Genomic DNA, 56,267 nt, shown 5'->3' with positions numbered 1-56,267 from the left:
ATGAAGTCGTAGTTGCGCGCCAGCCCCGCATTGCCCGCCGCCAGCGTCACGCCGAACGGATTATACGGGTTGGTCCGGTCGATCGAGATGGTGTCGAGCAGATTGCCGTTGCCCGCATCCGGCCCGACGAACAGCGGCAGCGGTGCCGCCTGATTGTCCGAGGTACGGCGGTTGTAGATCAGCTTGCTGCTGAAATGGACGTCATTGCCCAGATCGCCGCGGAAGTTGATAAAGGCGCCGAACCGCTCCTGCGGGGTCAGGAGATAGTTGTAGGGACGGAAGTTGAACCGGTCGGCCACGGTGAACGACTTGAAATCGCTATTGGCGCCCGTCGGGTTGGTCGGGTCGAAACGCGGCGTGGTCAGCGGGTTCGACTTCAGCGTCAGGTTCATGCCCTCGCCGGTCAGCGGATTGTTGACCAGGAAGCGGCCATTGGGCGTGCCCGAGCTGCAACTGGTGGTGCAGGCGGTCGCGCCGGGATTGGGGAAGGCATAATAGGGGCGATCGCCCGCGAAGACCTCGCCCTGCTTGATATAGTTGACGCCCGCGACGACCGAGACGCCCGATCCTTCGTCGCGGTGGCCCCAGCTCAGCTGATAATTCTGGGTGACACCGTCGCCCTGCGGATAGGCGCCGACCTGCGCGCTGGCGAGGAAGCCGTTCTGCCGCTTCTTGGTGATGATGTTGACGACGCCCGCGATCGCGTCCGAGCCATAGGTGGTCGACGCGCCGTCGCGCAGCACCTCGACCCGGTCGATCATGCTGTCCGGGATGGCGTTAAGGTCCACCGCGCCGGGCACGCCGCTGGCGGCGGTGCCGTTGATGAAGCGCTGTCCGTCGAGCAGAACCAGTGTCCGACGGCTGCCCAGGTAGCGCAGATCGATTTCGGCCGAACCGGCGCTGACGCCGCCGCCATCGGGCGGATTGCCGTTGTTGCCCGAACTGTTGAACCGGGAATTGAGCCCGCCGGCGGAACCCGGCAGCCGTTGCAGCACATCGCCGATCGACGACAGGCCGGTGCGTGCGATGTCCGCGCTGTCGATGCTGGTCAGCGGAGCAGCCTGGTTCAGGGGATCGCGACGAATGCGCGATCCGGTCACGACGACGGTGTCGCCTTCGTCAGCTTGAGCGGCCGGATCGGCCGGAGCCGAACTGGTCTGCGCATAGGCCGGCATCGTCGCCAGCATCGCCCCCAGCGCCGCCCCCATATAGGCGCGACGGCGCAGCGATTGCGTTTTGAAACTCATATTCGGTCCCCCTTTTTGTCTGTATCCCTTGGTCTCCGTTCCTCTGCGGTTTCCGTCGCGCCGCGTGCCTCTGCCGGGCCGCCTGTCGCTCGACATTTCAGTATGTGCCCGTCGTCACCTTCACAAGGCGCGGCTCGGCACCGAAATTCAATCCGTAGTCGGTCTCGTCGCCGTTCAGCCATCGGCGCGCCTTCCAGACGCCCGCCTGGTAACGGCCCTCCTCGCCCCTCAGCAATTGACCGTGACGCCCGTCGCTCTCGTCGCGGCGAAGCTCGACGCGCGCATCGATGCCGGAGATCAGCAGGCCACCGTCGGGCAGTCGGATCACCAGCGCACGCCCCGACTGTTTGGGCGAGTTGGCGAGGATGGCGGGCGTATCGCCCCAGGGCGGCGGGCCGAATGCGATATCCGCCCGCCAGCCATCACCGAGCGGAATGGACTGCTTGGCCCGCCCCGGCTCCTCCACCACGGCGAACAGCCGGTGGTCGAACGCCGCTTGGGCGACGATCTCGCGGATCGGGTCGAGCAGCGCGAAATTGGCGCGATGCGCGGCAAGTGCGGCCTCCCCGGCGGGAGTCGCCGGCTGCTGGTCGATCCCGAAGACCGAAAAGCCGATGCCGCCCCGCGCCAGGACATAGAAGAGGAACGGCGCGGTGCCCGCATCGAAGCCGGTTTCCGATACCCAGGATGGATTATCGGGTCGCGCATATTGGTCGAGCACCTTGCGATACTCGCCCGCATCCTCCGTATAGATATCGGTGCCGATGAAATCGACCGAAGGGCTGGCCGCCTTCCACAGGTCCAGCATCGTCCAGACCGCGCCACCGCTGGGATAGTCGATCCCGGGATATTTCTTGTCCTTGTAGCGCAGCCAGGTGTTCACATAGACGGGCAACGGATAGGCCGCCTTGCCCGCCGCGGCGACCGTATCGATATAGCTGGCGGTGGCCCAGGCGCCGAATGCCTCATCGGCGTCGGGGCCGAAGGTCTGGCGCCAGTCGAGCCCCTTGGGCTTGTTCAGTCGCGTGGCGATCGCGGCGGGAACGGGCGCGGCGAAGGCTTGTGCCGCGACAGGGCCATGATCGCGGATCGCGCCGATCGCGCCGGGTTCGTTCTCCACCTGCACCGCGATCACGGTATGCGTCGTGCCGTCCAGCGCCTTCAGGTGACGCATCAGCGCCGCGAATGCTTCGCGATCGGCATCGAGATTGGCCCGAGCATGCGGCGACATCACCTCGATCGGCTGTCCATTGGCCGCGATCATCCGGGGATAGCGGGCGGGATCGGCCTTCATCCACGCCGGGACATAATGAGCCTGGCCGTTCTTCCAGGTGCCAAACCACAACAGGATCAGCCGCTTGCCCGTTCCCCTCGCCTTTGCGACGAGCGCGTCGACCAGCGTGAAGTCATATCGCCCCCGCTCCGCCTCCATCTGCTCCCAATAGACCGGCGCTTCGATCGTATTGGCGGCCATCGCCTCGGCGGCGGGCCAGGCGCGGGCCAGTTCGTCGGGCCAGGCGCTCGAATTGTGCAATTGCGCGGCGAGGATGAAGAAGGGCTTGCCGTCGACCCGCAACATGGTGCGATCGCCCCGCCGTTCCAGTCTCGGCATCTCCTGCGCGGACAGGGGTGCCGCAACCATGGTCCCCAGTGCGGCGATCATGGTAAGGGTGCGACGCATCATGATCCGCTCTCCGTCTGTTCCGCCGCAACCAGCGACAGGGGAATCACGCCGGGTTTTCCGATGTCGCGGATCGCGGCGGCGACGTCGAAGGCCCTGCCCTTTCGCGTCGCCCGCTCTGCCTGCCGCGCCAGCATGTCGTCCAACTGGGCCTTGCCGACGATATAGCTGGTGCCATAGCCGGGCTGGCGCAGATAGAGCAGTTGCTCGAAGGCGACGAGCGGGCTGTCGGCATCGGACCAGCCACGCGGCGTCCAGCGCGCATGGAAACGCCCGGCCTCCGCCAGCGTCATCCGGTTGTCCTGCACATAGAGCGAGGCCAGTCCCCGCGCGGCCCGGTTGGCGAGCATGATCCACACCAGTTCCCGCCCGCGCGGCACGTCGTCATAGAGGCCGGCCTGCATCGCGATCTCCTCCATCGCGGTCGCGACGCCTTCGGAGCGATCCTGCCAGATGTTGAAGGGCAACGCCCCCCGGCGGATCGGGTCGGCATGGGGCTCATGCTCCAGCCGCGCCAGTTCGATCCAGTGGAAGAAGTGGCTGTAAAGCGGCAATGGATCGCTGGCGACGACATGGCCGAAGAAATTGCGCTCGGCAGGTGGCGTCCAGCGCACCAGTTGCGCCGGGATCGCGGCCCGGAAATAGGGCGTGTCGGCAACGAAGCCCTTGTCGATCAAAAACCGGGTGAAGCGGTTCGCCTTGTCGAGCGAGGCCCGGTCGAAGGCGGCGGGGTCGTTCGGCATGGCGAGCGGCGGCAGGCCGCGATTGCGAACCTCCTCCAGCGCGAGGCCCGCCCAGGCGCGCGCCAATTCTCGCCTCAGCAGCGTCTCCTGCGCGGACCAGTCATAGGGCGACAGATAGACATGGCGCGCCGCCCAATCGTAATTCGCACGGCCGACACCCGATGGGCCGGTGCGCTTCGGCGCCTCCGCCTCGACCCAGGCCGCGAAGCGCTCGCTCGCCGCCCGTGCCGCGCGGATCGCTGGGATCAGCCGCTGCCCCGCCCCCGACAGATCGGCGCGCCGCCGGCCCGCCAGGCTGCGCAGCTCCAGCGTCCCGTGTTCCAATCGATCGAGATTCTCAGCCTGCTCGTGAAAGGCACGCGCGCCATAGGCGAACAGGTCATGCGCGTTGCTGCCGGACAGGTTGGTCCGCGCCGCCTCCAGCAACGCCGGAACCATGCGCAACGCGGCATCCAGTTGGTCGGCGTCCGCCGTCGACAAGGGGTAGGCATAGCGCCACAGGTCGATCGTCGGCGCATAAGGGCCTTCATGACCGGGCACGTCGCTCTGTTCCGCCCAGATCGTGGCATAGAAACCGGGATCACGCGCCCAGGGACGCAGAACGCGAAGCTGGAAATCGAGGGCGTTCAGTTGCGCATTGAGCAGCGCCGCATCGGTCGAGGCCGCCACCGGGAGGGACTTGCGATCGATCGCAGCCAGTCGGGCGCGGGCCGAAGCGAGCCGCCTTTTCCACCCGTCGATCCCCACCGGCGTGTAATCGGGCAGTCCGCCCACGACGGACGGACCGGCCATCGAATGCCATTGCTGCGCCAGATCCGTCAGCGCTGGCGTGGCTTGCGCCGACGCAGCGACCGGCGCCGCCAGAACGATCCCCCACGTGACAAAAAAAGCTATCCGCATCGCCGTCCCCCGCCGACCGACGATCAAGATACCTTATACGATAATACTGTCAATCATTATGCAGTATAGTGTTGCGAAGTTGCTCTCATGGCAAGTGGGATGCCTCCCGCGAAACAAACGACGCTTGGCCGCCGTCCCATTTGGTAGGCGACGGCCAGGGCCGCATGCTGGCGGATATTCTGGTCAGGCCTGGGACATCACATCGGCAAGAACCATGAGGCGCGATCCGGTTTCGACCGCTCGGCCCTCACCAGTCAACGCGGATGCCAAGCGCGCCGTTGATGCCTTCGCCGACATTGGTCAGGGTCCAGTATTTCACATTGGTGAGGTTGTTGACGTTGCCGGTGACGGTCACCTTGCGACTGGCGACCAGCATTTGATACTGGAAGCCCGCATTGGCGGTGGTGTAGCCCGGCAGATACAGCGTGTTCGCGTCACTGGTCGGCATCGCACCCGTATGCCGGACCGCCCCATGCAGGCTGAGGCCCGGTATGACGGACGGGAAATACTCGACATTGCCCGTCGCCTGCCAGTTGGCGGTGCCCTGCGGCCGGTTGCCGAGCAGATCCTCGTTCCCGGCCGAGACATTGCGGATACGCGGGTCGAGGTGGACCACGCCCGCCCCGATCCTGACGTCATTGGTGACGCGGTAGCGGGCGATCGCCTCGACACCGCGATACCGGGTCAGGCCGTCCTGGGTCAGCCACCGGGCACCGTTGACGATCCGATCGATCGTATTGGCGCGCTCGACCTGAAAGGCGGCGCTGGTCAGGCTCAGGCGGCCATGCTCATATTTCACACCGGCTTCATATTGCTTGCTGACCGTGGGCTTCAGCACCTCGCCCGCATTGGCATATTGGCCAGCGACACGGCTGCCGGGCTCCATCGCCTCGACATAGCTGGTATACAGCGTGACATAAGGGGCTGGCTTGAAGATCAGCGCCACCGTCGGCGACACCTTGTTTGCGCGATAGCTGGAGTCGGTCTGCGGATCGCCGTCACGGTCGAGCAGCGTGTAATGCGTGTAACGCGCGCCGAGCATGACCTGCCACTGCTCGCCCAGATGCAGCGTATCGCTGAGGAACAAGGCGCGCTGCTGGTCCTGCGTGGGAGAGCCGTCCGTCGAGAAGCGGATCGCTCGCGTCACGCGGAAGGGCTGGTCGCGATAGAGATTCCCGTCGAAATCATGGCCCCAATAATAATCGTTGATCCCGAAATCACTGAAGCTCGCCTGGAACGCCACGCCCGCCACGACTTCATGCCGGACGGGGCCGGTGGTGACGTCCCCCTGCACCAGCGCCTGCGCGAAATGATAGCGGTCGAGTTCGGCGAAATTGTAGGCATAGCCCGTATAATCGCCAGCGGGATTGTCCAGATAGACGAACGCCTTGTTCGAATGGTGCAGCTTGCTGGTATAGCCATAGGTCAGGCGGACCGACCAGTCGGCGGCCACGGCCCAGTCCAACCCGGTCGCGACCGCCAGCGTCTTCGTCCGGTAATAGCTGTTGGCGATGTTCAGCTTGTCATAATCATAGGTCACACGCGGCAGGACATTGCCCTGAAGCTCGTCCCAGTAAATCGTGAACGGCTCATGCCGCAGGTCGCTATCCTCATAGGTGCCTGTCGCGTACCAGTGCAGGTCGGGGCTGATGCGATAGTCCAGCGCCAGCGAACCGACATAGCGATTGACCCCGGCGCGACTATAGGTCGTGCCCTTCTCCCCACCCAGGTTCAGGCGATAGCCGAGCGCCCCGTCCTGCGTCACCGGCCCGCCCGCATCCACGCGCGCATAGAAGACGCTGTCGGTCCGATAGCCGAGGTCGGTGGCCAGCATCGGCTTGTCCGTGGGGCGCTTGGTGCGATAGCTGATAACCCCACCCGGCGAGCCGAAGCCGTACATGAACCCGGTCAGCCCCTTCAGCGCGTTGACGCTTTCGATCGGTTCCAGCGGGAAATCGCCACCCCAGTAAAGCAGCATCGGCACGTCATCGACATAATAGCTGCGCACGTCGAGCCCACGGATCTGCGTTCCCCACCAGTTGGTCGTGCCCGCGGGCGCGGCGGAATAGACCGAGGGATCGTTCGCGAATATCTGCCCGATGCTGGTCGCCTGTCGCCGCCGGATGTCGGACTCGTCGATCACGGTCAGCGAATAGGGCGTGTCGATCAGCGTCTTCGCCCCCAGCGCGCCGTTCCGCGCGACCCGGTTCTGACCGTCATCGGTTCGAAGTCCGTTGACGATGACGTCATCCTGATCGGGGTCCGATGCTTCCATCGTGCCGCTGTCGGCGGTCCGACCGCTCCTCGCGTCCCGCATCTCTGCGGCCGCCGCCGCGGGAGATGGATTGGTTCCGGCCAAGGCCGACGTCGCCAAGAGCGACATGATCAAATTCTGCACGAAATAGCCCCCCAAAAGCCGTTCGCGCCGCCGTTACTCATAACGCTATTGCGAGTCAAACTCGATAATAACACGCGGCGCCCGGCGTGCTGCGGAGCCGCATGACACTCCTCGTCATCCACGCCTGGCCGATAACGATAAAACCCAAATAGTCCGGGCTGATGGCAAGGGGCATTCGGTCGATCGGGGTATCGGAGCAGCGGTTGGCTTTTTAACGCCCTGGCCAGTTCATCGCGCACTGGCCGATTGAACCACATCGCGTCCGGCTCGTTACGAAGATAGCTTGAATTCAGCAGGTTGAGACCACTTCTGCATACCGGAAAACCGATGAGGAGGTCGCATGGCGGAATGCACACGGCGCCAACCGTCCCAAAAAATGACAAGTCGGGACTTTGCCATGATGACGAAGCGATCGACTGGCGGTGGCATCACGACCGGGGCGCACGCGGATCACATCCGATACCAGGACGGTGGTAATGAACGCGAGATCACCCATTGAGTCGCGTAGCCAAAGGGGGTGATACCGCATTGTCACTCGCAATCTGCATTCCCGCCCGCAACGAGGCCGCGCGCTTGCCCCGACTGTTCCAGGGCATTGATCAGCTTGCGCTGCCCGCAGATGCCGAGGTGCATCTCTGCCTGTTGCTTGATGGCTGCACGGATGCGAGCGCCAGGACAGCCATGGACTATACTCGGCGGTCTCGGCACCGGGTGCATGTCGCGACGACGCAAGGATCGGCGGCCAATGTCGGTGCGGCACGGGACGCCGCGATGCGGCTCGGCATCGCGGCCTTGGGGCCCTCGAGTGGCATCCTGCTCACCACCGACGCGGACAGTAGGCCGCGCCCGGACTGGCTGCACGCGACCATCGCCGCGCTCGACCATGCCGATCTGGTCGCCGGGGATGTGATCCGCAGGACGGGGCGAAGCGACGCCGACCAGGATCGGATCGAGCATTATTATGCGCGCCTGTTCACCCTGCGCCGGCATGTCGATCCGGTCGAGTGGGAAGCACCGCAAACACATCATCGGGCCAGCGGGGCCAATATGGCGATGCGAGCGGAGGTCTATGTGGCGCTAGGCGGCTTCGCACCGCTGACCAGCGGCGAGGACGCGCGACTGGTCGACGATGCATCCCGTGCGGGGCTGCGCGTGCGCCGGGATGCGGGAAGCGTCGTCTACACATCGGCCCGCCGATCCGGCCGCGCGCCCGGCGGCCTCGCGACGGCGCTTTGCGCGCTCGACCGGGATGGCATCGGCCATGTCCGCGTCACCCACCCCGCCGACCAGCTCTGGCAATATCGCAACCACGCCCTTGCCCGTCATGCCTATGCGAGCGGCGACCTCGGCCTGCTATGCGACGCGATCGGGCTCGGCACCGATCATCTGCTGGGCGTGGCGCGCGACTGCCCGAATGGGGAGGCCTTTGCGATGCGCGTAGTCCCGACGGCGCCCGGCGGAATGCGGCAGGTCCCGCTCGCCACGGCCGAGATCGCGCTGACGGCGCTCCTCCCCGACATCGCAGCGGTGCGGGCGGCATGAGCGATCTGCGCGCGCGCATCAGATCGCTGAGCGGCGAGTTGCAGGGCTATGACGATCCGCGCGATGCCGCAACGCTGCTCGCCTTGCTGCGCCTGCTCTACCGGGTCGGGCGCGAGGACCTTCCGCTCGGCCGACTGTTCGAAGGGCATGTCGACGCGATACAGATCGTCATGCGCTATGGCACCAAGGCACAGCGCGCGCGGCTGATGGACGCTGTGCGTGCCGGGGCCGCACTCGGCGTATGGAATGCCGACCTGCCGGGCGATCCCCTGTCCATGGCGGACGGACGTCTGAACGGTGGCAAGAGCTTCGCATCCGGCGCGGGGCTCCTGTCGCACGCTCTCGTCACCATCGAACGGGACGGCGGGCGACAACTCCTGCTGCTCGATCTCGCCGCCCAGCCGCCCATGATCGATCGCGACGTCTGGCGCGTGGTCGGCATGCAGCGCTCTGAAACCCATGTCGTGCATTGGAACAATGTGCCCGTCGAGGCCGAAGCGCTGATCGGCTCTCCCGGCGATTATATCCGCGAGCCATGGTTCAGCGGCGGAGCCTTGCGGTTCGCGGCGGTTCAGGCTGGCGGCGTCGCACGACTGGTCGATGAGGTGCGCGACCACCTCGTCGCGGCGGGACGCGCGGGCGATCCGCATCAGGCCGGACGGCTTGCCAGGCTCCATGCGCTGGCGGAGGATGCGGCGGCGGCGGTGCGTCGCGCTGCGGACGGCTGGTTCGGGGACGAGACCGCACGCCTGCCGCTCGTCGCCGCCGCGCGCGCTGCCGTCTATGCCGCAGGGAGCGAAGCGCTTGGACTCGCGCAGGAGGCGGTCGGTGTCCAGGCGCTGTTCCTCCGCCACCCACTGGCGACGACGATCACCGACCTCTCCATGTATCTGCGCCAGCCGAACCCGGACGGTCAGCGGATGCTGGTCGGCGCGGCCGTCGCCGCGGGAATCCTCCGGGCATCGCTGTGAAACCCGCGACCGTCCGCCCGCGCGCTCTGCTGGTCGTGGCGCCGCACCCCGATGACGAGGCGATCGCGGCGCACGCGCTGATCTCGCGCCTGGCGCGGCGTGGCATATGCGTGGCGATCCTGGTGGTGAGCGACGGTGCCGCGTCCCATCCCGGCAGCATGGCCTGGCCGAAAGACCGGCTGACGCGCGAGCGCCGGCGCGAAACACGCCGCGCGATGCGCCGCATCGGGGTGGCCGGCGGTGCGATCGCGTTCCTCGACCTGCCCGATGGTCGGCTGGGCGACCATGTTGCCCAGGTCCGCCGCCATGTGGCGCGCGCCGCACGGGCCTTGCCCAAGCCGCTGCTCGCGCTGGCTCCCACCATGGGGGATGCTCATCCCGACCACCGGGTCGTGGCGGACGCGGCGGGTCGGCAAGCGGGGGTGCATTGGTGGCGCTATCCCATATGGCCCGCAGGACAAGGACTGCGCGGCGCGCGCAGGATCCCGCTGACCGCGCAGGAAAGACTGGCAAAGCGTCACGCGATCCGAAGCTATGCCACGCAGGCGGGCCGCATCACCGACGACCCGAACGGCTTTTCGATGACGCGGCGCCAGATCGCGGCATTCAGTCCTCCGTATGAAATGTTCAGGACGACGCGCGGATGAAAAAGCCGATCACCCTCACCGGGTTCGAGCGGACTTTTGCGAGCGATTCCGATCCGTGGCGGACCTTCTCGAACCGGGACGAGGCGGTGAAGCGCCGCGCGATCCTCCACGCGATCGGTCCGGGCCCGCACGGCCGCGTCCTGGAACTCGCGGCAGGCAACGGGTCGAACAGCCGCGCGCTCGCCGCCCGGGCGCTCAGGCTGGACGCGACGGAGGCGACCAGATCGGGCACAGCGCTGGTCGCGTCGGCGCTCGCGCCCCGGGGCAAGCGTGCCCGCGCGATCCAACTCGCCGTGCCCGCCCGTTTTCCGCAGACGCGCTATGACCGGATCGTGATCGCGGAGCTTCTCTACTATCTTTCGCCCCGTGCCATGGAGCGAACCGCCCAGGACGTCGCTCGCGCGCTGCGTCGCGGAGGGACGCTGGTGCTCGCGCATCACCGGATCGATTTCCACGACTTCGCCCAGCATGCGGCAAACCTTCAACGCATTTTCCTCGCGCGAACGGGACGGGAGTGGCGGATCGGGACAGTACGGCGGACGCGCCGCTGGATCGTCCTCGCCTGCACGCTCGCCTAGGACCGGCGGACGCCGCCCGACGGGGTGTCGAGGGGATAGGCCACCCGAAACCCGATATGCGATGTCGGCAGGTCATGCTCCTGCGCCTGATAGGCGGCCGGGCGGAAGTTGGCGCAGTAGTTCATCGCGCACAGATAGCTGCCGCCCTTGACCAGCCCGACAGCCCCCTCGCCCGCCACCCATTCCCAGACATTGCCGACCATGTCGTACACGCCTAGGTCGTTGGCCTCGAAACATCCGACGGGCGCGATCCCGGCATAGCCGTCATCGCCCGTGTCGCGGATCGGAAACACACCCTCCCAAACATTGGCGCGGGGCTTGCCGTGGTCGAAGGCCCAGTCGATCGGATCGCGCGTCGCATTCTGGTTGCCGCGCGCCGCCCGCTCCCATTGCTCGGTGGTGGGCAATGCGCCGCCAGCCCAGCGGGCATAGGCCGCCGCATCGTCGCGATCGACATGGACGACCGGCTCGTCCGCCCGGCCGGCCAGGTCGCTGCCCGGCCCCGTGGGATGCCGCCAGTCCGCCCCCTTGGTCCAGCGCCACCAGCGCGCGGCATCGTCGAGCGACACGGGCTCGGTGGGCGAGACGAACAGGGCCGAAGCGCCCTCCTTTTCGGCCTGGGTGCGATAGCCGGTCGCCGCGACAAAAGCCGCGAACTGGCGGTTGGTGACCTCATGCGCGTCGATACGGAACGCCGCGACCCGCACCGGCCGCCCCGGCCGGTCCGCGCCGTCCTCGCCCAGCAACACGGTGCCCGCAGGAACGGCGACGATGCCATCCTGCGCAAGGCAACGATGCACCGGCTGGCCCTCCCGTGCGCCAAGCGTGGCGGTCGCCGCCAATGCCAGCAGCAGCGCCGCCCCCCGCCTCACGGCCGCGCCGCCGCAGCCGGGCTGGCTTCGGCTGTGGTGGGCAGCGGCACCACGCCCTTGGCCTTGGCATATTGCTCATAGGCCGCGACCAGCTCGGCGAGCCGCACGGGCTCGGCGGTGGCAAGGTCCTTCGTCTCGCCGGGGTCCGCGGCGATGTTGAAGAGCTGCCAGCGCCCGGTGCTGACGCCGCTGCGCGTATAGCGATTGGTCGGCGCCGGCAGATAGACCACCTTCCAGTCGCCCTTGCGCAGGGCCCGGCGGAAGAAGAGTTCATAGCCCAAAGTCTCATCCGCCCCGCGTATCCCCGCGGCCTCCGCGCTCAGCACGGGACGCAGGCTATGCCCTTCAAAGGGAAGGATCGGGTGGCCGGCAAACTCGCTCGGCTGGCGCAGCCCCGCATAATCGAGCAGCGTCGGCGCGACATCGCGCACGTCCAGATCGGCGTTGGCGATCCGCCCTCCCCCCTTCACGCCACGCCCGGCGGCAAAGGCGCTGACGCGAATGCCCCCCTCGGTGGTATAGCCCTTGACCAGCCAGGACGGGACCGAATTGGCCTGCGCCCAGCCGGGCCCATAGCCGAGATAGCTGGTGCCCTTGCCGATATTGTCCAGGCTGTTGTCGATGCCCAGTTGCTCGGGCGAGGGTGGAGGCGTGTCGGACTTGCCCGCCTTGAAGCGCGCATTGGGGGCGTGGATGTCATTCCCCTCCGGGCCATTGTCGGCGAAGAACAGGATGATCGTATTGTCGAGCCGACCTTCCGCCTTCAGCGCGGCGATGACGCGACCGACATTCTGGTCCATCCGATCGACCATGGCGGCATAGACCTCCATCTTGCGCGCCTCGACCGCCCGCTCGGCCGGGGTCAGCGAGGCCCAGGGCTTCGCGAGTTCGACCGTGTGCGGCACCGCGTCGGCGGGCACCAGCCCCAGCGCCTTCTGCCGCGTCAACCGCTCGGCGCGGAGCGCTTCATAACCCGCGTCATAGCGCCCCTTATATTTGGAAATCGTCTCCGCCGGGGCCTGGAGCGGCCAATGGGGCGTGGTGAAGGGCAGATAGGCGAAGAAGGGACGCCGATCCCCCGACTTCGCCGCGGAGTCGAGATAACCGATCAGCCGATCCGCGAAATAATCCGCCGAATAGGCTCCCTTGGGCAAGGCCGCGGGCTTGCCGTCGTCGCGGTAGCTCGGGGCGAGTTCAGCCTTGGTCCACGCCTCGTTCTGATCCTCGCCGAAATGGTTGGACAGGCCCTGGAGAAGCGCAAAACTGTGTTCGAAGCCACGCGCGGCGGGCTCCCGATCGGGGGTCAGGCCGAGATGCCATTTGCCCGCCATCAGCGTCGCATAGCCGCCCGCGCGCAGCAATTCGGCGATCGAGGCGACACGGTCGTTCAGATAACCCTCATAGCCGGGTCGCCCCTCGGTGGTGGGATCCAGCAGTTCCGCCATGGTGCCAAGCCCGGCCTCATGATTGTCGACCCCGCTCATCAGCATCGATCGGGTCGGCGAACAGGTGGGCGCGGTGTGGAACCCCGTGAAGCGCACGCCCGACAGCGCCAGCGCGTCCAGATTGGGTGTCGCAATCTCGCCGCCGAACGCCCCCAGATCGGACCAGCCCAGATCATCCGCCACGATGACCAGGAAATTGGGCGCATCCTTCGGTGCCTGCCGCTCCACCGATGCGACCGGGTCCGTCGCCGCAGGGGTGGCCAGCGCCGGAGTGGCCGCGATCAGGGCCGTGGCGGCCACCGCCAGAAGTCTCTTGCCGATCATATCTGCTCCCCTTTTTGGCGACCAGTCGCGCGGCCGCCCGATCGTCATAAGGCTCGCAGCCACACCGACAACGACATATTCTCTACTTCATCGATAGGAATTACTTCGTTCGCGCTGCGAAGGGAGTCCGACGCTATTGCCCCGATCACGCCAGAGCCGCTGCCCTCATGTCTCGGCGCCAATAGCGGATAGCCGTCAGGCGTGCGGCGCCCGTTCCGCCGCACGCCATCGACCGCCGGGTCAATCGATCCTGGTCGTGCGACCGTCGATCAGCGCGATCGCCTCGGCCGTACCAGCCGCGGTCGTCGTCTTGTCCGACCGGATTTCGTCCGCAATCGCCAGAAGGCGACCGCTGATCACGGTGCCGGTCTCCGGCTCCTCCTGGATCGCAATGCCGCCCTTCGTGTCGGCGACCCGTGTCCACGCCGCGCGCACCGCCGCCCAGTAATCCCTGGTCCTCGCCCAATAGTCGTCGGCGGCCTTCACGTCATAACCGCCGAAACGCTCATAGCTGTTGAGCACCGATTCCTGGACGATCGGAACGACCTTGCCGTCCTTCACGCCCATCTTCGTATTGTCCTGCCAATGCACCCATCCGGTCGGCGTCGGCTGTTGGCGGTTGATCGCGTAATAGCGGTCATAGACCGGATGGCGCACGGCATCGCGGCGGGCCAGCGGGCGCCAGGTCCAGTTCGACCGCCAGCGGCGGATGCCCGCCTGCGTCTCGAACTGGCCCCATCCGGCATAGCGCGGGCTGTCATCGACCTGATAAACGGTCTGGGACCAGCGTCCGGCGCGCATCCGCTCTGGCACTACCTCCCACACCCATTTGCCCTGCCCCGCATAGACCAGAACGCGCGTCGGCTGATAATCCCAGTCCTGCCGCCAATGTTTGATGACCTGGGTCTTGCCATCATGCTCGACGACGAGCAGGTGCTGGAGGGCGATATGGTCGGGCGTGTCCTCGATCACGCGCACCACTTCGTTCCCGCCCGAAATCTTGCGCTCCAGCGGGACATAGCCGGCCTGCCACGGCGTCGTTTCCTGCATGTCGAAGCGGACCTTGTAATTGCCCGCCATCGCCAGGATCTCCGCCCGGTCGGCCGCCTTGGCCGCCTGCGCTTCGGCCACCCCCTGCTTGACCGGGCCATCGGCATGAGCAGGCACGGGCAGCAGCGCGAGCGTGGCGATCAGCAGCATCGAACATTTCGTCATCGGGCGGTCCTCAAAAGCGGAAAGGAAACGAAGCGCGGGCCTTGTTTTGCGGCAGGGCGAAGGCCGCGATCCCGGCCCCATTTGGTGGGCGTCCTTCGTGACCGGGGTGTGCGGATCGGTCGGCATCATGCTGGATCATTGCAGCATCCGTCCTCCCGGTTGGCTGAGCGTCATCGCCAGCATGATGCGGGTCGAACAAATCGCACAGTCGAGTGCGCTGGCCGGACCGCGGGCGCAGTCGATGCAGTTGCGACGACGCATCGAGCCATCAAGCAGGCCGAGCAGCAGTCGCTCGTCGGGCGACTGCGCGCCCTCTCCCACTGCGATACAGCGGCCAAGCGCGGCCTCGCATAGCGTCAGATAGCTGTCGAACACCGGCGCCAGCATCTCGCAGCGATGCGGCACAAGCATTCGGTGGAGTGCCTGCTGAACCGGCTTGCCGTCATCGCGGGCGTGACGCCAGCACCGAGTCGCGGCCGTGAGGAGCCGCGCGGTTTCGAAGGGCGCCCCCGTTGGCGGGATGAAGGTGGGCAGGCTCATGCCGCCCGCTTCGGGACCGATCGGCCCATAGCTGCGAGACAGCCGCCCCATGCCGCGCCGAAACGGATTGGTGGCTTGATCTGTATCGATCGGCTCTGGGATCGGCTCTGGCGTTGGGTCATCCCTGGTTTCCTCGACAGTCGGGCACGAGCGGCCTTTCTTGTTGCGAGCCAATATCCTATATGATAATGCTTCGCAATAGGAGTCGCTATGTCAAATGGGAATGTCTTGCAACGCGCGGACTGGAACGGCCAAAGCGGGGAGCGCTGGGCCGCCAATCAGACCCGGCTCGACCAGATACTGTCCGCCTTCGGCGAGGCGACGATCGACGCGGCCGCGCCCTTGCGGGGCGAAATCGTGCTGGACATCGGCTGCGGCGCGGGGGCGTCGAGCTTCGCGCTGGCCGACCGCGTCGGGCCGCAAGGCCATGTCCGGGGCGTGGACATCTCGGAACCGCTGATCCTGCGCGCACGGGAATTGACGCCGGCCGGAGCGCCGGTCGCTTTCGAACTTGCGGACGCCGCCCGTACCTCGCTGGCCGAGGGCGCTTTCGATCTGCTGTTCTCCCGCTTCGGCGTCATGTTCTTCGACGATCCCGCCGGGGCCTTCGCGCATCTGCGCCGCGCCTTGACGCCGGGCGGGCGGCTGGCCTTTGTCTGCTGGCGGGAGGCGAAAGAGAATGACTGGGTGCGCCTGCCCATGGGCGCGATCAAGGCGATCGTTCCGCCTCCCTCGCCGCCAGATCCCGAAGCCCCCGGCCCCTTTTCGCTTGGGGACAGGGAACGGATCTTCCGCATTCTGGGGGCGGCGGGATTTGTCGACATCGTCGTCACCCCCTTCGACGGCACGATCCCGTTCGGCATGGGCGAGACGCGGGCCGCGGCGATCGAGAACGCGCTGGAGATGGCGTTCGAAGTGGGCCCTTTGTCCCGCGCGCTGGCCGATCAGCCCGAAGCCATTCGCACCCGTGCGGCCGATGCGGTCCGTGCCGCCTTCGCCGAAAGGCCCGGCGACCGCGCGGTGATGATCGACGGCGCCGCCTGGATCGTCACCGCGCGCAATCCGGCCGACATTCCCCCGTCATGAAATGAGGCTTGCGATTTGCTTCGTCCCGTTCTTAGGGTGGCCAAAACCATCAAGGAACAGGTTATGGCAGCAAAGGGCGACCCCAAGGTCATCGAATTTCTGAACGAGGCACTCAAGAATGAGCTGACCGCGATCAATCAGTATTTCCTGCATTATCGGCTGCTTGATCACTGGGGCGTCTATAAGCTCGCCCAGTTCGAGTATCACGAATCGATCGACGAGATGCGCCACGCCGACTGGCTGGCCGAGCGAATCCTGTACCTGGACGGCCTGCCCAACTTCCAGTTGCTTGGCCGCCTGCGCATCGGCGAGACCGTCGAAGAGGTGCTCAAGGGCGATCTGGCGATCGAGATCGAGGCCGTGGCGCAGCTCAAGGAAGCCATCGCCTATTGCGAGGAAGTGCGCGACTATGTCAGCCGCGACCTGTTCCAGCGAATCCTCGCCAGCGAGGAAGAGCATGTCGACACGCTGGAGCGCCAGTTCGAGATGATCGAGCGCATGGGCATCCAGAACTATGTCCAGTTGAACGCCCTGGCGGAGAACGACGCACCCAAGTCGGGCGCGGCACCGCATCTTCAGGGTTGAAGATAACGGGGCGGGCCCAGGCGGCCCGCCCCTGATGCCTGGCGCATCCCATGGCTCCGCTCAGCCGGAGCGAAGCAGAAGGCCAGGGGAACGCCCCCGCCTCAGTCCTTGTTGCCGAAGGGGTTCTTCGGCGCGCGCAGCGTCAGGCGCACCGGGACCGCGCCGAAGCCCAGTTCGCGGCGCATGGAATTCACGAGATACCGCTCATAGCTGGCCGGCAACTGATCCACCCGCGTCCCGAAGATCACGAAGCTCGGCGGCCGCGACTTCACCTGGGTCACGTAACGCAGCTTGATCCGCTTGCCCCCGGGGGCGGGCGGAGGATTGGCATCGACGGCACGCTCGAACCAGCGATTCAGCTCGCCGGTCGGCACCCGCTTCGACCAGGCGGCGCGCGTCTCGAACGCCGCCTCGATCAACGTGTCGAGCCCCTTGCCGGTCGCCGCCGACACCGCGAGCAGCGGCACGCCCTTCACCTGGCTTAGCCCATCCTCCAAAGCCTTCTTCACGCCGTTGAACAGCGAGGAGGGATTTTCCGCCACGTCCCATTTGTTCAGCGCGATCAGCAGTGCGCGGCCCTCTTCCAGCACGCGGTCGGCGATGCGCAGGTCCTGCGACTCCAGACCCAGCGTCGCGTCGAGCAGCAACACCACCACCTCGGCGAAATCCACCGCGCGCAGGGCATCGGCGACCGACAGCTTCTCCAGCTTGTCCTGCACCTTGGCCTTTTTACGCATACCCGCCGTATCGATCAGGCGGACCTGGCGGACCTCACCATCGCGGTCGCGCCATTCCCAGTCGATCGCGATCGAATCGCGGGTGATCCCCGCCTCCGGTCCCGTGATCAGCCGATCCTGGCCCAGGAAACGATTGATCAGCGTCGACTTGCCCGCATTGGGGCGACCGACGATCGCGAGCTTGAGCGGGGCGAAGGGGTTTTCGAGATCGCCCTCATCCTCTTCTTCCTCGACCTCGCGATCGATGAAGGGCAGCAGCGCCTCGAACAGGTCGCCCACGCCTTCGCCATGCTCGGCCGAAAGCTGCACCGGATCACCAAAGCCCAGCGCCAGCGCCTCGAGAATGCCCTGTTCGGCCGCGCGGCCCTCTGCCTTGTTGGCAGCCAGCACGATCGGCGTGTCCGAACTGCGCAGCCAGCGGGCGATCTCTTCGTCCAGCGGCATGATGCCCGCACGGGCATCGACCAGGAACAGCGCGACATCGGCCTCGCCGACCGCGGCCTCGGTCTGGCGGCGCATCCGGCCGGGCAGCGTGTCGGGATCTTCATCCTCGTAACCCGCCGTGTCGATAACGCGGAAATCGAGGCCGAGGAGATGCGCGTCGCCTTCGCGCCGGTCGCGTGTCACGCCGGGGCGGTCGTCGACCAGCGCCAGCTTCTTGCCGACCAGACGGTTGAACAGCGTCGACTTGCCGACATTGGGACGGCCGACGATCGCGACGATAGGGAGTTTTGCCATCGCGCTCCGTTAGCGAAAGCCGATGGATTCGTCACGGTGCAAATATTCCGCCCCCGGCCAGCCCGGGGGCGGGGATCGATCACTTATAGGCGGTGATCCGCCCCTTCTGGTCCAGAACGTACAAAACACCGTTCGCCACGATCGGGGGCAGCGCAAAAGGCGTCTTGGTCGTGACCGTCGCCTCCACCGAACCATCGCCGGGGTTGCAATAGACGATCTCGCCCTCGGAATTGGTCAGGATCAGGCGGTTACCCGCCAGGACCGGACCGAACCAGGTGATCGCGCCGACCTTCTTCTTCTCCTTGTGGAAGCGCTGGAGCTGCGCGATCCAGCGGGCCTTCCCGCTCGACCGGGCGAGTGCGACCAGCCGGGCGTCGTCGGTGACGATGAAGATCCACTCGCCCGCGATCCACGGGGTGGAGATGCCCGCGAAATTCTGTTCCCACAAACGCTGGCCGGTCGAGAGTTCCAGCGCGACCATGCGGCCACCCTGGCCCAGCGCGTAGACGCGGCCCTGGTCGATAACCGGCGCGGCGTCGATGTCCGACAGGCTCGACACCGAGGTCGAAATGCTGGTCCGCGACAGCGCATCCTGCCACAGCAGGCGGCCATTCTCGTAACGATAGGCGCTCAGCTCGCCGCTGGAGAAGCCCGCGACGACCGTGCCCTGGCTCGCCGAAGGGGCCGCGACGCCGAACACACCCTGCGTCTCCAGCGTGCCCTGACCCGACCAGACCACCTTACCATCGGCCTGGTTGATGGCGTAAAGCTGATTGTCCTGGGTGAGGACATAGACATTGCCGTTGGCGATCGTCGGCGAACCGCGCAGCGGGCCGCTCGGCTTGACGCGCCACAGGACCTTGCCGTCGGCCGCGTTCGCCGCGATCACGTCCCCCAAGCCATCGGTGGCATAGACCGTGCCCGAGTCATAGCTGGCGCCGCCGCCGAACCGCGCAAGGCGATTCTCGTCGCCCTCGGTGATCGCGGTCGACCAGAGTCGCGACCCGGTATCGGCGGCCAGCGCGACCAGATTGCCCTCGACATCGACAACGAACAGCTTGTTCTCGGCCACCACTGGCGCGGCGCCCAGCGGATCGCGCGCCGAACCGCCGTTGATCGTCGCTTGCCAGCTCCGCTGCGGCTGTTCGGCCAGGGCGAGCTGTCCCATCGACTTGGATGCGTTGCCGCCCGGCTGCGACCATTCGGGATTGGTTTCGGGGGCGGGCAGCAGGACCTGCACGTCGGCGATGGTCTTGTCCGCCTCGACCCCGCCCTCCGACACCAGGATCGGCACGCGATTGCCGACGGTGGGGGTCTTTTTCGGTGCGGACTTGAATACCCCGCAGGCGCCCAGCGCCATCAGCGCGGCCAGCGCCGCCGAGGTACGGAAATGCTTCGTCATTGGGTCTTGGTGTCCTCGCTCTGGCCGACAGCATCGACCCCCAATACGCCGGCCATCTGAACCGCACGTTGCCGAAGCGTATCGGGCACATCCTTGTCGCTGGCAATCTGTCCGAACAACCGCCCCGCCTCGGCGCGCTTGTTCTGGCGCAGATAGGCGATGGCGACCATTTCGCCCGCGCTGCCGAACCAGGCATTGCCGGGCACCGCCAACTGGCCGAGCCGGGCGACCACCACATCGGGCTTCAGGCTGTCATATTCGGCCATGGTCTGGCGAATCAGCGCCAGATCGCGAAACGGCTGCGCCAGCGACGTATCGCCCGCAATCCCCGCGAACAGCGCGGCCGCGCCCTTCTGGTCATTGCGCTGGAGAAGGATATCGGCCTGGGTGAACCTGGCCAGCGTGCGATACGCATCCACGTCCGCGCCCGCCAGCGTCTTCAGCTTGGCCTCGGCGGTCTTGGTGTCGTTGTCGGTCAGCGCGTCATAGGCGGCCTGAAGCTGCTCGCCATCGGTGGCGGCCTGCTGGTGCTGGCGATGCTGCCAATAGAGATAGCCGCCAAAGGCTGCGAGCCCGATCAGGAGGGCCGCGCCGACCACCAGGCCCCAGCGGGTCCAGAATTTCGTCAGCCTTTCGCGACGCAGTTCGTCGTCGACCTCGCTCAAAAAGGCCTGGCTGGATTGGGGCGTTAGGGCCAAGACGGGCTCCGCTATTCTGGATCAGGGCAACAGGAAGTCGCGACCTTTAGCGAGGAGCGCGCCCGGTGGAAAGGGTTCCGCTATTCGGCGGCGCCCAAAGCGGCCCGCATCATGCCTCGGACGCCCGGGGCGCATAGATCTGCTCCTCGCCCGGAAAGCGACGCGCGCGGACATCCTCGGCGTAATTACGCGCGGCTTCGGCGATGCGGTCGCCCATCGTTTCGTACCGGCGGACGAAGCGCGCGGTCCGTTCGAACAGGCCCAGCATGTCCTCGCCGACCAGGACCTGCCCGTCGCACTGGGCCGACGCGCCGATGCCGATGGTCGGACAGGCGACGCTCCGGGTGATCTCGATCGCGATAGGCTCGACCACCCCCTCGATCACGACGGAGAAGGCCCCCGCCTCGGCCACCGCGACGGCATCGGCCACGATCTTCTCGGCCTCTTCCGGCGTCCGCCCGCGCGCGCCGTACCCGCCGAGCACGTTGACCGCCTGCGGCGTCAACCCGACATGCCCCATCACGGGAATGCCGCGCTCGACCAGGAACCGGACGGTGGGCGCCATCGCCACGCCCCCCTCCAGCTTGACCGCCGCCGCGCCGGTTTCCTTGAGCAGCCAGGCGGCATTCTCGAACGCCTTTTCCGGGCTCGCCTCATAACTGCCAAAAGGCAGATCGATGACCACGACCGAATGATAGCTGCCCCGCACCACCGCCGCGCCATGCGCCGCCATCATCTGGAGCGTGACGGGCACCGTCGAGGGCAGGCCATAGATCACCTGCCCCAGGCTGTCGCCGACCAGCAGCATGTCGCAATGCGGATCGAGGAGCTGGGCCGACCGCACGGTATAGGCGGTCAGCATAACCAGCGGCGTGCCGCCCTTGGCGCGACGGATCGCGGGCACGGTCAGTCGCTTCATCGGCGCGGGCGTGGGATTGGCGCGACTCGTCGCGGTGTCGAGCGTGTAGGTCGTTGACATACCTGCGCCTTACTCCCGCCGGGGCGCAGGCTCCACCCCCCTGCCCGATCAGAAGATCTCGGCGTAGCGTTCGGGCTTGAACCCGATGGTCAGCGTGCCATCCCGGTCGAGCACCGGCCGCTTGATGAGCGAAGGCTGCGCCTGCATCAGCCGGATCGCCTTGTCGGCGTCGATGTCCTGCCGATCCGCCTCGTCCAGCTTGCGGAAGGTCGTGCCCGCACGGTTGAGCAGCGGCTCCCAACCCAGCTGATCGACCCAGGCCCGCAAGGTCGCTTCATCGATGCCGTCCGTTTTGTAATTGTGAAAGCGATAGGCGACGCCGTGCTGGTCGAGCCAGGTGCGGGCCTTCTTCATCGTGTCGCAGTTCGGAATGCCGTACAAGGTGATGGTCATGGATCGTTAGTCCTCAGTCATCGGATCGACGCTGCGCTTATCCCACAGTTCGCGAAAATGCTGCAGGATAAGGTCCTCACCTGCCCAGACGATGCTGACCCGTGGGCTAACCCGCGACCGCCAACACAGGGTAGCGCCCCCCTGCCCGGCCCGCTATCCCGGTGGGATGCAGGACCATCCCTTCTACGCCCTTCATTCGCATGGCCTGATCCGGGTCGCCGCCGCGACGCCCGCCGCCTCGGTCGGCGATCCGCTGGCCAATGCGAAGGCGATGCTCGCCCTCGCGCGGCAAGCGGATGAGGATGGCGTCGACCTGATCGTCTTTCCCGAATTGTCGCTGACCTCCTACGCGATCGACGACCTCCATCTGCAAGCCGCGATGCACCGCGCGACCCTGGAGGCGCTGGGCGAGATGGTGGATGCCAGCGCGGCACTGACGCCCGTCATGGTGATCGGGGCGGCGTTGCCACGCAACGGGCGGCTCTACAATTGCGCGGTGGCGATTGCCCGCGGGCGCATCCTGGGCGTCGTGCCGAAGACCTTCCTGCCCAACTACCGCGAATATTATGAGAAGCGCTGGTTCGCGAGCGGCGCGGGACTGACCGGCCTGACCATCGATCTCGATGGGCAGTCCGTGCCCTTCGGCACCGACCTGATCTTCGCCGCCGAGGATGTGCCGGACTTCGTCTTTCATACCGAGATTTGCGAGGATTACTGGGCACCCACTCCGCCATCGACGGCGGGCGCGCTGGCGGGGGCGACGATCTGCTGCAACCTGTCGGCGTCCAATATCGTCATCGGCAAGGCCCGTGACCGTGCGATGCTGGCCGCCGCGCAGTCCGCCCGCGCCGCCTGTGCCTATGTCTATTCTGCCGCGGGGATCGGCGAGAGCACGACCGATCTGGCATGGGACGGTCAGGGACTGGTCCACGAACTCGGCGACATGCTGGCCCAGTCGGATCGCTTCAGCCGAACCCCTGCGCTGACCACCGCCGATGTCGATGTCGAACGGATCGTGCAGGAGCGCTTGCGCTTCGGCACATTCAACGATGCCGCTGCCCTTGCCGGGCACCCGGAGAGCCGGTTCCGCCGCATCGGCTTCGTCCACGCCGCCGAACCGGCCGACCATGGGCTGCGCCGCGCCGTGCCCCGCTTTCCCTTCGTGCCGGACGATCCCGCCCGCCGCGACGAGGATTGCTACGAAGCCTATAACATCCAGGTCGAGGCGCTGGCCAAGCGGCTGGAGGCCAGCCGCGCCAGGACGCTGGTCATCGGCGTGTCGGGGGGACTCGATTCGACCCACGCGCTGATCGTCGCGGCCAAGGCGACCGACCGGCTGGGCTGGACCCGCGATCGCATCCTGGCCTTCACCATGCCCGGCTTCGCCACCAGCGAGGGGACCAAGGCCCATGCCTGGGCCCTGATGCGCGCGCTGGGCGTGACCGCGGACGAGATCGACATCCGCCCCGCCGCGCAGCAGATGCTGGCGGATATGGACCATCCCTTTGCCAAGGGGGAGCCGGTCCATGACGTGACCTTCGAGAATGTGCAGGCGGGCCTGCGCACCGACTATCTGTTCCGACTGGCCAATCATCATGGCGGGATCGTGCTGGGCACCGGCGACCTGTCCGAACTGGCGCTCGGCTGGTGCACCTATGGCGTCGGCGACCAGATGAGCCATTATGCGGTCAATGCGGGTGTCCCCAAGACGCTGATCCAGTTCCTGATCCGCTGGTGCATCCGTACCGGCCAGTATGACGCAGCGACCAACGACGTGCTGGCCGCCATCCTATCGCAGGAGATTTCGCCCGAGCTGGTGCCCGCCGATGCCAGCGGCGCGATGCAGTCGACCGAGGCGATGATCGGCCCCTATGCGCTCAACGATTTCTTTGCGCATCATGTGATCCGTTACGGGCTGAAACCGTCCAAGATCGCCTTCCTCGCCTGGCATGCGTGGCGGGATGCGGCGGCGAGTGGCTGGCCCGCCGACCTGCCGGAGGATGCACGGGTCGCCTATGACCTGCCGACGATCCGCCACTGGCTGGAACGGTTCCTGACCCGCTTTTTCCAGACGAGCCAGTTCAAGCGTTCGGCGCTGCCCAACGGTCCCAAGGTGTCGCCCGGCGGCGCGCTGTCGCCGCGTGGCGACTGGCGCGCGCCGTCCGACGGCACCGCCGCAGTCTGGCTCGCCGAACTGCGCGAGTCCCTGCCACCGGCCTGACAACACATACTTGGCAATCGGGGATTTTCGGAGCTATGCTACCGCTTTGACGCAGCCGTTTTCCCCCAATATTGCAGGCTCCTCCCGGCCTGTCGGCACGAGAGATTGCATGAGCCTTGTCGTTCGCACCCTGTCCGAACAGATCTTCACGATCATTCGCGAACGGATCATCAGCGGTGACCTGCCCGAGGAACAGCCGATCCGGCAGGATGCACTGGCCAACGAACTGGGGGTGAGCAAGATTCCGCTGCGCGAGGCGCTGGCGCGGCTCGAACAGGAAGGGCTGCTGACCAGCCAGGCCAATCGCGGCTTTTTCGTCCGCTCGCTGGCCGCCGCCGAGGCGGAGGAGATTTACGAACTGCGCCTCTCGCTGGAACCCGACGCCGCCGCGCGCGCCAGTCGGGTCGCTTCGCCGACGGATCAGGCGGCGGCGCGCGAGGCGCTGAACGCGCTCGACGTGGCGGCGCGCGACGCTCTGCATGAGGTCGCGCTTCTCAACCGCGCCTTTCATCTGGCGCTGGTCCGACCCCTGGGCGCAGCGCTGACCTTTCAACTGATCGAACGGCTTCAGGTTCTGGCGGAACGCTATGTCGTCCAGCATCTGAAGCCTGCCGGTCGCGAGGATCGGGCACATGAGGAGCATCGCGCACTGCTCGACGCCTGGCTTGCCCGCGACGAGACACAGGTGGCCGCGCTGCTCAGCCAGCATATCCGGGCGACGCTCGCCGACCTGCGCGCCCAGTTGGCGCATTGACCGATCGCCGCGAGGTTCAGCGGCGCACGATCGGCGATGTGATGATACGGGCGCCGCGCCGATAGGTCAGGTAACGCCAGAACCATTGCAGGCTGACGCGGATGCGCTGGGCGAAATTGACCAGCAGCACGACATGCACGATCGCCCATAGCATCCAGGCAGGATAGCCGCGCAGGTGATAACGGCCAAAGTCGAACACCGCCGCATGTCGCCCGATGATCGCGGCATTGCCCCGATTGTGGAACCGGAAGGGAGCCGGATCGCGTCCGCCACCCAACTGCGCACGCAACGCCTTGCCAAGATACCGCCCCTGCTGCTGCGCGACCTGCGCAAGGCCGGGCAGCGGCTTGCCATCCTCGCCTATGCAGGCCGCGACATCGCCGAGCGCATAGACATTCTCCAGCCCCTCGACGCGCAGATCAGGGCCGACCGCGACGCGACCGCCCGGCCCCGGCGGGATGCCGAGCAGCGCCGCCGCCCCGGTCGGGGCGACACCCGCACCCCACAGGATGGTGCGCGCGGGGATGAACTGGCCGCCGGCGGTCAACCCTTCATCGGTCATCGCCTCGACCGGCATGTCGGTCATCACCCGAACGCCCAGCCGCTCCAGCGCGCGTCGCGCATAGTCGGCAAGCGATTCGGGAAAGGCCGACAGGATGCGCGGCCCGCCCTCGATCAGGATCACCCGTGCCGTCTCCGGCCGGATAAGGCGAAAGTCCGACGTCAGCGCGTGGCGCGCCAGTTCGGCGACCGAGCCCGCCAGTTCGACCCCGGTCGGGCCGCCACCGACGATCACGAAGGTCATCAGCGCCTCCCGGTCGGCCGCCCCGTCGCGCTCGGCCTCTTCGAACGCGCCCAGCACGCGGGAGCGGATGATGCGCGCCTCCTCGATCGATTTGCAGGCCGGGGCATGGTCGCGCCATTCGTCATGCCCGAAATAGCTGCTGGTCGAACCGGTCGCGACCACCAGCCGGTCATAGGACAGCGTCTCGCCAGTCGACAGGGTGAGCAGGCGCGGTCCGGTCTCGACCTGCACGACCTCGCCCAGCACGACGCGGATATTGGGATAGCGGCCCAGCAGGTGCCGGATCGGTTCCGCCACATCGGCGGGGGACAGGGCCGCCGTCGCGACCTGATAGAGCAGCGGCACGAACAGATGATAATTGTTGCGGTCGACCACCGTGACGCGGACCGGAGCATTCGCCAGTTGCTGCGCCGCCGCCAGCCCGCCGAAGCCGGCGCCGACGATCACGACATGCGGCCAGTTCGGATCGACGCGGGTGTCCATGCTGCTGCCCCCTTCCCCTACCAGTTGACGGCGATCTTGCCGAAATGCGCGCCGCTTTCCTGATGGCGAAAGGCCTGGGCCAGTTCGGCGAGTGGAAAGGTCCGATCGATCACGGGACGCAAGGGTGTGCCATCCAGCGCGCGGACGAATTCCTGCTGCATCCGGCGACTGCCGACGATCAGACCCTGTAGCCGGGCCTGCTTACGCATCAGCGTGGCGGTGGGGACAGCGCCCTCGATCCCGGTCAGCACGCCGATCAGCCCGATATGCCCACCGATCCGCACCGCATCGATCGACTGGGCCAGCGTCGCCGGCCCTCCGACCTCGATGACATGATCGACGCCTTCGCCCGCCCAATCATGGACCTGGGCACCCCAGTCCGCATGCTTGCGATAATTGACCAGATGATCCGCTCCCAGCGCCCGCGCCTGTTCCAGCTTGGCATCGGACGAGGAGGTGACGGCGACGCTCGCACCCATCAGCTTGGCGATCTGAAGCGCCCAGATCGAAACGCCGCCCGTGCCCAGCACCAGCACCCGGTCCCCGGCCTTCAGCCCGCCATCGACGACCAGGCTGCGCCACGCCGTCAGCCCGGCCGTGGTGATCGTCGCGGCCTGCGCATGGTCATAGCCTTGCGGCGCGCGCGTGAAGGCGATGGCGGGTGCCACCACCGTCTCGCACGCATAGCCGTCGATGCCGTCGCCCGGGACGCGGGTGAAATCGCCGACCCGCGCCGGGCCGTCCTGCCAATCAGGGAAGAAGCAGGAGATGACCGCATCGCCGATCGCGAAGTCGGACACGCCGTCGCCCACCGCTTCGACCACGCCCGCGCCGTCGGACATGGGGATACGGCCATCCTCGGTCGGCATTCGGCCCGCCACCACGCCATAGTCATGATAGTTGAGCGAACTGGCGTGAAGCCGGACGCGGATCATGCCCGGTCCCGGAGTGCCCGGATCGGGCCGTTCCACCATGCGCAGGCGGTCGAGCCCGCCAGGCGCGTCGAGGATCATCGCTTTCATACCGTCGCCTTTTCGCATTCCGTCATCATCGCCCCAACGCAAAGGCGACCGCAAGCGATCCCTCAACCCGTCGCCAGCCGCCATCCGCTCGGCAGGAAGTCGAGCGACATATAATAGTAGAAGGTGCAGCTTCCATCGGCGCGGTAGGTCCCGCCCTTGACGATGCCAAAGGCCACGCCGCCCAGGAAGACCGGGCCGCCGCTGTCGCCGCTGCGACAGGTGGGACCGCGCACCGCCACCCAAGTCGGGGTACAGCCTCCTCCGCACAAATCGCCCGCGGGGGCGAAATCGGGCATCCAGATCTCGGCGCAACTATAGCCGGTCCGCTCACCGCGATGACAGACGATGTCGCCCGCGCGCGTCGAATCGCGGGCGCGCGAACCGGTCACCATCCGGCTGATCGTCTTGGCCGTGTCGCTCCAGAAACGCGGCGACAGCGGGTTTGCGCTGCCATTCAACTGGACGTCCTGATACCCCCATCCCCATTGGCCCAGGAACGGCAGGTGGTGCGCCACGCCGCCGGGATCGGTCCACGAGACATCATCCGGGCAATGAGCGGCGGTGATGACCGCATTCTCGTCGCCGCGCCGAACGACGAACCCGCTGGTGCAGGCATAGCGCCGCCCATCCCCCGGATCGATCCCGGTCAGCCGCGCGCCACCCGACAGGTCGGCCAGATCGACATCGGGCGAGTCGAGCGTGGCGATACGGACAGGAACGCCCGCCAGCCGTGCGATCCGGTCGCGCAGCGCATCGCCCGGCTCGGCCAGCGTATCGGCCCGCGCGACCATCACCACCAGAGCACCGATGCGCGGATCGATCCCCATGCCCGGCGGCCGGCTGAGGCTCGCGCGGATCTCGGTCTGGTGCAGCGCCAGCGCGGTGACGAGTTGACGGTGGGTGGAATAGGCGCCGGCCCGGAACCGGACGAGCACGGGCATGCCCGCAATCACGATGTGCCGATCGGCGACCGGGGCGTCCCCGGTCAGCAGAATGTCGATATGAAAGGGCGCGTGGCCGACCGAAATGCCCGCCAGCCTGTCGGCAAATTCCCGGGCCAGCGCATCGGTGACGGACACCGATGCCTCCTGCACCTGCAACTCGCGAAGCGCTTCGGCGGGCGACATGCCGGACAGGGCCGCATATTGCGTCGCGTCGAGCGCCAGGGCGGATGATGGTCCTTCCTCCTCCGGCAGCGACTGCGCCCGCGCCACGCCCGGAAGCGCCGACGCCATCGCCCCCAGGATCGCGAGCAGAGCGAGAATGCGCCGAAAAGCCCTGCTATCGCGCCGCAAAGAAAGACGCGCCTTATATCCCATCGATTTGATATGTATTATCCAGACCAAGCCGTTTCGTGGCTGTCGGCGGAAAGATCATTTCGATCCGACGACGCTCCTGCTTCGCCAGAGGAAGCTCCCGATGGCGTTTGACTGGCCCGGCGATCCCCCCGCCGGGCCATTTTTCATCAACGATCGTCGATACCGAGCGTCCGCATGATGCGCATATCCTGCTCGACGACGCTGGTGGACAGACGTTCGATGAGCCGATGCGTCTGTCGCCACATGCCGGTGGGTGGCGGGGCGGCGGACGGCGCGGCGATCAACTGCCCACCACAACGCGTCGCCAATGCATGGCCATTCGGGGCATCGTCGACGACCAGCGAGGGAAAGGGCAATACGGCATCCGGGGATGCGAACATCTGCCCGCGTACACCGTCCAGCGCCTCGACCGAAGGCGGGTGGAAGAACAGCGCACCCGCGACGCGCGACACATAATGGCTGGGCGACAGGCGCGCCCACCAGATGCTGGCCAGACAGGCGCTGCTCTCCGCCACCAGCAGGACCGCCCGGTCCGCCTGCGCCACGGCCTGATCCAGCCGCGACGCCCAGATGTTCCGGGCTTCACGCGTGCTGGCGTCGAAAGGAAGCTGGACATCCCCCGTCCTTGGCCAGGAGAACAGATTCTCCCATGGCAGGCGGCGCTCGGTTTCGCCCGCGCCGCCGATCATGGGCAGGGTGATGATCGAAAAAGGGTCGTTCAGGCGCAGTTGGGCTGGCATGGTCTGCTCCGTCGCTGGTCCCCTTCAAGGTACGCCTGTTCTCGCCAGGGGCAAGAGGGACCAGCGCATGCGGGCATCACCCCGTCGCGGCGACCCGCGCGGCACGCCGGTCGCCGGCAAGCGCGGTGGCGATGCTGTCCACCATCAGCTCATACTGGTCCGGCGAATAGCCCGCAGCGAGGAAGGCGCGCACTTCGTGCGGAGGTACGCTATAACCATGGTGCCAGCTCAGCACCGCCATGCGCCGCAGCGCCTCCAGCGAGGGATCGGCCAGACGCGGCTTGCGCGTATCGCCGAAGATGCTGCCCAGCGCACGGGTCAGCCGCGTCGGAGCGCGCAGGCTGGAGATACGATCGCGCCGCGCCAGGGCGACCACCTGCCATTCCAGCGCGGAGAGGCGCGCATCGGGCCGGATCGCGGCCGCGCCCTGAAGCGCCGTTGCCGTGTCCGTCGCCAGCCGTGCCGCGCCGATTTCCTGAAATGCGAGATAGGCCATATCCAAACCCCTTTTGCTGCCGCGCGAGACAGCCGCCGGGGCGACACGCGTCCCCGTCAGGCCCGACGGCCCGATGCCGCCGGTTTTCTATCCCGTGATGATCGTCGGAAGGATCGGAAGCCCCTTCCATACCGATCGGTATATTAAAGGGGATCGCGCCCGTCAATCATTTTATACCAGTCGGTACGCAAAAATCAGCGGGCCGGGAACATCGCCAGGCTGGTGTCGACCAGGCGGAGCAGATCCTCTCGGGTCGCGCCCGAACCCGCCTGCACGGCCATCCCTTGCAACAGCGCATAGAGAAGATTGGTCAACCCCTCGGGCTCGACATCCTCGCGCAGATCACCCTCTGCCTGAGCCCGCTCGAACCGGGCGAGCAGCGCGGCCTGCGCCGAGGCGCGGCGTGCCACCACGGCGGCCTTGATCGATTCGGCCTCGGCCCCGCAGGCGACCGAATGGATGACGCCCAGACAGCCCTGCGGTTCGAGATGGTTGGTCTGCGCATCGACCGCACCCCGAAGCAGATGTTCCACCACCCCCCGCGCGGTCGGCTGTTCCATCGCCTCCCGGATATAGGCGAGCTTTTCGGCCTCGTAGAGATCGAGCGCCTTGTGGAACAACGCCTCCTTGTTGCCGAACGCGGCATAAAGGCTGGGCTTGGTGATGCCCATCGCCTCGGTCAGGTCGGTCATCGACGCGCCCTCATACCCCTTGCTCCAGAATATTCGGAGCGCGGCGGCCAGCGCCCGATCGGTGCAGAATTCGCGGGGGCGCCCCTTACATACGGGCTGAACAGCTTCCATAACGATCGGTATAGAATTTTCTGGTTCTCTTGGAAAGCCCCCGTGCCGCTCTGGACAGGATTAGGGGGGCAAACCCCCAAACGGATTTCATCCATAAACCTTTCCTCAACCGGATCATGGCAAAGCGAGGACATCCAAGGATTGCCTTGCAAATGCTCAACATCTTCGGATGCATCCCCAACGACCATGATCCTGTGCTGGCGTGCCTGGCGGTTGGGGTGTGCGTGCTCGGGTTGCGGGCGATGTTCATCCTTCAGACCCGTTCGGAGGAATGCATAGAGCGCCGTCGCCGCATATGGGCGTCGATCGCGGCAGTCGCGGCGGGGATCAGCATCTGGGCAACCCAGTTCCTCACCATGTTGGCCTGTCCCGGGCCCCTGCCCTTGGGATTCGACCTGTCGCTGACGCTTTGTTCGATCGGCGTGCCCATCATCGGCATCCGGGGCGCGCTTTCGCTGCTCCGTCCGCGGCCCAGCGTGGCGATGCTCCTGCTCGCCGGGGCCCTTGTCACGACGACTGTCGCCGTGATGAATTTCGTCGGCATGGAGGCGCTGATCGTCCCCGCACGAATCTACTATTCCCCTGGGGGTGTCGCCCAGGCCTTTGTCGGCGCCATGCTGCTCCTCTCACTCTCGCTGGCCGCGCATTGGCGGCTTCGCGGGTGGCCGCGCGCCGCCCTGCCGGTCCTGACCGGAACCCTGGGCATAGCCACGCTTCATCTCGGCTTCACGGCCGCCATTACCCTGGTGCCGGGCGGCGGCAGACTCGACACGTCGCTTCGGCCGCTCCAGCCCGCCACGATCGCCTATGGCGTCGTCCTGGCGATCGCACTGGTCATCACGTCGATGCTGGCGGCCGCGTTGCTCGACAGGGTGCTGACCGATCTGCGGGGCCTGGCCCAGGCCACCCGCGAAGGGATCGCGATCCTTCAGAATGGGCGGATCGTCGAGGCCAATGACCGCCTCGCCATGATGCTGGACATCGACCCCGGGCCGCTCATCGGATCGCGGCCGGAGGATTGGCTGGTCACGATCGATGGCGACGCGCTGGCACTGGCCGATGGTCAGCTGTTCGACGCGCGGCCCCGCGTCGCCGGGGACGTCGATCGCTGTCTGGAGGTGGCGTGCCACGCGATCGAGTATCGCGGACGGCGCGCTCGGGTCATGGCCGTCCGCGACCTGACCGAACAGCGCCGAGCCCAGAGCCGGATCGAATTCCTGGCGGTGCACGACCCCCTGACGCAATTGCCCAACCGCTCCTATATGCAACAGGCGCTGGAGGCCGCGATCGACCAGGCCGATCAAAAGGGATCGCTGGCGCTGCTCGCCCTTGATCTGGACCGGTTCAAGGCGGTCAACGACCTATTCGGCCATGAGGCGGGCGACGACATCCTGTGCCGGGTCGCCGAGATCCTGAACCGGGCGGTCGCCGAAGCCGGTCTGGTCGCACGCATCGGTGGCGACGAATTCCTGATCCTGCAACACGGGGTCGGCGATCCCGAACAGACACGCCGACTGGTCGATACGATCCTGGCCGGTTTTGCCACCGAAATGGACCTCAGCCGCGATCCCATGGCCGTCGGGGTCAGCATCGGCATATCCTTCTTTCCCCAGGACGCCGCCGATGCTTCGACGCTGCGCCACAATGCCGATGTCGCGCTGTACCGCGCCAAGGCCAATGGGCGTGGCATGGCGTCGTTCTTCGATCATGAAATGGACCGTGCGGTGAAGAGCCGCCGCCTCATCGAGCATGATCTGCGACACGCCCTGCTCCGCGATCAGATGCGGCTCGTCTATCAGCCGCTGGTCGCGACCGGTTCGACCGACATCATCGGCTATGAGGCGCTGCTCCGGTGGCAGCATCCCGATCACGGCGAAATCGGGCCCAGCGACTTCGTGCCGATCGCCGAGGACACCGGCATCATCCTGCAACTGGGCGAATGGGTCCTGTTCCAGGCGTGCCGGACCGCCGCGACATGGCCCGATCCGATGACGCTGGCCGTCAACGTCTCACCGATCCAGTTCCAGCTTCCCAACCTGGTCGAGATCGTGACGCGCGCCGTGCGGTCCTCGGGCTTTCCGGCGCATCGGCTGGAGCTGGAGATCACCGAAGGCGTGCTGCTCCATCATCGCGAGCGGACGCTGAACACGCTCCACCAGTTGAAGGCGATGGGCATCGCGATCGTGATGGACGATTTCGGTACGGGCTATAGTTCGCTCAGCAATCTGCAGAGCTTTCCGTTCGACAAGATCAAGATCGACCGGAGCTTCATCTCCGGCGTCACCAATGACGAATCCGCCCGTTCGATCGTGCGCGCCATTGTCGGCCTTGGCCATAGCCTGAACCTGCCGGTCGTCGCAGAGGGGGTCGAGACCGCCGAACAGCATCGCATGGTGCTGGAAGAAGGATGCCAGCAGTCCCAGGGATTTCTGTTCGGCCGTCCCGACGTGTCGCCCTTCTACGATCAATCCTTGGCGAGCACGCTCCGCCGCCGCCCATAGGCAAAGTAGAAGGCGAGCCCGATCGCGTTCCAGATCACGAACCGGATGATCGTCGAGCTGGGCAGGCTGAACAGGAGGTAGAGACACCCCAGGATCGCGAGCGTCCCGACGACATAGGGCTGCGGGCAACGGAACAGCCGCTTGGCCTCGGGGGCCTTGCGGCGCAGCACCATCAGGCAGGCACCGACCGAGATGAAGGCGAGCAGCGTCCCCGCATTGGCCAGTTCCGCGATCTCATCCAGGCGAAAGATGCCCGCAACGATCGCGATCGAGACACCCGTGACCAGCGTGATGCGGGTCGGCGCGCCGCTGCGCTTGCTGACGACCGCCAGCGACTGCGGCAACAGGCCGTCCCGCGCCATGGTGAAGAAGATGCGGCTCTGGCCATACATCATCACCAGGATGACCGAGGGGAGCGCGATGACGGCTGCCAGCGCGATCAGGTGCGCCGCCGTCGGCTGCCCCAGCGACCGCAGGACGAGCGCCAGCGGCTCGGGAGAGTTGGCGAGTTGCAGGAAGGGCAGCGCGCCGATCGCCGTGACCGCCACCGCCATATAGATCAGCGTGCAGACCAGCATCGATCCGACGATGCCGATGGTCAGGTCGCGGCCCGGATTCTTGGCCTCCTCCGCCGAGGTCGCCACCGCGTCGAAGCCGTAAAAGGCGAAGAAGACGATCGCCGCCGCCGCCATGACGCCGCGCTTGGCCCCGTCAATCTCGCTCGCGGCAAAGCCATAGGGCATGAACGGATGAAGATTGTCGGCATTGAATGCCGGCAGCGCGAAGGCGACGAAGAGGCCGAGCGCGACAAGCTTCACGATGACGAGAATGATGTTCAGCGTGGCGCTCTCGCGCGTTCCCGCGACCAGCATGCCCATCACCGACAGCGCGACGACGACGGCGGGCAGGTTGACGATGCCCCCGCCATGCGGCCCGGACAGCAGCGCGGGGGGCAGGTGCACCCCCGCCGCCTGGATCCAGCCGACCAGATAGCCCGACCACCCGACCGCGACGGTCGAACAGGCCAGGGAATATTCGAGGATCAGGCTCCACCCGACCACCCAGGCCAGCGTTTCGCCCAGCGCGGTATAGCTGAAGGTATAGGCGCTGCCCGCCGCCGGGATCAGCGTGGCAAGCTCGGCATAGGCAAGCGCGGCGCAGGCGCAGACCGCCCCCGCGATCGCGAAGGCCAGGATGACGGCGGGCCCTGCCCGCTCCGCACCCACGCCGGTCAGCGTGTAGATGCCGGTGCCGACGATCGCACCGACGCCCAGGGCGATCAGGTGTGGCCAGCTCAGCGTCTTGGCAAGCGCCTGCCCCTCGCCGTGCCGGGTCGCGCTGCCCAGCGGTTTCAACGGTCCGAACATGAAGCGATTATCCCCCGCCAATTGGTTTGTGTCTCAGCCGACGGGTGCGAACCCGCCTTTCAGGTCCATCAGCGTGGACCGGATATGCGCGTCAAGCAATGACTGAACCTTGGCCGCGTCGCGCGCCAGAAAAGCGTCCAGCTGTTCCCGATGCTCCAGATGCGCGCGCGTGTTGCGCCCCGCCGGTTGCAGATGCCGGACGACATAGCGTTCGGCCAGCACCGACAATTGCCGGATGATCTGGATGGTCAGCGCCTGTCCGATCGGACGGACCATCGCCATATGGAATTGCCGGTTGCAGATGGCGACCCGCGCCAGATCGCTCTCCGCCGCCTGGTCCAGCGCCTCGAACGCCGCGATCAGCCGCGCATGGTCCGCGTCATCGGCGACCAGCGCGGCACGCGCCGCCATCGCCGGTTCCAGACGGAGACGCAGGCTGTAGATCTCGTCGGCCTGTTCCGCGGTCAGCCGACCCACCGTATAGCCGCGATTGGCCACGCTCTGGAGCAGGCCTTCCTGCTCCAGCCGCGCCAGAGCCTCGCGCAGCGGAATCTTGCTGACCCCCAGTTCGGCGGCCAGCGCATCCTGGCGGATCGGGCGGTCGTCCGCCAACGTCCCCGCCACGATGCGTTCGCGAACGATGGCGAAGATGCGATCCGCCAGCGTCTGCACGATGATGACGCCCTCGCCCCGCGCCCGGCCTTCGTCCGGCAGGAATGCGGTGGGCAAGGGCGTCGTCGCCATCAGGCGGCCTTGCTCAACCCGAGCGTCGGGCGAGTCGCGGCGGCCTTCTCGACCATCGCGATCACCTCGGCCCGGCGCTCGCCCTGCAGGACGTAGCGGGGCGGAAGCACGCGCTCCGAACCACGGCCCATGACCTGCTCGGCCAGCTTGATCGACTGGACGAGATCATGCTCGGCGTCGAGGTGGAGCAGCGGCATGAACCAACGATAGATTTCCATCGCCTTGGCATGATCGCCACGCTCGAACGCCGCGACCAGCTCGACCGACTCCTTGGGGAAGGCATTGGTCAGGCCCGAAACCCAGCCCTGCGCGCCGAGATATAGACCCTCCAGCGCCACGTCGTCCAGCCCCGCGAACAGGGTGTAACGGTCGCCGAACGCATTGCGGAAATCGGTGAAGCGGCGCGTATCCGGCGCCGATTCCTTGACCGCCACGATGTTCTTCACATCGACCAGTGCTTCCAGCACGGTCTGGTCGATCACCGTGCGATAGGCGGGCGGGTTGTTGTAGAGCATGATCGGCAGGCCGGTCTGATCCGCCACGCCCTTGAAATGGTTCACCAGCTCATGCGCCTTGGGCACATAGACCATCGGGGGCAGCAGCATCAGGCCATCGGCCCCGGCCTTTTCCGCGGCCTGGGCATAACGGACGGCGCGGCGCGTGTCATATTCCGAGACGCCGGTGATGACCGGAACGCGGCCCGCCACCGCCTCGACAATCGCGGTGAGCACCGTGACCTTCTCGTCATAGTCGAGCGAGTTGTTCTCGCCGACCGTGCCGAGCGCAATCACGCCGGTCACGCCGTCGTTCACCAGATCGTCCACCACCCGCTGCGTATCGGCGAGGTCGATCGAGAGATCTTCCCGAACCTGGGTCGTCACTGCGGGGAATACGCCGCGCCAGCCGATGCTCACAATCTGTCTTCCTGCTTCTGTTATTAGATACGGTATACTTTTTAGCGCAGAGCGAGGCTGCGGTCAATCAGGATCATTCCTCATCGGGATAGGGCCCCTTGCCACCTTCGGCGATGAAACGGTCGGTGCGCAGGTCGAGGACCGGCAGGGGAACGCATCCGAGTTGCAGCATCGCATCATGCCATGCGCGGATGTTGAACTTCGGCCCCAGCGCCTTCTCCGCCTTGGCCCGGTTCCGCTGAAAGGCGAGCTGCCCCATATAATAGGACAGCGCCTGCCCCGGCCACGCGATATAGCGATCCACCTCGGTCTCGATCTCGTGATCCGACAGCGCGGTATTGTCGTGCAGATAGGCCTGGGCCCGTTCGCGGCTCCAGCCCATGGCGTGGATACCCGTGTCGACGACCAGCCGCGCCGCGCGCCATGCCTGATAGGAGAGCATGCCGAACTTGTCATAGGGCGTCTTGTAGAAGCCCATATCCTCGCCCAGCGCCTCGGAATACAGCGCCCATCCCTCGCCATAGGCGGACAGATAGCTGTTCCGGCGGAAGGCGGGCAGATCCTTATTCTCGGCGGCCAGCGGCATCTGGAAGGCGTGGCCCGGCGCACTTTCGTGCAGGGTCAGCGCGGGCAGCGCGTAGAGCGCACGCGATGGCAGGTTGTAGGTGTTCACCAGATAGATGCCCGGCCCGCCGCGCCCGGCGGTATAAAAGGGCGCGAGGTCAGCAGGTACCGGCTTGATCGCGAACCGGCTGCGCGGCAGGCGGCCGAACCAGTCCGATGCGACGCCGTCGAAGCTCTTGGCGAACCAGGCCGCCCGGTCGAGCAATTCCTGCGGCGTCTTGGCATGGAATTGCGGATCGGTGCGCAGGAAGGTCAGGAAAGCCGGGAAGTCCCCCTGGAACTTCACCTCCTTCATCACCTCGTCCATCCGCTGTCGGATGCGCCTGATCTCGGACAGGCCGATTTCGTGCACCTGTTCCGGGGTCATGTCGGCGGTCACATATTCACGGATCTTCGACCGGTAATAGGCCTTGCCGTCGGGCAGGTCGTAAGCCGCCGTGCTGACCTGCGCATGGGGCATGTAATCGTCGCGCAGGAACGCCAGCAGCCTGGCATGGGCCGGGATCACCGCATCGCGGATCGCGGCCTTCGCCTCGGCGCGCAACGCGGCCTGGGTCGCGGCGGGCATGGTCGCGGGCATGGTCTTGAACGGCGCGTAGAAGGGCTGATCCTCGCCCGTGCCCGCATCGACCACCTGCGCGACGCCGATATCGCGTCCCTTCAGGGTGACGCGCGGCGGCGTGAACCCACGGGCGAGCCCGGCGCGCATATTGCCGATCTGCTGATCGAAATAGCGCGGCATCGTCCGTAGCATGGCGATGTAATCGCGATACTGGCTTTCCTTGGTGAAGCTGCCGCGCGACCAGCCCGCCAGATTGCCCCAGAAGCTGGTGTCGGCGTTGAGCGGCTTTTCATAATCGCGGAACCGCTGCGCGGCGAGCAGCGCATCGATCTGGCCCTTATAGACCATGTAATCGATCCGCCGTTCGGGCGAGAGCGTCGCCGGGTCGATCGCGGCCAGCGCCTTGGCGGTCGCGTCCCACCGCGCCAGCCGTGCGGCCTGCGCCGCCGGCCCGACATCGGGCAACTGGCTCGATCCGGCATTGCCGCTGTCCTCGTCCGCCGCGCTCTGCGTCGTGCGCCAGCGATATTCGGACTCCGCCAGCGCCATGAAGCGGGCATCCGCCGATCGGGCCGCTCCCTTGCCAGCGGACGCCTTCTGCACCGGAACCCTGGCCTGCGCGGCCAAGCCGGGCGTCAGGAGCAGCGCGGTGCCCGTCAACAGCGGGATGATGCGGTTCGTCATGCTCATTCTCCTATCGCTCAGCCGTTCAGGGCCATAACATCGCGGTGAAGGTCCGCCGGGATCACCACCCCTTCCGCCAGCGACACCGCACGCGCGGCATAGCGACGGGCGGAGGGCAGCCGTGCCCCCTGCCCCGTGATCGCGTCGAACATGGTTTCCGCCCGCGCCATATGGTCGGGCAGCAAGTCACCCAGAAAGCCCTTGGGGTCGATCGCGACGATCAGTTCGCCACCGAGCGGCGAGCCACCTCGCCCGGCATCCCATTCGATCGAATCACGACTGGTCATGTCGCCGATCAACGGCCCGGCGAGCAGTTCCACCATCGCCGCCAGCGCGGAGCCCTTGTGTCCGCCGAAGGTCCGCATCGCGCCGGACAGGATCGCGGCCGGATCGGTGGTCGGCTGGCCCTGGGCATCGACGCCCCAGTCATCGGGCACGGTCTTGCCCGCGCGGCGGTGCAGCTCGATCTCACCGCGCGCGACCATGCTGGTGGCGAAGTCGAAGACGAAGGGCGGCCCGTCCGGGCGCGGCCAGCCAAAGGCGATCGGATTGGTCCCGAACACCGGCTCGGCACCACCCGACGGTGCGACCCAGGCATGGCTGGGCGTGAAGGCCAGCGCGACGAGCCCCGCCTCGGCCAGTTCCTCGACCTCGGGCCAGAGCGCGGCGAAGTGCACGACATTGTTGAGTGCCAGGGCGGCGATGCCGTTGGCCCTGGCCTTTTCGACCAGCATCGGCTTGCCGGTCTGGAAGGCGAGCTGGGCGAAGCCGCCGCCGCCATCGACGCGGACCAGCGCGCGGGCGGGTTCGGACAGGACCGGCTCCGCATCGGGCACGACCACGCCCTTGTTGATGCTCGCGACCGCGACGAGCAGGCGATAAATGCCGTGCGAGGCGCATCCGTCGCGCTCGCCCGCCACCATCGTCTCGGCCACCGCCTCGGCATGGGCCGGTGCCAGACCCGCGCCCGACAGCTTGGCCCGGGCGAGCGTACGCAGTTCGTCCAGCGTCATGCGGATCCCGGTCACGCCGTCTGCTCCTTCTTCGCGGTGAACAGCCGCATGCCGAAGATCGGCCCCGCCGAACTGCGGTCATGGGGCACGACCCGCACGCGGACGTTCTTCTTGCCCGTCGTCAGCGCGGCGGGCAGCGGATATTCGACATCGAAGAACTGGCCCGGCTTGTCGCTTTCCAGATGCTGGGTCGCGACCTTCACATTGTCGACCAGGATGTCGAAATCGCGGGCGCGCTCGTCGCCCCAATAGGTCGCCTGAAGCACCAGCGGTCCGGGACGAACCGCCATGGTGAACTCGAAATAGCCGCCCGAGCGCGCATCGCGCCCCTGCCGCCCGCGATAGGAGACCGGATAGGAAATCTCCGAGGTCAGGCCGTGGTCGCGCTCCGGCTGCATCTCGCCCAGATGCATCACGTCGACCGACCGCGCCGCGATGTCACGCGCACGGGCCTGATCCGCGAGGAACGCGGCTTCCTCGGCCTTCCAGCCCGCCTCGGTGAAGCGCTTGAAATAGACCGCGCTGCGCCGGTCATACTGGCTGAAGAAGGGTACGAAGCCCAGATCCGCCGGACGGAACACGCCGCGCGCCTGGTACCGGGCCTGCGCCGCATCGGTCGGGGTGAACGAGGCCAGCGGATTGGCCCCCACCATCGCCGGGTCGGGCGAGTTCCACGGGGTTTCGGTCGAACCCAGATCGGCCGCCATCACCATCGGCCCGCGCACGACCGCAACCACGCTGTCGTCGCCCGGCGTGGGCTCCACCCGCAAATCCATCGGCAGGCGGATCGTCACCACGTCGCCGCGCTTCCAGCGCCGGTCGACGATCGCATAGCCACGCTCGACCATGGGCATGACCGGCTTGCCGTTGACCGCCAGTTCGGCCTTGCCCTCGGCCCAGCCGGGGATACGCAGCGCCACGGGGAAGCGCCCCGCCCGATCCAGCCGCGTGAAGGTCAGCGTCGCCTGCCCGTCCATCGGATAGGCGGTATCCAGCACCACGCTCGCGCCGCGCTTGTCCCAGCGCGCCTCGGCCGGGATGTAGAGGTTGACGAAGAACGCGTCCCCACCCTGCCAGAAGATCGATTCGCCGTGCTTGGCATGGGATTCCATCCCCGACCCGACGCAGCACCAGAAGGCATCGTCCTTGGGCGAGGAGAATTCGCGCGCCATGCCGGTCATCAGCGGCGTCATATAGGTGAAGCCGCCATGCTGCGGATGCTGCGCGGCCATGACGTGGTTCAGATGCGCGCGTTCGTAGAAGTCGAACAAGCGGCCGTCCGGCTTCCACCCGTAAAGATGCCGGGTGAGCTTGAGCATGTTGTAGGTGTTGCAATGCTCGCACGTCTGTTCGGTGATGTGCCGTGCGATCGTGTCCGGCTCCGAGAAATATTCCCGGTCGGCATTGCCGCCGATGACATAGCTGTGATGCCCGGTCACCGCCTCCCAGAAGAAGGTCGCGCCCGCCGCCGGCTCGGGCTTGCCGGTGATCTCATGGATGCGCGCCAGCCCGATCAGCTTGGGCACCTGCGTATTGGCATGGAAATTGGCCAGCTTGTCCTGCCCGGCTACGAGCGGATCGAGCACGCGGCGGTCATAGATTCGCTCGGCCAGCGCCAGCCACTGGCGGTCGCCGGTCCGCTGATAGAGTTCGGCGAAGCTATCGTTCAACCCGCCATATTCGCAGCCCAGAACCTCCTGCAGCCGCGCATCGTCGAGCGCGGCGAAGACCCGGGCGAAATAGCCGCCCAGCTTGACCGCGACGTCCAGCGCCTGGGCATTGCCCCAGCCGCCATGGATGTCGAGCAGCCCGGCGAACAGTTTGTGCACCGTGTAGAGCGGCGACCAGGAACCGTTGAGGTCGAAGCCGCCCGACTTGATCTTCCCCGCCATCACTTCGGGAAAGATTTCCTCGCCATCGACGATCTTGCCGTCGGGCCGCTTGCGCCCCAGCGCGCCGACATAGCCATTGCCGCGCCTGGCCTGCGCCTCGGCCAGTTCGGCGACGACATAATCGGCGCGGCGGCGCATTTCCGGGTCGCCGGTCTGCTGCCATGTCAGCACCAGCGCCGACATGTAATGGCCCAGCGTATGGCCCGCGATCGTATCGCTTTCCCAGCCGCCATAAATCTCCGCCTTGGGCTTCAATCCCGCATAGAGCCGGAAATTGTGCAGCAGCCGGTCGGCATCGAGCCGATACAGATAATGGCGGTTCGTCTCGACTGCGGTCGCATAGATGGAGGGGCGCAACCGTACCGCCGTCAGGGGCAGGGGTTCGGCCTTGCCGGGAAGCAGCGACGGCGCGGCCGCCACGGCCCGGGATGCCATTCCGGTCAAGGCGATGGTTGCCGCCCCCTGCATCCACTCCCGCCTGTTCGCCCGTAACATCTTGCCCTCCCCGAAATACCGTATACCATTAACCGCCGATGAGGAGGGGGTCAATCAGCACGCGATCAGCCCCGGATTCCGGCGAATAGAGGTTTATCTGATGCGTCCGACCCTGCACCGCCTGTTCCCCTTGACCCTTGCCATGCTGGCGATGACGACGAGCGCGGCCGCGCCGCCACGGGGCACTCCCAAGGCCACGTCCCGCGTGGCAAAACCGAAGGCGACCGTGTCAGCGGGGATCAAGGTCGGTGCGTTCCGCCTGATCCTCGATCCGGCGACCCAGACGGCGCGGGGCCTGTCGCCCATCACCTCCCCCGGTTTCGACTTCCTGCCGATCGGGCGGGCGTCCACGCGTAGCGGCAACGACTTCAACCAGCTGGGCGACCTCCATCTGCGGGTGCGCAGCGGTACGGGACCGTGGCAGGATTATTCCTCCGCGCATCAAAGACGGCCGGTGCGGGCGCTGCCCGTCCGGGGCCAGGTGCTGGCGGCGGCGGATATCAGCGCGACGATGGGGGCCGGTCTGCCCCTGCGCATCGTGCGCGAATGGGTGAACGACGCGGGCGTCCCCGCGCTGCGCTTCAGCCTGACCAACACCAGCGGCCAGCCGGTCGAGATCGGTGGCCTGGGCATTCCCATGGTGTTCGACAACATCATCACCGACCGCACGCTGGAACAGGCGCATGCGCAGGCCAGCTTCGCCGATCCCTATATCGGGCGCGACGCGGGCTATGTTCAGGTCACGCGGCTGAACGGCGCCGGGCCCGCCCTTCTCGTCCTGCCGGAACGGGCAACCCCGCTGGAGGCCTATGTCCCGATCCCAACGACCCGCGAGACGCGCGGCAACGCCGTGATCGCGGAGGCAAGCCCGCGCGCCCAGACGTCGGAGGGTTTTTATGACTGGACCGTGGCGAGCGCGGCCTATGCCCAGACCGACTGGACCAAGGCGGGCGAGCCGTGGAACCCGGCGACCAGCATCCGCCTGGCGCCCGGCGAGACGCGCCGCATCGGCCTGCGCTTCGTCGCCGCGCCGAGCATCCGGGGCATCGAACCCACGCTGATGGAGCAGGACCGGCCGGTCGCGATCGGCGTGCCCGGCTATGTCGTGCCGACCGATCTCGACGCCGCGCTGTTTATCCGCGCGCCCTCGGCCATCACCGGGATCGAGAGCTATCCGGCGGGCGCGCTGAGCGTCGAGCGGCGCGAGGGTAAGCCGGGCTGGATGCGCCTGTCGGTCAAGGGCAGGCAATGGGGCCGGGCCCGCCTGACGCTGCGCTATGCCGATGGCAGCGTGCAGACCGTCCATTATTTCGTCACCAAGCCACTCGAACAGACCATGGCCGATCTCGGCCGCTTCTCGACGACGCAACAGTGGTTCGAGGGCAAGGGCGACCCGTTCGGCCGATCGCCCGCGATCCTGACCTATGACCGCGAGGCGGACCGGATCGTCACCGGCGATCCGCGCGTCTGGATTTCGGGCATGAGCGACGAGGGCGGCGGCGGCAGTTGGGTTGCCGCGGTCATGAAGCAGCTCGACAATCCCGATGCGGGCGAGATCGCCCGGATCGAGGAGATGGTCGACAAGACGATCGTCGGTCGCCTCCAGGTCGCCGACGGTCCCCATGCGGGCGGGGTGAAGAAGAGCCTGTTCTATTACGATCCGACCGCCTTCCCCGACCTGTATCAGCCCGCCAGGGACTGGCAGAGCTGGACCTCATGGAAGAAGGACCAGGCCGACGATCTGGGTCGCGCCTATAATTACCCCCATGTCGCCGCCGGGCACTGGGCGCTGTACCGGATCGCGCGCAACCATCCGGGCATGACCAGGGTGCATGATTGGCCCTGGTATCTCGACCATGCCTATCAGACGATTGTCGCGATGATGCGCGACGCACCGCATTATGCGCAGTTCGGTTTGATGGAGGGTGACGTCTTCGTCGACATCCTGACCGACCTGAAACGCGAGGGCTGGACCCGGCAGGCAGGAGAGGTCGAGGCCTTGATGAAGGGGCGTGCGGATCACTGGCGCACCCTGCGCTATCCCTTTGGCAGCGAGATGGCGTGGGATTCGACCGGCCAGGCGGAAGTCTATGCCTGGATGCGCTATTTCGGTTACGGGCCCCAGGCGGATGTCACGCGCGAGGTCATTCTGGGCTATGACCCGGCCATTCCGCATTGGGGCTATAACGGCAATGCCCGCCGTTACTGGGACTTCCTGTATGGCGGCAAATATCCCCGGCTGGAGCGCCAGATCCACCATTACGGATCGACGCTGAACGCCGTGCCCCTGTTCGACTCGTTCCGCCGCAACCCGGCCGACCTGCACCTGTTGCGCGTCGCCTATGGCGGCCTGCTGGGCGGTATCACCAATATCGATCAGCGGGGTGCCTCCTCCGCCGCCTTCCATAGCTGGCCCGACCGGATGCAGTGGGATCCCTATAGCGGCGACTATGGCATGGGCTTTTTCGGTCATGCCTATGCGGCCGCGACCTATGTCGTGAACGATCCGACGCTCGGCTGGCTGTCCTATGGCGGCAACCTGTCGCAATCGGGCGCGGGCGTGCGCGTCGAGCCCAAGGACGGCGCGCGCAGCCGCCTGTTCATCGCGCCCGCCGGGCTGTGGCTGACCCTGGAGGCGGGCAAGATCGCCGCGGCAAGCTATGATCCGGCGAGTGGATCAGTGCGCCTGACGCTGGATGCGGCGACCGCGCAGACGCCCGCCGCGCGACTGTTCGTCCAGACGACCATAGCTGGCGGACGCGCCTATCGCCCCGATCGCGGGACGATGGAGCGAGGCGGCTATACGATCGCGCTGGGGTCCGCGCCCGGCGACGTGACGCTGACGCCCAGATAAGCGTTCAACTGGCGGACCAGCGGTTCGTCCGCGGGCGGCATGGGCAGATCGCCCATCGCCACGGTGGTCCGCCAGAGCAGCCCGTCCGCCTCCAGCGCGACGGGACTGCCCTGCCATGCGCGGATGACATAGAGCAGCAACAGCAGATGCCGGTCGGCGAGCAGCTCGGTCGCGAAACCGGCCGGCTCCAGCGTGGCGAGCGACACCGTGATGCCCAGTTCCTCGTGCAGTTCGCGCACCAGCGCCTCTTCGGGGCTTTCACCCGGCTCCAACTTGCCGCCGGGAAATTCCCATAAGCCCGCCAGCGTCTTGCCCATGGGCCGCTGCTGCAACAGCACCCGCCCTTCGCGATCGACCAGTGCGGCGGCGACGACGGGGAACAGCGGACGGGGGCCGGATGATGTATTGTTCATGCTCAACATTTGTTAACGTCTATGCCCCACTTAATAGGGGCCATGAAAGCGCTTCCGCTTCTCCTTGCCCTGATGAGGCGTATCGGCGCCGACCGACGCGGTGCCGCCGCGGTCGAATATGCGCTGCTGATCGCCGGGATCATGCTGACCATCTTCGTCGCGTTGTCGCAATTAGGGGTCAGCCTGCAAAACGTGGCCAATTACCTTTCCGCCTATCTAAACGCCTCGACAGCATAGATATTTTTTGTTCCAGGGCACCGCGAATTTAAGTCTTCGTCAACCTGGGGCGGGTAAAGCGGTCAGAGCTGAACCGGCGCTCCGGCTCAGCCGGGTGATCGACAGACCAGTTAAGAGAACGGAGATCGGAATGAAGACGATTCGCAAGATGGTGAAGGACAACAAGGGCGCGACGGCCATCGAATATGGCCTGATCGCCGCCCTGATTGCCGTCGCCGCAATCGGCGCGATGCAGGGCCTGGGCAACAGCCTCGGCAACGGCTTCAACAACATCTCGGCCAAGCTGAACACCAACGTCAAGTAAGGCCGAGCGGAAGCGGAGCAGGCGACGATGATCCGCCGCCTGTCCCCCGCCCTCCCATTCGGGGCGTCAACTCCGCGATCCGGCCTGCCGGCCGCAGCCTTCGACCTTCCCGCCTCTCGCATCGGACGCACGGCGTTCGACATCGCGACGGAGGGCTGCCACCATTGAAGCTGGCCAATGCAACCGCTCGTCCGCCCGGGCGACACTTTCACGGGACGCTGATATGATTCTTCTTCGGAAAATGGCCCGCGACCGCCGTGGCGCGACCGCGATCGAATATGGCCTGATCGCGGCCCTGATCGCCGTCGCCGCGATCGCCGCGATGGAAGGGCTCGGCAATAGCCTGGGCAATGGCTTCAACAACATCTCGGCCAAGCTGAACACCGCGACGCAATAACGCGGCGGAAGACCGGACAGGCACGCGCCCGTCCGGTCAGGGACGGTGTTACAGCCGCCCCATCGCCAGGAACTTGGCGGCGCGACCGCGCTTCAACTCATCACGGCCCAGGCCACCGAGTTCGGCCAACGCCTTTTCCAGGCCATCGCCCAGATTGGCGATCGCGCCCGCATGGTCGCGGTGCGCACCGCCCACCGGCTCGGGCACGATAGTATCGATCACGCCGAAACTCTTCAGGTCCTGCGCGGTCACGCGCATCGCCTCGGCCGCTTCGGCCGCCTTGTCAGCGGTGCGCCACAGGATCGAGGCGCAGCCTTCGGGGCTGATCACCGAATAGACGGCATGTTCGAACATCAGGACGCGGTTGCCCGCGGCCAGCGCGACCGCGCCGCCCGAGCCCCCTTCGCCGACGATCGCCGAAACGACCGGCACGCCCGCCGCCAGACATGCCTCGGTCGAGCGTGCGATCGCCTCGGCCTGTCCGCGCTCCTCGGCCTGGATGCCGGGGAACGCGCCCGAGGTATCGACCAGGGTCACGATCGGCAGGCCAAATCGGTCGGCCAGCTCGACCAGGCGAATCACCTTCCGATAGCCCTCCGGCTTGCCCATGCCGAAATTGTGGCGCAGGCGGCTGGTGGTATCCTCGCCCTTCTCATGGCCCATCACCATGACCCGGCGGCCGCGAAACTGGGCAAAGCCGCCCATGATCGCCTGGTCGTCGGCAAAGGCGCGGTCACCGGCCAGCGGCACGAACTCGTCGAACAGCCCGGCGACATAATGCTTGAAATGCGGACGCTGCGGATGGCGGGCGACTTGCGTCTTCTGCCACGGGGTCAGCTTGGCGAAGGTATCGCGCAGCAGCTTGTCCGACTTGGCCTGAAGTTTGGCGATCTCCGCGCCGATATCCACCGTCCCTTCGGCCGTGGACTCGCGCAGTTCATCGATCCGGCTCTGAAGCTCGGCGATCGGTTTCTCGAAATCGAGGAAGCTCGTTGACATGGCGCTACCGCCTAAGGGCGCTTGCCCCGAAAATCAACGAGCGGGTGGCGGGCGTTGACCAGTTCGACCAGCCGGGCGGCCTCGACATGGGTGTAGATCTCGGTCGTGGCGATGTCCGCATGCCCCAGCATCGCCTGCACCGCGCGCAGGTCGGCACCGCCGCCGAGCAGATGGGTGGCGAAGGCATGGCGCAGGACGTGCGGGCTCACGCGATCGGGCGGGATTCCCGCCTCCGCCGCCAGCGCCTTGACCAGTTGATAGAGGCGGATGCGCGACAGATGCCGTTTGCCGCCGGGGAACAGCCACGGCTTGTCCGCCGGCACATGCACCCGCCATGTGGCCACGGCGGCGCGCGCGCGGTCGGAGATCGGCACCATCCGCTCCACCCCGCCCTTGCCCCGCAGGATCAGAAAGGGCCGATCGGGATGGATGGCGTTGCGTGGCAGGGCCACCAACTCGCTCGCCCGCAGGCCCGATCCGTAAAGAAGCTCGATGAGCGCGGAGAGCCGGAGATCGTTCGGCGCGGGATGCGCGCACGCCACGCGGTCGGCGATGGCGGCGAACAGCCGGTCGATATCGGCATGGCTCAGCACCTTGGGCAGGCTGCGCCCCTGCCCCGGCCGGGGCAGGACCGATGACGGATCGTCGGCACGCAGCCCCTCTTCATGCAGAAAGGCATAGAAACGGCGCAGCGCCGCCGCCTTGCGTGCGACGGTGGCGTTGGCCAGCCGCGACCAGCCCTCCGCCAGTCGACGCAACGCCGGTTCGTCCGCATCGGCCAGCCCGCCCACCGCCTCGCCCGCCAGCCGCAGGTCCGATCGATAGGCGGCAATCGTATTGGCCGCCGCCCCCGCTTCCGCCGCCATCATTTCGAGGAAGCGATCGACCAGCGCCGCGTCGCCCCCGGTCATGCCCGCGCGATCGCTTCCGCCGCGATCATCCGGGCCTCGGTATCCAGCCCGACCGCCCGGAGCGCCTCGACCATCCGATAGAGGCCCTGTGGCGGCACGCCGCGCCAGTCGCTGGTCTGCATGCCGACAGCACAGAGCAGCACGACCATGCCCCTCTGACGCTCCGCCACCGCGTTTTCGAGCGCCTCGGTCCAGGCGTTGCGCTGTCCGATGCGAACGTCGAGCGCTGCGGCCCCCTTCTCCATATCGCTGCGCGACAGGCGACCAAGCCCCGCCAGCCCGGCGAAGAACAATTGCTGCTTCAGCTTGTCCTCGCCGCCACCCGTATAGCCGGTGACGACGTCATAGCCGACGCCGCCCTGACGATCGGGATCGGCCAGGGTGATCATCGCCCAGCCATCACCGCCCGACTTGACGCTGCCCAGCCAGCGCGACGCGCTGCGATCGAGACCGGCGGACAGCATCGAGGCGACCAGCCGGTCCGCCTCGCTCCCCTCGTCGCGCGCCGGCAGGCGCGCGGCCGCCCGCGCGGTCAGGATCAGCCGACCATAGGGAATGCGTGCCGCACTGCCCCAGAGCGAGCGGATGGCGCTCAACCGACTCGCCTCGTCCCCGGCGGCATAGGCGTTGCGCAGATCGTCCGCGACCGCACGCTGCGCCCGGCTCGCCTGATCATCGTCGGCAAGCGAGGCATAGAAATCGACGAGCGCGGCGTTGGACAGAACCCCCATCGCCGCCGCCCGGTCGATCACCGCCGCGCGCTCGACCTGGGCAATGGCGGGCGATGTCGCCAGCCAGCCCCGCACCTGGGGCCCGACATAGGACAGATAATCGTCGGGAATTGTGACGCCGGTCGCGGTCGACAGCCCGAATCGCCAGATGGTCAGCCGATCGGCCCCCGCCCATTCGATCGTGACGGCCCGGCCTCCATTGGCACCCGACCCGATCAGCTTTTCGGCGAGCTTCAGGTCGAAATCATCGACACTGCCCTGTCGCCGGACCTGGCGGACGATCGCGCTGCCGCGTGCGCCGTCGCCGAGCAGCGCGGCGCACATGCCCTGCGCCAGCCGATAGCCGTCCAGCCGCGTGACGCTGGCGCCGCGATCGGCCAGCGGGCACAGTCCCGCCGGGTCGCTCGACGCCAGCAGCGCGTTGATCCCGACCTGATAGAGCTTAGGCGTATAATTTCCGGCGTCGACCGATTGCACGACCGCGCGCGCGACCTGCGCCTCGCCCATGCGCAGGAGGAGCCAGGCGCGCTCTGCGGCGAAATCGGCGCCGTTCACGCCGCGCGGCGTCGTCATCCGCGCGGCCAGCGTCCGGCGGAGCAGGATCGACATCCAGCGTGAGGGCAAGGGCGCGGACAGGCGGCGCATCAGCGCCTCGGCCACGCGCCCGTCCGCTCCCGCAAAGACCTGCGCATCCAGCGCCCCTTCGCGCGGCCCCGCAGGCCCGACCACCGCCAGCGACCGACGGGCCGAGGGCGGCAGTTCATATTCGGCCAGCGTCCGGGGATCGATCGTTGGGGTCGGGGACGGCGTCGGGCTGGGCGTGGCGACCGGCGTGGAGAGCGAATCGATCAGCGCCCCCACGGGATCAGGGCGAGGTGCGGCCGGTGTCGGGGTTGCGGACACGCCGGTCGGTGCCGCCCGGGGCGTCGCTGCCGCGCGCGGCGTCGGGCGCGGGCTGGCCGGCGCGGCGGGCTGGCCGAATCCGGGCGGCAGCAGTGATTCGGGGCGATCCTGCGCGGCGGCCAGCGCGGCCGCCCCGGCCATCAGCAGGGCGACGGCCCGTGGCAGATGGCGGAAAAGGCGGACCCGCTTATTGCAGGTTGCCAAGCGCAACCGCCTTTTCGACCTGGGTCGTCGGCTGTTCGGTCGCCCGGCCCGAGAGCAGAAACAGCCCCCCGACGATCACGACGAGCAGGACGATGAGCGAAACGACCATACGGGACATGAAACGCAAAACCTTATAATGGACCCGTGAAAGCCCGGTCGGTGTTGCCGGGCGCGCGCCTGCTGTATAGCGCTGATGGCAATGTTGCAAAGCCACAACCCTGTTGATGCAAGCTGGAACGGTTCGCCGATCGTGCTCGTCGGCCTGATGGGCGTGGGCAAGTCGACCGTGGGTCGCCGCCTGGCGAGTCGGTTGCGGGTGCCCTTCGTCGATGCCGATCACGCGATCGAGGAAGCCGCCGGCATGACCGTGACCGAAATCTTCGAGCAATTCGGCGAACCCTATTTCCGGGACGGAGAGCGACGCGTGATCGCGCGGCTGGTCGATGGACGCCCCAAGGTGATCGCGACAGGCGGCGGCGCGTTCATCAACGACGAAACGCGCGCGCTGATCCTGGAACAGGCGACCGCGATCTGGCTGAACGCCAGTCCCGAAGTGCTGGCCGAGCGGGTCCGGCGCCGGGACACCCGACCGCTGCTGCGCGGCAAGGATCCGCTCAAGGTGCTTCGCGAACTCGCCGAGAAGCGCAATCCTATCTACTCCCTCGCGCCCATCCATGTCTCCAGCAAGCGTGGTCCGCACGAGGCCACCGTCAACGCCATATTGAAAGCCATCGGACGATGAAGACCGTCACCGTGTCGCTGGGCGACCGCAGCTATCCCATCCATATCGAAGCCGGCCTGCTGCCCCGTGCCGCCGAACTCCTCGCGCCGCTGTCGCGCGGACGGCCGATGGCGATCGTGACGGACGAGCATATCGGCGCGCATCTGACCGTGCTTCAGGATGCACTGACGGCCGCCGGGGTCCAGAGTGAGGCGATCATCCTGCCGCCGGGCGAAAAGACCAAGAGCTGGGCGCAACTGGAGCATGTCTGCGACCGGCTGCTGGCGATGGGCGTAGAGCGGTCGGACCATGTCATCGCACTGGGCGGCGGGGTGATCGGTGATCTGGTCGGCTTCGCCTGTTCGATCGTCAAGCGCGGGTGCCGCTTCGTCCAGATCCCGACGACGCTGCTGTCGCAGGTCGATTCGTCGGTCGGCGGCAAGACCGCGATCAACACCTCGGCGGGCAAGAACCTGATCGGTGCGTTCCACCAGCCCGCCATGGTGCTGATCGATCCTGACGTACTCGACACGCTGCCGGCGCGACAGGTCCGGGCCGGTTATGCCGAAGTGGTCAAATACGGCCTGATCGACGACTTCGCCTTTTTCGAATGGTGCGAAGCGAACGGCGCGGCGCTGCTGGCGGGCGACGCGGACGCGCGCGTCTATGCCATCGCCCATTCGGTCGCCGCCAAGGCGCGAATCGTGGCGGCGGACGAGCATGAGACCAACGGTATCCGCGCGCTCCTCAATCTCGGCCATACCTTCGGCCATGCGCTGGAGGCCGAGGCGGGCTTTTCCCACCGGCTGCTCCACGGCGAGGGCGTGGCGGCGGGCTGCGCGCTCGCCTTCCGCTATTCGGTGCGCCGGGGACATTGCGAACGGCAGGATGCGGAACGGGTCTCCGCCCATTTGCGCGCGGTCGGCCTGCCCGATGGTCTTGCCGCCGCCGGGATCGATTCGCCGTCGTCCACGTTGGTCGACCATATGAAGCACGACAAGAAGATGGCGGCTGGCACCCTGCCCTTCCTGCTCGCGCGCGGGATCGGACAGACCTATCTCGACAAGACGGTCGATCTGGCCGACGTCGCGGCGTTCCTGGATACGGAACCCCGCTGATGCCGAACGGCGTCCGCAAGCAGGATCTGCCGAGCAAGACCTGCCCGGCCTGCGGACGCCCCTTCGCCTGGCGCAAGAAATGGGCGCGCGACTGGGACCAGGTGGTCTATTGCTCGGATGGCTGTCGCCGGAAGCGATAGCGGGTTCCAACCATGGTCGAGGCGCACGGCGCGCCTTATCCCCGCCCTATCCGCGCCCTATCCGCGCACGGTCTTGCCCGCCGCCAGCGCGCGCTCCCGCCCCTCGCGATGGCCGATGATCTTGGCGGGATAGTCCTTCGGCCGACACCCGGCTTCCTCGGGATCGTGGATCACGCCGTCCGACAATTTGCGCAGTTCCGGCACCCATCGGCGAATATAGTCGCCCGCGTCGAACTTCTCCGACTGGCTGAGCGGGGCCATGATCCGGCCGAACATGTTGGCGTCGATCCCGGTGCCCGCCACCCATTGCCAGTTGACCGAATTGTTGCCGTAATCGGCATCGACCAGGCAATCCCAGAACCAGCGCTCGCCCTCGCGCCAGTCGATCAGCAGATGCTTGATCAGGAAGGACGCCGCGATCATCCGCACCCGGTTGTGCATCCAGCCGGTCGCCCAGAGCTGCCGCATCCCCGCATCGACGATGGGATAGCCGGTGCGGCCCTGTTGCCATGCCTTCAGATCGGCCTCGGCCTCCGCACCCTTCCGCCAGGGCAGGCGGTTGAACGCCTCGCGCCCGTTGCGATCGGCATAGTCGGGCAGCGCCATCACCACGCCGTCCGTGAAATCCCGCCACGCCAGTTCCTTGCGGAATGTCTCCGTCTCCCCACGCCGGTCGAGCGAATGCCACATCGCCCGCGCAGAGATTTCGCCGAAGTGAAGATGCGGGGAAAGCCGCGAACTGCCTTCCTCGGACGGCATGTTGCGCGCGGTGTCATAGGCCGCCGCCTTGGCCCCGAACGCCGCCATGGCATCCCGTGCGGATGCCTCGCCGGGGGTCCAGTCCCTACCGAAGCCCTTAGCCCAATCGGGTTTGGTGGGCAGCAGCTTCCAGTCGTCCAACGCCTCGCTGGCCGGCCATTGCGCGGGCGCGGTCAGCGAATCGGGGCAGGCGAGCGGATGCTCGGGCGGCATATGGCCTTGCAGCCCCTTCCAGAACGCCGAGTAGATGCGGAACGGCTTGCCGCTGCCGGTCGTCACGCATTCGGGACGGGCCAGGTGATTGCCGTCATGCAGCCGAAGCGCATCGCCCAGTTCCTCCTCGGCGGCGCGCCACCAGGGCTCGTAATGGCGGATCGCGTGCACCGTCTCCGCGCCGGTTTCCGCCATCAGCGCGCGAAGCCCCTCCACCGCCGCCCCGCGCCGCAGGATCAGGCGCGCGCCCAGCGCCTCCAGATCGCCGGCCAGCGAAGCGAGGCTATGGTGCAGCCACCAGCGCTGCGCCGCGCCCATCCGCCAGTCACCCGGCGTTTCATCATCGAAAATATAGACGGGAATGACCGGCCCTGCCCCTGCCGCCGCCGCCGACAGAGCGGGCTGGTCATGAAGGCGAAGATCCTGACGAAACCATAGGATGGAGGGCGCGGCGGAAGAAACGGCGGTCATGATGCCGCTACGCTTCGACCCTCGCCCGGTTCCGTCGGCCCAACCGCTCGCCCAGCGTCAGGATCGCCGCGACGTGCCGCTCGGCGATCGCCATCACGTCGTCGCCATAGCCCCCGCCGACCGTGCTCGCGAGCGGCAGGTTTCGCGCCAGCGCCAGATCGGCGATCAGATTCTCCCGCGCGATCAATCCGTTGTGGCTGATCGAGAGGCGGCCGAGCCGATCCTCGACGAACGGATCGACGCCCGCCTGATAGAGGATGATGTCGGGGCGATGCTCGTCAAGAAAGGGGATGAGCGTCGCCGACAATCGTTCGAGATAAGCATCGTCATCCACCCCGTCCGGCAAGCCGACATCCAGCGTCGAGCGCGCCTTTCGCGCCGGGAAATTCTTCTCGGCATGGATCGAATAGGTGACGATGTCAGGGCGCCCGGCGGTCAGCGCGGCGGTGCCGTCGCCCTGGTGCACGTCGCAATCGACGATGGCGACGCGCTCGACCGTCCCCTCCTCGACCAGCCGGACGGCCGCGACGGCCAGGTCGTTGAACACGCAATAGCCCGCGCCCGTGGTCGCCAGCGCATGGTGGCTGCCCCCGGCCGTGTTCGCGGCAAAGCCATGCTCCAGCGCCAGCATCGCCGCCGTCCAGCTTCCGCCCGGCACCGCCTGGGCGCGGAACGCCACCTGCCCGGTCACCGGAAAGCCGATGCGCCGCGTCTTTTCGGGCGGCACCCGCGCCTCCAGCACCTCGGCGACATAATCGGGGTCGTGCACCGCCTCCAGCCAGGCGCGCGGCATCAGGTCCGGCTCGGTCCAGGCCACCGCGTCACCCCGTTGCCGCAGCAGATCGCGGATCGCGCCGTTCTTGCCCCATCGATAGGTCGAGCGGGCCGGGGCGACCGTCACATAGGCCGGGTGATGGACGACATGGATCATGCGCCCTAGATAGGCGACCATGTCGTCCGATAGGAGCCCCAGGGGCCAGTTGCCGAGCCTTCGCCCCGACGTCGCCCGATTCCTTGGCTATTTCAACAATCTCCCCGGCCCCAAGGCCCATCAACTGGGCGTCGAGGCGGCGCGCCTGATGATGCGGCAGGCACGCGACCTGACCGATCCACCCATCGGCCCGCTCGGCCGGGACGAGAGCTTTGCGATCGCGGGGCCGGCAGGTCCGATCGACGCCCGGCTGTTCGATCCCCGCGCCCGGCGTGCGCCCGGGCCGGCCGTGCTGTTCTTCCATGGCGGCGGCTTCGTGATGGGCGACATCGACACCCATGCGCCGCTCGCCGCCGAGATCGCGCGGGAGCTCGACCTGCCGGTCCTTTCGGTCGACTATCGGCTGGCCCCCGAGCATGTCTGGCCCGCCGCCCCGGACGACTGCGAGGCCGCCGCACGCTGGCTCGCGGACCAGCCGGAGACGACCGGCATCGTCGTGATGGGCGACAGCGCGGGAGGCACGCTGGCCGCCGTCACCGCCATGGCGCTGCGCGACCGGCCTGCCGCCGCGCCGGTGATCGCGCAGGGGCTGCTCTATCCGGCGACCGACATGGCGCGCGCCTATCCTTCTCTGCGCGATTTTGCGGACGGCCATTTCCTGACGCGCGACATGCTCGACTGGTTCGTCGCCGCCTATGCCGCCGATCTCGGCCATATTCGCGCGACGCCGATCCGGGGCGACCTGGCCGCCCTGCCCCCCGCCGTCATCGTCACCGCCGAATGCGACCCCATTCGCGACCAGGGACGCGCCTATGCCGCCGCCCTGGTGCGCGCGGGCGTCGCCGTCCATTTCCGGGAGGCGCGCGGCACGATCCACGGCTTCGCCACGCTGCGCAAGGCGATCCCGTCCGGCATCGCCGATACGACCGCATTCCTGCTTGCGTTGAAGACGCTGATCGCCGAGGCGGTGGCAATCAGCCCGATGGGACAACAGCCATGACCGACCTTCCCTATCGCCCCTGCGCGGGCGTCATCCTGATGAACCGCGACGGCCGCGTCTTCGTCGGCCAGCGGATCGATTCGACGCTGGAGGCATGGCAGTTGCCGCAAGGGGGCATTGACCCGGGCGAGGATGCCGATGCGGCCGGTTTGCGCGAACTGTTCGAGGAAACCGGCGTCACCGCCGACAAGGTCGCGTTCATCGCCCGCGCGCCGCACGAACTCACTTATGACCTGCCGGAGGACATGATCGGCAAGGTGTGGAAGGGCAAGTGGCGCGGCCAGCGGCAGACCTGGTTCCTCTATCGCTTCCTGGGCGAGGACGCCGACATCCGCATCGACACCGAGCATCCCGAATTCCGCGCATGGCGCTGGGCCGAGCCGGAGACGCTGCCCGCGATGATCGTGCCGTTCAAAAAGGCGCTGTACGAGGAACTGCTGGTCGTCTTCGCGGAGCATTTCGCCGCACCGCATGGCGATGCCGCGGTTTCCGCCGTCGGGACGAAGGGGTAAGGCGTGGTCCCATGAAGACGCGGCTGCTGCTGATCCCGATGGCGCTGGGCCTGCTGGCCAATGCCGATCCGAACGATCCCGATCCCGCGCTGATCCCACCGCCGATCCGTGCGATGCTGGAGGCCGCGATCGCCAGCGGCAACGAGACGGAGATCACCACGGTCGTCAAATATGCGCGCAACGCCGTGCCCCAGGCCGCCGACGCGATCGACGCCATGGCCGATGTCTGGCGCGACGAGAAGACCGCGAGCCGAAGCCGCACCCTGCGCGAGGCGACCTTTTTCGACCTGTGGCACGGCAGAGCCGAACTGGGCGGCTTCGCGACGACCGGCAACAGCCGCAATGTCGGCCTGACCGGCGTCGTCGACCTGACCCGCGAAGGGCTGCAATGGCGGCACAAGCTGCATCTGCAGGGCGACTATCAGGAAAGCTTCGACGTCATCAGCCGCGAACATTATGTCGCGTCCTACGAACCCAATTTCAAACTGAACGCCAACAATTACGTCTATGGTGCTGCGCAATATGAAAGCGATCGGTTCCTGGGCTATTTCAACCGCTTCTCGGCCTCGGCAGGTGCCGGTTACAGCGCGATCCGCAAGCCGCGGATGACGCTGGACGTCGAACTCGGCCCGGCGTTCCGGCATACCGAGTTCACCGACGCGCGCGTGGAAAGCGCCCTGGCGGCCCGTGGCAACCTGAACTTCGTGTGGAAGCTCACCCCGGCGATTTCGCTGAACCAGACGGCCTCCGCCTATCTGCAGCGGTTCAACAGCACGATCGGCACCAACTCCGCGCTGAACGCCAAGGTCTTCGGGCCGCTGTCGGCGCAGATCTCCTATAATGTCCAATATGAAAGCCAGCCGCCGGCAGGACGGCAGACGACCGATACGATCACCCGTGCATCGGTCGTCTACAGCTTCTAAGGGGCGTGGAGTGCCCCTCCAGTCGCCGGGGGGTTCACCTTTGCCCCTGTCATGGCCTAGGCTGGGGCGATGGAGAAACTGACCGCGATTGAGCGGGACGCCGTGGCCGCCGCCGCCGCCTACCCGATGCTGCCGCTGACCGAGCGCTGGTCCGCGATCAATAGCGGAACGCGCAACCTGTCCGGCCTGAAGGCGATGGCCGAACAGCTCGCCGAAGGGTTCGGCACGCTGCCCGGCGTCCTGACCATGGTGGCGCCCGATCCGGTCGAGCGCGTCGGCACGGACGGGCATCCCGTCGCGATCGAGCATGGCCGCCACCTGCATCTTTCGGTCCGCCCCGACGCGCCGGTCCGCATGCTCTTCACC

General features: G+C 66.9%; 52 protein-coding genes (2 of these 52 cut by a window edge). 20 read left to right on the top strand and 32 right to left on the bottom strand.

The window, feature by feature from the left end; translation table 11 throughout:
- From ABDV78_RS04250 to ABDV78_RS04235, 4 genes are all read right to left on the bottom strand, one after another.
- A protein-coding gene (locus ABDV78_RS04250; RefSeq protein WP_343525972.1) for a TonB-dependent receptor crosses the window boundary here: on the bottom strand, positions 1 to 1,247 show its 5' end (the start). It extends 1,630 nt beyond the left edge of the window; 1,247 of the gene's 2,877 nt are visible here — the first part of the coding sequence; it begins with the start codon at positions 1,245 to 1,247; its stop codon lies beyond the left edge, outside the window.
- A 97-nt stretch (positions 1,248 to 1,344) separates the two neighbouring features.
- On the bottom strand, positions 1,345 to 2,931 hold the full coding sequence (locus ABDV78_RS04245; protein ID WP_343525971.1) for a DUF5597 domain-containing protein: 1,587 nt from the start codon (positions 2,929 to 2,931) through the stop codon (positions 1,345 to 1,347).
- The gene (locus ABDV78_RS04240; protein ID WP_343525970.1) at positions 2,928 to 4,463 is read right to left on the bottom strand and encodes a DUF885 family protein; all 1,536 of its coding nucleotides are present in this window, start codon (positions 4,461 to 4,463) and stop codon (positions 2,928 to 2,930) included. Before ABDV78_RS04240 ends, ABDV78_RS04245 begins: the two co-directional genes overlap by 4 nt.
- A 355-nt stretch (positions 4,464 to 4,818) precedes the next feature.
- On the bottom strand, positions 4,819 to 6,888 hold the full coding sequence (locus tag ABDV78_RS04235; protein WP_343525969.1) for a TonB-dependent siderophore receptor: 2,070 nt from the start codon (positions 6,886 to 6,888) through the stop codon (positions 4,819 to 4,821).
- Positions 6,889 to 7,497: 609 nt separating this feature from the next.
- Between ABDV78_RS04235 and ABDV78_RS04230 the strand changes: the two genes are divergently transcribed.
- The 4 genes from ABDV78_RS04230 to ABDV78_RS04215 are packed head-to-tail and all read left to right on the top strand — an operon-like array spanning position 7,498 to position 10,707.
- Entirely contained in the window at positions 7,498 to 8,511 is a 1,014-nt protein-coding gene (locus tag ABDV78_RS04230; protein ID WP_343525968.1) for a glycosyltransferase, read from the top strand.
- Positions 8,508 to 9,482 (top strand): acyl-CoA dehydrogenase, encoded by a 975-nt coding sequence (locus ABDV78_RS04225; protein ID WP_343525967.1) that lies wholly within the window; start codon positions 8,508 to 8,510, stop codon positions 9,480 to 9,482. The genes ABDV78_RS04230 and ABDV78_RS04225 overlap by 4 nt, the downstream gene beginning before the upstream one ends.
- Positions 9,479 to 10,129, top strand: coding sequence for a PIG-L family deacetylase (locus ABDV78_RS04220; RefSeq protein WP_343525966.1), 651 nt, complete (start codon positions 9,479 to 9,481; stop codon positions 10,127 to 10,129). The genes ABDV78_RS04225 and ABDV78_RS04220 overlap by 4 nt, the downstream gene beginning before the upstream one ends.
- The gene (locus ABDV78_RS04215) at positions 10,126 to 10,707 is read left to right on the top strand and encodes a class I SAM-dependent methyltransferase (RefSeq protein ID WP_343525965.1); all 582 of its coding nucleotides are present in this window, start codon (positions 10,126 to 10,128) and stop codon (positions 10,705 to 10,707) included. Before ABDV78_RS04220 ends, ABDV78_RS04215 begins: the two co-directional genes overlap by 4 nt.
- Here ABDV78_RS04215 and ABDV78_RS04210 read toward each other — a convergent pair.
- The 4 genes from ABDV78_RS04210 to ABDV78_RS04195 form a co-directional block, all read right to left on the bottom strand.
- Positions 10,704 to 11,579 (bottom strand): SUMF1/EgtB/PvdO family nonheme iron enzyme, encoded by an 876-nt coding sequence (locus tag ABDV78_RS04210; protein ID WP_343525964.1) that lies wholly within the window; start codon positions 11,577 to 11,579, stop codon positions 10,704 to 10,706. The genes ABDV78_RS04215 and ABDV78_RS04210 overlap by 4 nt on opposite strands.
- Positions 11,576 to 13,348, bottom strand: coding sequence for an arylsulfatase (locus ABDV78_RS04205; protein ID WP_343525963.1), 1,773 nt, complete (start codon positions 13,346 to 13,348; stop codon positions 11,576 to 11,578). The genes ABDV78_RS04210 and ABDV78_RS04205 overlap by 4 nt, the downstream gene beginning before the upstream one ends.
- A 240-nt stretch (positions 13,349 to 13,588) precedes the next feature.
- Complete coding sequence (locus ABDV78_RS04200) at positions 13,589 to 14,563, bottom strand: DUF6607 family protein (protein ID WP_343525962.1); 975 nt, start codon at positions 14,561 to 14,563, stop codon at positions 13,589 to 13,591.
- A gap of 135 nt (positions 14,564 to 14,698) precedes the next feature.
- The gene (locus ABDV78_RS04195) at positions 14,699 to 15,154 is read right to left on the bottom strand and encodes a hypothetical protein (RefSeq protein ID WP_343525961.1); all 456 of its coding nucleotides are present in this window, start codon (positions 15,152 to 15,154) and stop codon (positions 14,699 to 14,701) included.
- A gap of 177 nt (positions 15,155 to 15,331) precedes the next feature.
- Between ABDV78_RS04195 and ABDV78_RS04190 the strand changes: the two genes are divergently transcribed.
- Both ABDV78_RS04190 and bfr read left to right on the top strand, forming a co-directional pair.
- Positions 15,332 to 16,189, top strand: a complete 858-nt coding sequence (locus tag ABDV78_RS04190; RefSeq protein ID WP_343525960.1) for a class I SAM-dependent methyltransferase — start codon at positions 15,332 to 15,334, stop codon at positions 16,187 to 16,189.
- 63 nt (positions 16,190 to 16,252) lie between these two features.
- Entirely contained in the window at positions 16,253 to 16,774 is a 522-nt protein-coding gene (bfr, locus tag ABDV78_RS04185; protein ID WP_343525959.1) for a bacterioferritin, read from the top strand.
- 101 nt (positions 16,775 to 16,875) lie between these two features.
- On the opposite strand, the gene der is transcribed toward bfr, so the two are convergent.
- The 5 genes from der to ABDV78_RS04160 all read right to left on the bottom strand — a co-directional run bounded on the left by der (position 16,876) and on the right by ABDV78_RS04160 (position 21,721).
- On the bottom strand, positions 16,876 to 18,249 hold the full coding sequence (der, locus tag ABDV78_RS04180) for a ribosome biogenesis GTPase Der (RefSeq protein ID WP_343525958.1): 1,374 nt from the start codon (positions 18,247 to 18,249) through the stop codon (positions 16,876 to 16,878).
- Positions 18,250 to 18,328: 79 nt separating this feature from the next.
- Positions 18,329 to 19,651, bottom strand: coding sequence for a PQQ-binding-like beta-propeller repeat protein (locus tag ABDV78_RS04175; RefSeq protein WP_343525957.1), 1,323 nt, complete (start codon positions 19,649 to 19,651; stop codon positions 18,329 to 18,331).
- Positions 19,648 to 20,349, bottom strand: a complete 702-nt coding sequence (locus ABDV78_RS04170; protein ID WP_343525956.1) for a tetratricopeptide repeat protein — start codon at positions 20,347 to 20,349, stop codon at positions 19,648 to 19,650. Before ABDV78_RS04170 ends, ABDV78_RS04175 begins: the two co-directional genes overlap by 4 nt.
- Before the next feature lie 109 nt (positions 20,350 to 20,458).
- Positions 20,459 to 21,328 carry a 3-methyl-2-oxobutanoate hydroxymethyltransferase gene (panB, locus tag ABDV78_RS04165; protein ID WP_343525955.1) on the bottom strand — a complete coding sequence of 290 codons (870 nt, stop codon included), beginning with the start codon at positions 21,326 to 21,328 and terminating at the stop codon, positions 20,459 to 20,461.
- Positions 21,329 to 21,376: 48 nt separating this feature from the next.
- A complete protein-coding gene (locus tag ABDV78_RS04160; RefSeq protein ID WP_343525954.1) occupies positions 21,377 to 21,721 on the bottom strand; it encodes an ArsC family reductase in 345 nt (114 codons plus the stop codon).
- 166 nt (positions 21,722 to 21,887) lie between these two features.
- On the opposite strand from ABDV78_RS04160, the gene ABDV78_RS04155 reads away from it, so the two are divergent.
- A complete protein-coding gene (locus ABDV78_RS04155) occupies positions 21,888 to 23,942 on the top strand; it encodes an NAD(+) synthase (protein WP_343525952.1) in 2,055 nt (684 codons plus the stop codon).
- Positions 23,943 to 24,051: 109 nt separating this feature from the next.
- Complete coding sequence (locus ABDV78_RS04150; protein ID WP_343525951.1) at positions 24,052 to 24,696, top strand: GntR family transcriptional regulator; 645 nt, start codon at positions 24,052 to 24,054, stop codon at positions 24,694 to 24,696.
- A gap of 16 nt (positions 24,697 to 24,712) precedes the next feature.
- On the opposite strand, the gene ABDV78_RS04145 is transcribed toward ABDV78_RS04150, so the two are convergent.
- The 6 genes from ABDV78_RS04145 to ABDV78_RS04120 form a co-directional block, all read right to left on the bottom strand.
- On the bottom strand, positions 24,713 to 25,984 hold the full coding sequence (locus ABDV78_RS04145) for an NAD(P)/FAD-dependent oxidoreductase (protein WP_343525950.1): 1,272 nt from the start codon (positions 25,982 to 25,984) through the stop codon (positions 24,713 to 24,715).
- A 17-nt stretch (positions 25,985 to 26,001) separates the two neighbouring features.
- Entirely contained in the window at positions 26,002 to 27,006 is a 1,005-nt protein-coding gene (locus ABDV78_RS04140) for an NAD(P)-dependent alcohol dehydrogenase (RefSeq protein ID WP_343525949.1), read from the bottom strand.
- A gap of 62 nt (positions 27,007 to 27,068) precedes the next feature.
- Positions 27,069 to 28,241: a hypothetical protein gene (locus tag ABDV78_RS04135; RefSeq protein WP_343525948.1), complete on the bottom strand. Its 1,173-nt coding sequence runs from the start codon at positions 28,239 to 28,241 to the stop codon at positions 27,069 to 27,071.
- Positions 28,242 to 28,471: 230 nt separating this feature from the next.
- Complete coding sequence (locus tag ABDV78_RS04130) at positions 28,472 to 29,065, bottom strand: alpha/beta hydrolase (RefSeq protein WP_343525946.1); 594 nt, start codon at positions 29,063 to 29,065, stop codon at positions 28,472 to 28,474.
- A 76-nt stretch (positions 29,066 to 29,141) separates the two neighbouring features.
- On the bottom strand, positions 29,142 to 29,561 hold the full coding sequence (locus ABDV78_RS04125) for a hypothetical protein (RefSeq protein WP_343525945.1): 420 nt from the start codon (positions 29,559 to 29,561) through the stop codon (positions 29,142 to 29,144).
- 194 nt (positions 29,562 to 29,755) lie between these two features.
- A complete protein-coding gene (locus tag ABDV78_RS04120) occupies positions 29,756 to 30,364 on the bottom strand; it encodes a TetR/AcrR family transcriptional regulator (RefSeq protein WP_343525944.1) in 609 nt (202 codons plus the stop codon).
- Between the two features lie 152 nt (positions 30,365 to 30,516).
- Between ABDV78_RS04120 and ABDV78_RS04115 the strand changes: the two genes are divergently transcribed.
- A complete protein-coding gene (locus ABDV78_RS04115) occupies positions 30,517 to 32,865 on the top strand; it encodes an EAL domain-containing protein (protein WP_343525943.1) in 2,349 nt (782 codons plus the stop codon).
- On the opposite strand, the gene ABDV78_RS04110 is transcribed toward ABDV78_RS04115, so the two are convergent.
- The 6 genes from ABDV78_RS04110 to ABDV78_RS04085 all read right to left on the bottom strand — a co-directional run bounded on the left by ABDV78_RS04110 (position 32,829) and on the right by ABDV78_RS04085 (position 41,100).
- Complete coding sequence (locus ABDV78_RS04110) at positions 32,829 to 34,232, bottom strand: amino acid permease (protein WP_343525942.1); 1,404 nt, start codon at positions 34,230 to 34,232, stop codon at positions 32,829 to 32,831. The two genes, ABDV78_RS04115 and ABDV78_RS04110, sit on opposite strands and share 37 nt — an antisense overlap.
- A 33-nt stretch (positions 34,233 to 34,265) precedes the next feature.
- Positions 34,266 to 34,976 carry a GntR family transcriptional regulator gene (locus tag ABDV78_RS04105; protein WP_343525941.1) on the bottom strand — a complete coding sequence of 237 codons (711 nt, stop codon included), beginning with the start codon at positions 34,974 to 34,976 and terminating at the stop codon, positions 34,266 to 34,268.
- Positions 34,976 to 35,890, bottom strand: a complete 915-nt coding sequence (locus ABDV78_RS04100) for a dihydrodipicolinate synthase family protein (RefSeq protein WP_343525940.1) — start codon at positions 35,888 to 35,890, stop codon at positions 34,976 to 34,978. Before ABDV78_RS04100 ends, ABDV78_RS04105 begins: the two co-directional genes overlap by 1 nt.
- A gap of 73 nt (positions 35,891 to 35,963) precedes the next feature.
- A complete protein-coding gene (locus ABDV78_RS04095) occupies positions 35,964 to 37,766 on the bottom strand; it encodes a DUF885 family protein (protein WP_343525939.1) in 1,803 nt (600 codons plus the stop codon).
- Positions 37,767 to 37,777: 11 nt separating this feature from the next.
- A complete protein-coding gene (locus tag ABDV78_RS04090) occupies positions 37,778 to 38,773 on the bottom strand; it encodes an Ldh family oxidoreductase (protein WP_343526001.1) in 996 nt (331 codons plus the stop codon).
- 11 nt (positions 38,774 to 38,784) lie between these two features.
- A complete protein-coding gene (locus ABDV78_RS04085; RefSeq protein ID WP_343525938.1) occupies positions 38,785 to 41,100 on the bottom strand; it encodes a glycoside hydrolase family 127 protein in 2,316 nt (771 codons plus the stop codon).
- Between the two features lie 160 nt (positions 41,101 to 41,260).
- Here ABDV78_RS04085 and ABDV78_RS04080 point away from each other — a divergent pair, with 160 nt between their 5' ends.
- Complete coding sequence (locus ABDV78_RS04080) at positions 41,261 to 44,014, top strand: DUF5695 domain-containing protein (protein ID WP_343525936.1); 2,754 nt, start codon at positions 41,261 to 41,263, stop codon at positions 44,012 to 44,014.
- On the opposite strand, the gene ABDV78_RS04075 is transcribed toward ABDV78_RS04080, so the two are convergent.
- Positions 43,960 to 44,427, bottom strand: coding sequence for a (deoxy)nucleoside triphosphate pyrophosphohydrolase (locus ABDV78_RS04075; protein ID WP_343525935.1), 468 nt, complete (start codon positions 44,425 to 44,427; stop codon positions 43,960 to 43,962). The two genes, ABDV78_RS04080 and ABDV78_RS04075, sit on opposite strands and share 55 nt — an antisense overlap.
- Positions 44,428 to 44,469: 42 nt before the next feature.
- On the opposite strand from ABDV78_RS04075, the gene ABDV78_RS04070 reads away from it, so the two are divergent.
- The 3 genes from ABDV78_RS04070 to ABDV78_RS04060 all read left to right on the top strand — a co-directional run bounded on the left by ABDV78_RS04070 (position 44,470) and on the right by ABDV78_RS04060 (position 45,365).
- Positions 44,470 to 44,664: a Flp family type IVb pilin gene (locus ABDV78_RS04070; protein WP_343525934.1), complete on the top strand. Its 195-nt coding sequence runs from the start codon at positions 44,470 to 44,472 to the stop codon at positions 44,662 to 44,664.
- A 130-nt stretch (positions 44,665 to 44,794) separates the two neighbouring features.
- The gene (locus ABDV78_RS04065; protein WP_343525933.1) at positions 44,795 to 44,968 is read left to right on the top strand and encodes a Flp family type IVb pilin; all 174 of its coding nucleotides are present in this window, start codon (positions 44,795 to 44,797) and stop codon (positions 44,966 to 44,968) included.
- A 223-nt stretch (positions 44,969 to 45,191) separates the two neighbouring features.
- Positions 45,192 to 45,365, top strand: a complete 174-nt coding sequence (locus ABDV78_RS04060) for a Flp family type IVb pilin (protein WP_343525932.1) — start codon at positions 45,192 to 45,194, stop codon at positions 45,363 to 45,365.
- 48 nt (positions 45,366 to 45,413) lie between these two features.
- Here the strand turns inward: ABDV78_RS04060 and ABDV78_RS04055 are convergent, their stop codons facing one another.
- The 4 genes from ABDV78_RS04055 to ABDV78_RS04040 are packed head-to-tail and all read right to left on the bottom strand — an operon-like array spanning position 45,414 to position 49,231.
- Complete coding sequence (locus tag ABDV78_RS04055) at positions 45,414 to 46,364, bottom strand: acetyl-CoA carboxylase carboxyltransferase subunit alpha (protein ID WP_343525931.1); 951 nt, start codon at positions 46,362 to 46,364, stop codon at positions 45,414 to 45,416.
- Between the two features lie 11 nt (positions 46,365 to 46,375).
- On the bottom strand, positions 46,376 to 47,275 hold the full coding sequence (locus tag ABDV78_RS04050) for a tyrosine-type recombinase/integrase (protein WP_343525930.1): 900 nt from the start codon (positions 47,273 to 47,275) through the stop codon (positions 46,376 to 46,378).
- Entirely contained in the window at positions 47,272 to 49,113 is a 1,842-nt protein-coding gene (locus ABDV78_RS04045; protein ID WP_343525929.1) for a hypothetical protein, read from the bottom strand. Before ABDV78_RS04045 ends, ABDV78_RS04050 begins: the two co-directional genes overlap by 4 nt.
- On the bottom strand, positions 49,097 to 49,231 hold the full coding sequence (locus ABDV78_RS04040) for a hypothetical protein (RefSeq protein ID WP_343525928.1): 135 nt from the start codon (positions 49,229 to 49,231) through the stop codon (positions 49,097 to 49,099). The genes ABDV78_RS04045 and ABDV78_RS04040 overlap by 17 nt, the downstream gene beginning before the upstream one ends.
- An 81-nt stretch (positions 49,232 to 49,312) precedes the next feature.
- Here ABDV78_RS04040 and ABDV78_RS04035 point away from each other — a divergent pair, with 81 nt between their 5' ends.
- The 3 genes from ABDV78_RS04035 to ABDV78_RS04025 are packed head-to-tail and all read left to right on the top strand — an operon-like array spanning position 49,313 to position 51,092.
- Positions 49,313 to 49,855, top strand: coding sequence for a shikimate kinase (locus ABDV78_RS04035; RefSeq protein WP_343526000.1), 543 nt, complete (start codon positions 49,313 to 49,315; stop codon positions 49,853 to 49,855).
- Complete coding sequence (aroB, locus tag ABDV78_RS04030) at positions 49,852 to 50,952, top strand: 3-dehydroquinate synthase (RefSeq protein ID WP_343525927.1); 1,101 nt, start codon at positions 49,852 to 49,854, stop codon at positions 50,950 to 50,952. The genes ABDV78_RS04035 and aroB overlap by 4 nt, the downstream gene beginning before the upstream one ends.
- Positions 50,952 to 51,092, top strand: coding sequence for a DUF2256 domain-containing protein (locus ABDV78_RS04025; RefSeq protein WP_343525926.1), 141 nt, complete (start codon positions 50,952 to 50,954; stop codon positions 51,090 to 51,092). The genes aroB and ABDV78_RS04025 overlap by 1 nt, the downstream gene beginning before the upstream one ends.
- 57 nt (positions 51,093 to 51,149) lie before the next feature.
- Here the strand turns inward: ABDV78_RS04025 and ABDV78_RS04020 are convergent, their stop codons facing one another.
- A complete protein-coding gene (locus tag ABDV78_RS04020; protein WP_343525925.1) occupies positions 51,150 to 52,535 on the bottom strand; it encodes a deoxyribodipyrimidine photo-lyase in 1,386 nt (461 codons plus the stop codon).
- A gap of 7 nt (positions 52,536 to 52,542) precedes the next feature.
- Positions 52,543 to 53,466 (bottom strand): histone deacetylase, encoded by a 924-nt coding sequence (locus ABDV78_RS04015; RefSeq protein ID WP_343525924.1) that lies wholly within the window; start codon positions 53,464 to 53,466, stop codon positions 52,543 to 52,545.
- A gap of 19 nt (positions 53,467 to 53,485) precedes the next feature.
- Here ABDV78_RS04015 and ABDV78_RS04010 point away from each other — a divergent pair, with 19 nt between their 5' ends.
- The 4 genes from ABDV78_RS04010 to ABDV78_RS03995 form a co-directional block, all read left to right on the top strand.
- Entirely contained in the window at positions 53,486 to 54,466 is a 981-nt protein-coding gene (locus ABDV78_RS04010; RefSeq protein ID WP_343525923.1) for an alpha/beta hydrolase, read from the top strand.
- Complete coding sequence (locus tag ABDV78_RS04005) at positions 54,463 to 54,978, top strand: RNA pyrophosphohydrolase (RefSeq protein WP_343525922.1); 516 nt, start codon at positions 54,463 to 54,465, stop codon at positions 54,976 to 54,978. Before ABDV78_RS04010 ends, ABDV78_RS04005 begins: the two co-directional genes overlap by 4 nt.
- Before the next feature lie 11 nt (positions 54,979 to 54,989).
- A complete protein-coding gene (locus ABDV78_RS04000) occupies positions 54,990 to 55,901 on the top strand; it encodes a DUF481 domain-containing protein (protein ID WP_343525921.1) in 912 nt (303 codons plus the stop codon).
- Positions 55,902 to 55,970: 69 nt separating this feature from the next.
- Positions 55,971 to 56,267: the 5' portion of a hydrolase gene (locus ABDV78_RS03995; protein WP_343525920.1), read on the top strand. It continues 906 nt past the right edge of the window; only the first 297 of its 1,203 coding nucleotides appear in the window; the start codon lies at positions 55,971 to 55,973; its stop codon lies off the right edge, out of view.

Origin of the sequence: Sphingomonas sp., assembly GCF_039594485.1 — a bacterium.
In the GTDB taxonomy this organism is placed as follows: Bacteria; Pseudomonadota; Alphaproteobacteria; order Sphingomonadales; family Sphingomonadaceae; genus Sphingomonas.
The sequence above is the reverse complement of the archived record's forward strand: the minus strand, read 5'-3'. Positions and strand labels throughout refer to the sequence as shown.

Excerpts from the sequence above, each read along its gene's own strand:
- ABDV78_RS04245 (WP_343525971.1), bottom strand. The coding sequence starts at position 2,931 with ATGATGCGTCGCACCCTTACCATGATCGCCGCACTGGGGACCATGGTT.
- ABDV78_RS04240 (WP_343525970.1), bottom strand. The coding sequence starts at position 4,463 with ATGGCCGGTCCGTCCGTCGTGGGCGGACTGCCCGATTACACGCCGGTG.
- ABDV78_RS04235 (WP_343525969.1), bottom strand. The coding sequence starts at position 6,888 with ATGCGGGACGCGAGGAGCGGTCGGACCGCCGACAGCGGCACGATGGAA.
- ABDV78_RS04225 (WP_343525967.1), top strand. The coding sequence starts at position 8,508 with ATGAGCGATCTGCGCGCGCGCATCAGATCGCTGAGCGGCGAGTTGCAG.
- ABDV78_RS04215 (WP_343525965.1), top strand. The coding sequence starts at position 10,126 with ATGAAAAAGCCGATCACCCTCACCGGGTTCGAGCGGACTTTTGCGAGC.
- ABDV78_RS04205 (WP_343525963.1), bottom strand. The coding sequence starts at position 13,348 with ATGATCGGCAAGAGACTTCTGGCGGTGGCCGCCACGGCCCTGATCGCG.
- ABDV78_RS04200 (WP_343525962.1), bottom strand. The coding sequence starts at position 14,563 with ATGACGAAATGTTCGATGCTGCTGATCGCCACGCTCGCGCTGCTGCCC.
- ABDV78_RS04195 (WP_343525961.1), bottom strand. The coding sequence starts at position 15,154 with ATGGGGCGGCTGTCTCGCAGCTATGGGCCGATCGGTCCCGAAGCGGGC.
- bfr (WP_343525959.1), top strand. The coding sequence starts at position 16,253 with ATGGCAGCAAAGGGCGACCCCAAGGTCATCGAATTTCTGAACGAGGCA.
- der (WP_343525958.1), bottom strand. The coding sequence starts at position 18,249 with ATGGCAAAACTCCCTATCGTCGCGATCGTCGGCCGTCCCAATGTCGGC.
- ABDV78_RS04175 (WP_343525957.1), bottom strand. The coding sequence starts at position 19,651 with ATGACGAAGCATTTCCGTACCTCGGCGGCGCTGGCCGCGCTGATGGCG.
- panB (WP_343525955.1), bottom strand. The coding sequence starts at position 21,328 with ATGTCAACGACCTACACGCTCGACACCGCGACGAGTCGCGCCAATCCC.
- ABDV78_RS04160 (WP_343525954.1), bottom strand. The coding sequence starts at position 21,721 with ATGACCATCACCTTGTACGGCATTCCGAACTGCGACACGATGAAGAAG.
- ABDV78_RS04155 (WP_343525952.1), top strand. The coding sequence starts at position 21,888 with ATGCAGGACCATCCCTTCTACGCCCTTCATTCGCATGGCCTGATCCGG.
- ABDV78_RS04150 (WP_343525951.1), top strand. The coding sequence starts at position 24,052 with ATGAGCCTTGTCGTTCGCACCCTGTCCGAACAGATCTTCACGATCATT.
- ABDV78_RS04145 (WP_343525950.1), bottom strand. The coding sequence starts at position 25,984 with ATGGACACCCGCGTCGATCCGAACTGGCCGCATGTCGTGATCGTCGGC.
- ABDV78_RS04140 (WP_343525949.1), bottom strand. The coding sequence starts at position 27,006 with ATGAAAGCGATGATCCTCGACGCGCCTGGCGGGCTCGACCGCCTGCGC.
- ABDV78_RS04135 (WP_343525948.1), bottom strand. The coding sequence starts at position 28,241 with ATGGCGTCGGCGCTTCCGGGCGTGGCGCGGGCGCAGTCGCTGCCGGAG.
- ABDV78_RS04130 (WP_343525946.1), bottom strand. The coding sequence starts at position 29,065 with ATGCCAGCCCAACTGCGCCTGAACGACCCTTTTTCGATCATCACCCTG.
- ABDV78_RS04125 (WP_343525945.1), bottom strand. The coding sequence starts at position 29,561 with ATGGCCTATCTCGCATTTCAGGAAATCGGCGCGGCACGGCTGGCGACG.
- ABDV78_RS04120 (WP_343525944.1), bottom strand. The coding sequence starts at position 30,364 with ATGGAAGCTGTTCAGCCCGTATGTAAGGGGCGCCCCCGCGAATTCTGC.
- ABDV78_RS04115 (WP_343525943.1), top strand. The coding sequence starts at position 30,517 with ATGCTCAACATCTTCGGATGCATCCCCAACGACCATGATCCTGTGCTG.
- ABDV78_RS04110 (WP_343525942.1), bottom strand. The coding sequence starts at position 34,232 with ATGTTCGGACCGTTGAAACCGCTGGGCAGCGCGACCCGGCACGGCGAG.
- ABDV78_RS04105 (WP_343525941.1), bottom strand. The coding sequence starts at position 34,976 with ATGGCGACGACGCCCTTGCCCACCGCATTCCTGCCGGACGAAGGCCGG.
- ABDV78_RS04095 (WP_343525939.1), bottom strand. The coding sequence starts at position 37,766 with ATGAGCATGACGAACCGCATCATCCCGCTGTTGACGGGCACCGCGCTG.
- ABDV78_RS04090 (WP_343526001.1), bottom strand. The coding sequence starts at position 38,773 with ATGACGCTGGACGAACTGCGTACGCTCGCCCGGGCCAAGCTGTCGGGC.
- ABDV78_RS04085 (WP_343525938.1), bottom strand. The coding sequence starts at position 41,100 with ATGGCATCCCGGGCCGTGGCGGCCGCGCCGTCGCTGCTTCCCGGCAAG.
- ABDV78_RS04080 (WP_343525936.1), top strand. The coding sequence starts at position 41,261 with ATGCGTCCGACCCTGCACCGCCTGTTCCCCTTGACCCTTGCCATGCTG.
- ABDV78_RS04075 (WP_343525935.1), bottom strand. The coding sequence starts at position 44,427 with ATGAACAATACATCATCCGGCCCCCGTCCGCTGTTCCCCGTCGTCGCC.
- ABDV78_RS04070 (WP_343525934.1), top strand. The coding sequence starts at position 44,470 with ATGAAAGCGCTTCCGCTTCTCCTTGCCCTGATGAGGCGTATCGGCGCC.
- ABDV78_RS04065 (WP_343525933.1), top strand. The coding sequence starts at position 44,795 with ATGAAGACGATTCGCAAGATGGTGAAGGACAACAAGGGCGCGACGGCC.
- ABDV78_RS04060 (WP_343525932.1), top strand. The coding sequence starts at position 45,192 with ATGATTCTTCTTCGGAAAATGGCCCGCGACCGCCGTGGCGCGACCGCG.
- ABDV78_RS04055 (WP_343525931.1), bottom strand. The coding sequence starts at position 46,364 with ATGTCAACGAGCTTCCTCGATTTCGAGAAACCGATCGCCGAGCTTCAG.
- ABDV78_RS04050 (WP_343525930.1), bottom strand. The coding sequence starts at position 47,275 with ATGACCGGGGGCGACGCGGCGCTGGTCGATCGCTTCCTCGAAATGATG.
- ABDV78_RS04040 (WP_343525928.1), bottom strand. The coding sequence starts at position 49,231 with ATGTCCCGTATGGTCGTTTCGCTCATCGTCCTGCTCGTCGTGATCGTC.
- ABDV78_RS04035 (WP_343526000.1), top strand. The coding sequence starts at position 49,313 with ATGTTGCAAAGCCACAACCCTGTTGATGCAAGCTGGAACGGTTCGCCG.
- aroB (WP_343525927.1), top strand. The coding sequence starts at position 49,852 with ATGAAGACCGTCACCGTGTCGCTGGGCGACCGCAGCTATCCCATCCAT.
- ABDV78_RS04025 (WP_343525926.1), top strand. The coding sequence starts at position 50,952 with ATGCCGAACGGCGTCCGCAAGCAGGATCTGCCGAGCAAGACCTGCCCG.
- ABDV78_RS04020 (WP_343525925.1), bottom strand. The coding sequence starts at position 52,535 with ATGACCGCCGTTTCTTCCGCCGCGCCCTCCATCCTATGGTTTCGTCAG.
- ABDV78_RS04015 (WP_343525924.1), bottom strand. The coding sequence starts at position 53,466 with ATGATCCATGTCGTCCATCACCCGGCCTATGTGACGGTCGCCCCGGCC.
- ABDV78_RS04010 (WP_343525923.1), top strand. The coding sequence starts at position 53,486 with ATGTCGTCCGATAGGAGCCCCAGGGGCCAGTTGCCGAGCCTTCGCCCC.
- ABDV78_RS04005 (WP_343525922.1), top strand. The coding sequence starts at position 54,463 with ATGACCGACCTTCCCTATCGCCCCTGCGCGGGCGTCATCCTGATGAAC.
- ABDV78_RS04000 (WP_343525921.1), top strand. The coding sequence starts at position 54,990 with ATGAAGACGCGGCTGCTGCTGATCCCGATGGCGCTGGGCCTGCTGGCC.